Raw genomic sequence first — 55,724 nt, 5'->3', positions numbered from 1 at the left:
TGCAGGCCACGATCGGATTGCTCGACTGGAACCTGTCGCCCCAGGCGGCCCTGGCCTTGCCGCGGGTGCTCAACCTCAATGGCGCGACCGAGCTGGAGGAGGGAACGGCAGTGCCGGCGCAGGCGGACGCCTTGCGCGCGCTGGGCCATGAAGTACAAGTCCGCCCTCACGAAGGTGGACTCTCCGCCATCCGCCGCACGGCGGAGGGCTGGGAAGGCGCCGCGGACCCGCGGCGCGATGGCGTCGCCAAAGGCGAATAGGCGGAGAACAGTCAAAGTGGCCAAGAAGCTTCCTACCGTACTGCTCCGGTCCGGCGAGGATCGCCGCGTCCGCGCCGGCCATCCCTGGGCCTTCTCGAACGAGATCTTCATGGATGCCGAGACCAAGGCGCTGCCGCCGGGCTCGCTCGCCACCTTACGGGCGCCGGGTGGTGAGGCGCTGGGGCTGGTCACCTTCAATCCGCATTCGCTGATCGCTGCCCGCGTGCTCAGCGCCAATCCCGAGGCCACGGTCGATGCGCTGTTCATCGGCCGCCGGCTGGCGCAGGCCGCGGCGCTGCGCGACCGGCTGGTGGGCGTTCCCTACTACCGGCTGATCCACGCCGAGGCCGATGGCCTGCCCGGGCTGATCGTCGACCGCTTCGGCGACGCCTTCGTCGTGCAGGTGAACAGCGCCGGCATGGAGGCGCTGACGCCGATCCTCCTCGAAGCGCTGGAAGCAGAATTCTCGCCCAAGACGATCGTGCTCAAGAACGATTCGCCGGTGCGTGAACTCGAAGGCCTGAAGCGCGAGGTCGTGGTGGCCAAGGGCGAGGCCGGCAGCGTCGAACTCATCGAGAACGACGCGCGGTTCGTCGCCGACCTGTCGGGCGGCCAGAAGACCGGCTGGTTCTACGACCAGCGCGACAACAGGCGGTTCATGGCGGGTCTCGCCAAGGATGCCAAGGTCATCGACGTCTACAGCTATTCCGGCGGCTTCGGTGTGTTGGCGGCGCATCGCGGCGCCAAGTCGGTGATCTGCCTGGACCGCTCGCAACCTGCGCTGGATGCGGCGCGACAGGCCGCAGTGCTGAACGGCGTCGACAAGATCGTGGGCTTCGAGAAGGCGGAGGCCTTCGAGGCGCTGGAGAAGCAGAAGAGCCGCGGCTTCGACGTCGTGATCTGCGATCCGCCGGCCTTCGTGAAAAGCCGCAAGGACCTCAAGACCGGGGCCCAAGGATATCGAAAGCTGGTGCGGCTGGCCGCGCCGCTGGTCGCCAAGGGTGGCTTCTTCTTCGTGGCTTCCTGCTCGCATCTCGTCGACCCGCCGCTGTTTGCCGAACAGGTGCGTCGCGGCCTGCGCGATGCCGAGCGCAGCGGGCGTATCCTGCGCAGCTCGGGCGCGGCGCTCGACCATCCGGTGCATCCCAGCCTGCCCGAGACGGCCTATCTCAAGGCGATGGTTCTGCAACTGGACTGATCCGATGTTGCGCCACGGCCCTCGCAACCTGATCACCGACGTCGACGGCATCCTGGTCGGCAACGCCGAAGATCACAGGCTTCGCTCGGGCGTCAGCGTCGTTCTCTGCGAGACGCCGGCGATGGCGTCGGTCGATGTTCGGGGTGGCGCGCCGGGTACCCGCGAAACCGACCTGCTCGATCCTTCTTGCATGGTCGACCGGGTCGATGCGGTCTGTCTTTCCGGCGGCTCCGCCTATGGGCTCTCCTCGGCCGACGGTGTGATGCGCTGGCTGCGCGAGCGTGGCCGCGGTCTGGCCGTAGCCGACGTCGTGGTTCCCATCGTGCCGACGGCAATTCTGTTCGATCTGCTGAACGGCGGCGACAAGCGCTGGGACTGGCCGCCCTATCGCGAGCTTGCCTATGACGCGACCGGCCGCGCGGCGCGGGACTTCGCGCTCGGCAATGCCGGTGCCGGGCTTGGTGCCAAGGCCGGAAATCTCAAGGGCGGCCTCGGTAGCGCCTCGGCGGTCGACCCGGCGAGCGGCCTCCAGGTCGGCGCCCTCGTGGCCGTCAATGCCCGGGGCTACACGACCATGGGCGACATGGCGCAGTTCTGGGCGTGGCCGCTGGAGCAGGGCAAGGAGTTCGGCGGTCTGCCGCCACCGGGGCGTGGCCTCGGTCTGGCGGTGCCGCACGACCGTGCCGATCTCATCTGCGATCCCGCCGATGTCGCCCGCCGCGATCCTCGCGCCAATACGACCATCGCCGTCGTCGCGACCAACGCGCGCCTGGACAAGGCGTCGGCCAGGCGGCTGGCGGTCATGGCGCAGGACGGGCTGGTCCGCGCGATCCGTCCCGTCCATACGCCACAAGACGGCGACACGGTCTTTGCTGTCGCGACTGGCCGGCATGATCTCGGCCACGATGCACTGGCCTTGTCCGAACTCGGCACGCTGGCGGCCGACTGCCTCGCCCGGGCGGTGGCACGTGGTGTTTACAATGCCGAGACACTCGGCGCTGCGCCGAGCTGGCGAGAAAAGTTTGGGCGCTGATCTGTTGGCGTCGGTAATCGCGGGCTCTACCATGTCGGACGGGGAGCGCCGGTTGTGCGTCTGTTGGCTTGCCAGTGTTCCCGATTTTCAGCCCCGGAGAACCGCCGCCATGTCGACCCGCCGCTCGCTCTTTGCCGTTACTGCACTTGCGGCCGTCGGGTCCGGCGGCGCGATGGCCCAGGGACCTGCCGATCCGGCGCAACTCGTGGTGGTCATGGACCGCTACGCCGCCGCGCTACGGTCGGGCAATGTCGACGCGCTGGTCGCGCTCTATACGCCCAACGGTGTCTTCATGCGCGAGGACATGCCGGCGGCTGTAGGTCGCGAGGCCTTGAAGGCGGCCTATGGAGAGATCTTCGCGGCTCTCAAGGTAGACCTTGCCTTCTCGATCCAGGAAACTGAAGTTGTAGGCGACATGGCTTGGCTGCGCTCGACCTCGAAAGGCCGGGTCAAGATACTGTCTTCGGGTACCGAGACGACCAACTCCTTCGATGAGCTTGTCGTGTTCCGCCGCGATCAGGCGGGCTGGAAGATCCGCAGCTACATGTACGGGTCAAACCAGCCCGGCGCGCAGTCCTCGAAGTAGCTCACGGAGATCCAGCTATGATGCGCTATCTGCCACTATTGGCCGTGATGACAGGCGTCTTCGTCGCCGGCTGCTCGATTCCCTCACGCGATCCGGCCGTACCTCGCGTCGACACTACGCGCGCCCAGCCTCTCGGCATTCCAAACGCGCGTTTCTACGCCGATGCCGATCCCAAACCGATGATCGAAGAGGGCACAGCCGCGGTGCAGCGCGAGGTCGCGACGCTGCAGGCCGAGGGCAGGCCGATCCGGCCCTTGCCGCCAGCATACTTCCTGGCGGTTTCGGGCGGCGGCGACAACGGTGCCTTCGGGGCCGGTCTGATCAATGGCTGGACCGAGCTCGGCAACCGGCCGCAGTTCAAGATGGTGACCGGCGTGAGCACCGGTGCGCTGATCGCTCCTTTCGCCTTTCTCGGATCGGCCTACGATGCCCAGTTGCGCGAGGTCTATACGACCATGACGCCGGAGCGAGTCTATATCGCCCGCGGCCTGTCGGCGGCCCTGTTCAACGACGCCATGGCCGACACTTCGCCGCTGGCCTCCGTCATCGCCAAATATGCCGACCAGTCGCTCCTGGATGCCATTGCCGCGGAGTATCGAAAGGGCCGGCTGCTGATGATCGGCACGACCGATCTGGATGCGCAGCGTCCGGTGATCTGGAACATCGGTGCCATCGCTGCGAGCGGGAAGCCCGGGGCACTGGAACTCGTGCGCAAGATCCTGCGTGCGTCAGCGGCAATCCCCGGCGCCTTCGAGCCGGTGATGCTCGACGTCGAGCTGGATGGCAAGAGATACCAGGAGATGCACGTCGATGGCGGCGCCATCGCGCAGCTCTTCCTCTATCCGCCATCCATAGACATCGTGGGCTCGGGATTGAAGCGCGAGCGGCATGCCTATGTCATCCGCAACGCCCGTCTCGATCCCGACTATGCAATGGCCGAGCGCCGCACCATCTCTATTGCCGGCCGTGCCATCAACACAATGCTGGCCGCGAGCGGCTACAACGATGTGATCCGCACCTATTTCGTCACGAAGCGGGACGGCGTCGATTACAGCCTGGCCTATATGGGCTCGGACTTCACGTATCCCAAGAAGGGCGAGTTCGACCAGGCCTATATGCAGGCGCTCTATGCCTACGGCGTTCAGCAAATGCTGTCCGGCCGTGCCTGGCACAAGGTGCCGCCGGGCCTCGGTCAGCCCGCCGGCGTGCCGCCTCGCGCGATGTGATCGTCAGCGGGCAACGAGCAGCACGGGGCTGCGCAGGGCCTCGATCAAAGCGACGCTGCGGGCACTCAGGAATCTGGTGTTGCCCGTTCGCAGGGAGGTGCCGAGGACGACGAGATCGTGGCGCCCCCGGCGAGCGGCCCGGCGGATCTCGGCGTCCGGATGGCTGTTCGTCTCGGTCAGGCCCTTGACCGGCACGCCGCTGCGTTTGCCCAGCCGCCGCGCGTCCACCAACAGGGAGAGGCCCAGTCGCCGGGCGCGGCCGCGCAACAGCATCGTGTCGTCGTTCGGATCGAAGACGTGCAGCACGGTCAGCGTGCCCCCGCTGCCACCGGCGAGCGCCAAGGCAACTTCGGTGGCGAGGCGGGCCTCCGGGCTGCCTCCCGTGGGCACCAGAATGTCGAGCGGTTTGCCGACGTTCGAGAAGGCCCGATTGCCATTCACCAGAATCGCCATCGGCCCGTCGAAGGTGGAGACCAGCCGCTGAAGCTGATCCTGGAATTTCGGCGCCTGCGAGGAGATGGGCTCCTCGATGCCGACGAAGGCGATGCTGTAGCCCTTGGCGACTTCCTTTTCGAGACTGTCTTCGGCCGTAAGCGGGCGTGTCTGGACGAACTGTTCGGGGACTGGCTTCGGCGCAGCGGGCGCACCCGGAGGGGCCGCGGGCTGGCCATTGTCCAGTGTCGATTTTATCGCAGCGACCAGCCGGTCCTTGGCCGAGGGTATCGTTGTCGCCGCAGCCTCGCGCGATGTTTCGAGAACCGTCGTCAGAACCTTCTGGCGGCCCGCGAAGACCCCGGCCAGCGTCGTCGCCCATTGACCGTTGGCGCCGTCGTCGGCCAGGACCAGGGCGCGCTCCATCTTCGGAACGGCCTGGTTCGCTTCGGCGTCTTCCTTGTCGAGCCGTTTCGCCTCTTCGTCGCGCAGCGGCACGCGGGCCATTACCCAGCGCAAGGTCGGCGGCATGATCATGGTCGTGACCACGGCCATCGCGACGATCATCGTATAGAGCTGGTTGCTGAGCACGCCCATCGACAGGCCGATGGTCGCGATGATGACCTCGGTCGAGCCGCGAGCGTTGAGGCCGGTAGCCAGCGCCAGCGACTCGAAGGCGGTCAGCCCGCCCAGCTTGCCGCCGGCCAGGGCGCCCAGGAACTTGCCGACACTCGCCACGGCAATGATGGCCAGGGTGAACAGCAGCAGGGTCGGGTCGAGCAGGGTGCGGAGGTCCATGCCGAGGCCGGCGACGGCGAAGAATACCGGGCTGAAGAAGGCGATGATGAAGCCGCGCAGCTCGCCCTCGATATGTTCCGTCAGGATCGGCGACTGGCCGATCAGCATGCCGGCCATGAAGGCGCCGAGTGCCGTATGCACGCCGATGAGCTCGGTCGTCAGTGCCATGGAGAGCGTGATCACCAGGATGGCGCTGATGACCGGCATTTCGATCCGGAGATTGTCGTTGCACCACAGGATGATGTAGGCGACGGCACGCCGTCCGATCGTCAGGCTGGCCGCCAGGAAGAGCGCAGTCAGGGCCAGGCTGGTCCCGACATCGGCCAGGCTCACGGTTCCCGAGGCGGCAATGCCCGAGATGACGGCGATGATCACCCAGGCCAGCGTGTCGTCGAGGATGGCCGTGGCGAGGATGAGCTGTCCGAGGTCGCGCCGTATGGCGCCGACCTCCATCAGGACCATGGCGACGATCTTCACCGAGGAGATCGAGAGCGCCGTGCCGAGAAAGAGCGCGGTGACCAGCCGTGCCGCGGGATTGGGGATCAGTTCGGTCGGCAACGCATAGGCCAGCGCCGCCCCGCAAGCGAAGGGGATCGCGATGCCCATCAACGACGTTGAGATCACGGCGCGTCGTTTGCGGTTCACCAGCGCCAGGTTGGTTTCCATGCCGGTCAGGAGAAGCAAAAGCAGAATGCCGATCTGCGATACGGCATCGATCATGCTTTTCAGGGCAGGCGTGTTGGGGAAGATGACCTGGCGTACTTCCGGCAGCAGAGCGCCGAATACCGAGGGACCGAGCAGCACGCCCGCCAGGAGCTGGCCGAAAATGGCAGGCTGGCCGATCCGGGTCATGCCTTCGCCGATCATACGCCCGAAGAACAATAACAGGATCAGCTCGGCCACGAAGATTGCTGTCGTGTGTTCTACCGCCAAGCTGTTCCCCTTAAGCTGCTGATCGGCCGTTGTATGGCATGGATGGACGGCCGGCACGACTCATGCTGACCTCGCGCCATTGGGAGGAGTGATCAGGTGGACAAGGAAACGATCGAGTTGCTGGCACGCCGTGCCGGCCTTGCTAAGGCACTGGCGCAATTTCCCGACGACGTCGCCGCTTCGGCGAAGCAGGCGGCGGATGTCGCGCAGAAGATCAAGCGACCGGCCGATCCGAAAGCGGAACCGTGGCCGCCGATGCGGGCGGGGATCGGCCTGTGAGCGAGCTCCACTGGATGACGGCAGGCGCGGCCGCGCGCGCCATTGCGACTCGCGAGCTTTCGCCTGTCGATCTCACCAAGGCACTGCTCGATCGCATCGAACGGCTCGATCCCAAACTCAATGCGTTCATCCGCGTCGACGGCGAGGCGGCGCTGCAGGCGGCCAAGGCCGCCGAGGCCGAAGCCATCTCCGGTCGCCTGCGCGGGCCGCTGCACGGCGTGCCGGTCGGCATCAAGGACATCATCGACGTCGCCGGCCTGCCGACCACCTGCCATTCGAAGATCCTCGAAGACAACGTCGCGGCGGCCGATGCCGTCTGCGTCGAGAAGCTGCGCGGCGCGGGCGCCATCGTGCTGGGCAAGCTGTCCACGCACGAATTCGCCATCGGCGGACCGAGCTTTGACCTGCCTTGGCCGCCGGCGCGCAATCCCTGGAATACCGATCATCATCCCGGCGGCTCGTCTTCCGGCTCGGGATCGGGCGTCGCTGCGGGCCTCTTTCCCATGGCGCTGGGCACAGACACCGGCGGCAGCGTGCGCAATCCGGCAAGTTGCTGCGGCATCGTCGGTCTGAAGCCGACCTACGGCCTGGTCTCGCGCCGGGGCGTCTTTCCGCTCTCCTTCACGCTCGACCATGTCGGGCCGATGACGCGGACCGTCGCCGACAACGCGTTGATGCTGGAAGCGATCGCAGGTCACGATCCGCTCGATCCCGGCAGCGCCGCGCCGCCGCGCGGCCACTATGCGGCGGGTCTCGAACGCAGCCTGCGCGGCCTGCGCGTGGGTTTCGTGCGGCACTTCCACGAGATCGACACGCCGGCCGATCCCGAGGTCACGGCAGGGCTGGAACATGTTGCGCGCACCCTGGAGATGGAAGGGGCAGAGCTTCATACGGTCAAGCTGCCGACGCTTGGCGAGTTCGGCGCCGTCAATCGCGTGATCCTGCAAAGCGAGGCCTGGTCGATCCATGCGCCCTGGCTCGGCGAGCGGCCGGAGGATTACGGCATGCTGTCGCGCCGCCGCCTGATGGCCGGCGCCTTCATGAGTTCCGGCGACTATGTGCTGGCGAGCCGGCGGCGGCTGGAGATGATCGCCGAGGTCGAGGCAGCCTTGCGCGAGGTCGATGTGCTGCTCTGTGCCAGCTCGATGGATCCAGCCTGCCGCATCGACCAGCCGGCCGAGGTCGACCGCACCTATCCACGGCAGGCACGCACGCCGTTCAACGTCACGGGCCATCCGGCGCTGGCGATGATGGCCGGCCTGTCGGCGGGCGGCCTGCCGGTTTCCGTGCAGTTCGTCGGTCGCTACTTCGACGAGGCTACCGTGTTCGCGGTGGCGCGGGCCTGGGAGCGGGCAGCCGGAACGGACAAAAAGCACCCGGCCATCATTTGAGGCGAGAAATTACTCGTTGGATGAGTTCTTGTCGTCCGAGCGGGCCTTGTCGGTCCGTGGGCCGAGGGCAAGATTAGGCGCCATGACCCAGAAACGTCAGCTCCGCCTCGGCGCCTTCATGCGCCCCGTCAGCATCCACACCGCCGCCTGGCGCTATCCCGGCGGCACGCCGGACGCCAACTTCAACCTCAAGGCCTTGGTGCAGTACGCCCAGACCCTGGAGCGCGGCAAGTTCGACGCCTTCTTCATGGCCGATCATCTGGCTGTGCTGAACATGCCGATGGAAGCGCTGAAGAGGAGTGCCACAGTCACGTCCTTCGATCCGCTGACTTTGCTGCCGGCGCTGGCCATGGCGACTAGGCATCTCGGTCTGATCGCCACGGCTTCCACCACCTTCGAGCCTGCCTATACGATTGCGCGGCGCTTCGCCTCGCTCGACCATATCAGCGAAGGCCGGGCGGGCTGGAACCTCGTCACGACCTCCAACCCCGATGCGGCGCTCAACTTCGGCATGGACGACCAGATGCCCCATGCCGAGCGTTACGCCCGCGCGCGTGAATATTTCGACGTGGTGACGGGGCTGTGGGATTCCTGGGCCGACGATGCCTTCATCCGGGACGTGGAGAGCGGCATCTATTTCGATCCCGCACGCCTGCATGTCCTGGATCACAAGGGCAAATATCTGAAGGTGCGTGGCCCCCTCAACATCGCCCGGCCTGTCCAGGGCTGGCCGGTCGTGGTGCAGGCCGGCGCCTCCGATGCCGGCCGCCAGCTCGCAGCCGAAACCGCCGAAGTCGTGTTTGCTGCCGGCGGACCGCTGAAGGGCGCTCAGGAATTCTATGCCGACGTGAAGGCGCGCACGGCGCGGGTCGGACGCAACCCCGACCATATCAAGATCCTGCCCGGTGCTTTCGTGGTCGTGGGCGATTCGCTCGACGAGGCGAAGGAGAAGCGCGCTCGGCTCGACAGCCTCGTGAACTACGACAGCGGCATTGCCGCCGTCTCGATCGCGCTTGGCATCGACGCCCGGAAATTCGACCCCGACAAGCCCTTGCCAGACGACATTCCCGAAACGCAGGCCAGCAAGAGCGGCCGCGACAGGGTCATCGAGCTGGGCAAGCGCGAGAACCTCACGGTGCGCCAGATCGCGGGCCGCCTTGGCGGCTATGGCGGGCTGGGTATGGTGGGCACGCCGCAGATGATCGCGGACCAGATGGAGGAATGGCTGGTCGGGGAAGCCTGCGACGGCTTCAACGTGATGTTCCCCTATCTGCCGGGCGGCCTCGACGACTTCGTCGACAAGGTCGTGCCGGAACTGCAGCGCCGTGGCCTGTTCCGCAAGGAATACGAGGGCAAGACCTTGCGCGAAAATCTCGGCCTGCCGCGGCCCGATAACCGTTTTTTCGCAGCCACGGCGAAGGCAGCGGAGTAATCTCGTACGCATGAGCTTCGAGATCGCGGTCGGCAGCGCCGACGATGTTCAGCGTATGGCCCTGTGGGCCGACGCTGAAGGGTGGAACCCTGGCAAGACCGACGCGCACGCCTTCTTTGCCGCCGATCCCGGCGGTTTTCTGATCGGCCGTCTCGACGGCGAACCACAGGCCTGTATCTCGGTCGTGAAGTACGGTCAGGGCTTCGGCTTCCTGGGTTTCTACATTGCGCGACCGACGATCCGTGGAAAGGGCTATGGCATCCAAATCTGGCGGGCCGGCATGGCGCGGCTCGCCGGGCGCAATGTCGGCCTCGACGGTGTGGTGGCCCAGCAGGGGAACTACAAGAAGTCGGGCTTTCGGCCGGCCTGGAACAACATCCGCCATGAGGGGGCTGCGCCTGCGATTCCCGCACCGGCCGGCGTCACCCTCGCCGATGCGCGCAGCATCGCCTTCGACAGGCTCGCTGCCTACGACCGCACCTTCTTTCCCGAAGCGCGGGACGCGTTTCTGGCCTCGTGGATTTCGCTCCCGGAGCGGGCTGCCATGGTCGCGCTGCGCGATGGCGAGCTGGCGGGCTTTGCCGTGATGCGTCGTTCAGCAGCGGCGTCGCGCGTGGGACCGCTGTTCGCGGCCACGCCGGAAATAGCCGGCGGTCTCGTCTCGGCCCTGGCACGGAAGACCGCCGCCGCGGCGGTCGCGATCGACGTGCCCGATCGCAACAAGGCGGCGGTGACGCTCGCCGAGGGGATGGGGCTCAAGCCGTCGTTCGAGACGGCGCGCATGTACACCGGAGCCGACCCCGAAGTGAACTATGCCGGCCTGTACGGCGTGACCAGCCTGGAGCTGGGCTGACGTCAATCTGCCTTCGGCGACAGGGCCTGTTCGACCGCATCCTCGACCTTCTCGAGCCAGATGAACTCGAGCGTCTTGCGGACTTCCTCGGGGATGTCGTCGAAATCGCGCCTGTTGCGGGCGGGCAGCATCACGCGCGTGATGCCGGCTGCGGCGGCAGCCACGACCTTCTCCTTGATGCCGCCAACCGGCAGCACCAGCCCGCGCAGGCTGATCTCGCCTGTCATCGCCGTGTCGCTGCGGATCGTACGGCCGGTCATCAGCGAGGTCAGGGCCATGAACATCGCCACGCCGGCACTCGGCCCGTCCTTGGGCGTGGCGCCGGCCGGCACGTGCACATGGATGTCGGTCTTCTCGAACGATGCCGGGTCGATGCCGATGGCAGCGGCTTTGTTCTTGATCAGGCTGAGCGCGGCCTGGGCGCTCTCGCGCATGACCTCGCCGAGCTGGCCGGTCAGGATCAGCCGGCCGCTGCCAGGCGAGCGCGTCGCCTCGATGAACAGGATGTCGCCGCCGACCGGCGTCCAGGCAAGCCCCGTCGCCACGCCCGGCACGCTGGTGCGCATCGCGACTTCGTTCTCGAAGCGAACGGGTCCCAGCAGCTTCTCGATGTCGGCCGTGCCGATCTGCGCCTTGGTCGTTTTGCCTTCGGCCACTTCGACCGCGACATGGCGCAACGCACGGCCGATCTCGCGTTCGAGCCAGCGTACACCAGCCTCGCGGGTGTAGCTGTCGATGATCAGCCGCAGCGCCGCGTCGTCGATGCCGGCCTGTTCGGCCGTCAGGCCGTTGGCTTCGAGCTGGCGGCGCACGAGGTAGCGCTTGGCGATCTCGAGCTTCTCGCCCGCGGTGTAGCCGGTGAGCGAGATAATCTCCATGCGGTCACGCAACGGGCCGGGGATCGTCTCCAGCATGTTGGCGGTCGCGATGAAGACGACGCGGCTGAGATCGAACGGCACGTCGAGATAGTTGTCGCGAAACGTGCCGTTCTGCTCGGGATCGAGGACCTCGAGCATCGCCGCGGAGGGATCGCCGTGCACGCCGCTGCCCATCTTGTCGATCTCGTCCAGCATCATCACGCAGTCGCGCGAGCCCGCCTTGCGCACGGCCTGAATGATCGTGCCGGGCAGGGCCCCGATGTAGGTGCGGCGATGGCCGCGGATTTCGGCCTCGTCGTGCACGCCGCCCAGGCTCACGCGCGAGAACTTGCGGCCCATGGCGCGGGCGATCGACTGGCCAAGCGAAGTCTTGCCGACCCCGGGCGGGCCGACGAAGCACAGGATCGGCGCCTTGCCCTCGGGAGCCAGCTTGCGTACGGCGAGGTATTCGACGATCCGCTTCTTGATCTTCTCCAGACCGTAATGGTCGTGGTCGAGTACGCGTCGTGCCTCGGCAATGTCGATCGGCTGCGGCTCGGGCAGGGCCCAGGGCAACTCGATCAAGGTGTCGAGGTAGGTGCGGATCATGCCGTGTTCCGCCGATGCCTCGGGCGTGCGTTGCAGGCGGCGCAGCTCTTTGCGCGCGGCCGTCTCCGCTTCCGGCGGCATCTTGGCGTCGGTGATCGCCTTGTCGAGATCGGCGATGGCCTGTTTGCCTGAATCGTCCTCGCCCAGTTCGCGCTGGATCGCCGCCATCTGCTCGCGCAACACGATCTCGCGCTGGCGGGCATCGAGCGAACTCTTGGTCTGGCGTCCGATCTCGCTCGAGATGCGCATCACCTCGAGCCGCTTGGCGAGAAGCTGCGTGACCTTGTCGAGACGCGGCACGAGGTCGACCGCCTCCAACACTTCCTGCTTCTCGGCCGGCTTGGAGTCGAGATAGGAGGCGGCAAGATCGGCCAGGGTGCCGGCCGACGTCGTGGCCTCGACCGTCTGGCGCAGCTCCTGCGGCACCTGCGGCAGCAGGTCGAGCACTTCGTTGAGCTGTTGCTTCAGGACGAGGAAGCGCGCCTCCACTTCCGGCCCGGTCGTGGTCGGTTCGGCAAGATGCAGGCCGCGCGCCATCAGGAAGGGATGGCCGTCGACGAAATCGGTGATCCGGAAGCGCTGCACGCCCTGGCAGACGATGTGATGGTTGCCGTCGGGCGTGGTCACATAGCGCAGGACATTGGCCACCGTGCCGACCTGGTGCAGATCGGCGGGCACGATCTCTTCCTTCTGGGCCTCGCGCTGCAGCACCAGCAGGATCTGGCGCTGTTCGCGAACGGCCTGCTGGATCGCGGCGACCGACGAAGGCCTGCCGACGCTCACGGGGAACACGAGTTCGGGGAACAGCACGAGGTCGCGCACCGGCACGACGATCATGGCGTCGGCAGGCAGCGGCGTGGCCGCGGGTTTGTTTGCCGCGGTCAGAATTTCGGTGCGTGCTGCATCATCTTGCGGAGTCATGGCCGCACCCTCCGTCCGCCGGCCTTGGCCAGAGTAACCACCAGGCAACCGTTGATCGCAAATCGCTTCACGTCGCCGTAGACGCCGGCCGGCAGCTCGATGTGGCGCTCGAAGCGGCCCTGCGGCAGCTCCAGGCGATGGATAGTGGCGGTTCTCAGTTCTTCCGGGACCTTCCGTTCACCGGCAATGACGAGCGTGCCGTTCTGGATCACGGCTTCGACCTGGGCGACGTCGACGCCGGGCAGGGCAGCAAGGACCAACACCTGCTGCTCCGTCTCGAGCATGTCGATCGGCGGCTCCCATGTCGCAACGCGCGTCGCGGCACGCTGCGGCCGGAACACCTGGCCATGCAGCCGTTCGGCCTGCGCCAGCATCTGCAGCGCTTCCGACCACATCCAGTCTCTGGAATTCCCTCTATTCATTTGCTTGGGCCTCCAAGCCCCTTGCCAATGTAGGAATTATCCGACGCGAGACAACCTAGCGTTCCTTGCCGGGGGTCAGGGCAAGCCAAAGCGAGATCACCGTCGAGGCGATGGCCACGGCCTGCAGAGTGGAAAGCGGTTCATTCAGAATCAGGATGCCGCTCACGATCGCCACGATGGGAATGGCGATGGAGGAGAGGGCGGCGACCTGCGCCGGCAGCAGCTTCACCAGAGCAAACCAGGTGGCGGTGCCCAGCGCCATGGGAATCGAGCCGGTGTAGAGCGTGGCGACCAGCGCCTTGGTGGAGGGCCAGTGCGTCGGCAGGCCGTCGATGAAGAGGGCGCCCAGCGCGATCGGCGGGAAGGTCAGCAGGACCTGCCAGAAGGTGAGCGACAGGCCCATGCCTGGCCATGTCGTGCGCTTCACCACGAAGGTGCCGATGGCCCAGCAGAATCCCGCGAACAGCCCCCAGAAGAGGCCGAGCGGCGCCTGGGCGTAGCTCTGGAAGTTGGGCAGCATCAGCGCCACGACCGCGGCGGCGCCGATCAGGATGGCCGCCAGCAGACGGCCGGTGAGCTTCTGGCGGAAGACCACGAAGCCGATCACCGCCACCCAGAGCGGCATGGTGTAGGCCAGCACCGATGCATGTCCGGACGGGATGTAGAGCACAGCGAACGATGTCGCGATGTTCCAGACGAAGATGTTCATCGCCGCCGCCACGATCAGCGGCAGCCACTTCCCTTTCGGAACCGCAAAGCTCTCGCCGCGGATCAGGAGGATCAGAGTGAGCATGACCACGGCGGCGGCGAGCACGATCGTCCGGAACGTCAAGACCGGCAGCTCGTCGAGCGCAATCTTGAAGAGCGGCCAGTTGGTGCCCCACACAAGGGTAAGGGCGCCGAGCAGGCCCAGCACCTTGGGCGAAACGCGGGTCACGATAGATCAGGCCTGATGTTCGTCCGGTGCCTGCAGATAGCAGCCTTCGATGCGCCAGCTTCCGTCGGGCAGGCGCGACATCGGATAGTAGGCGGTCACGGGCCGCCCGTCCGGTCCGACGACGTGGACCTTCTGCGTGACGAGACCATGCAGGGTGACGATCTCGCGGAACTCGAAGACCTGTGGCCGATAGACCGGCCGGTAGCCTTGCCGGACCATGTCCATGAACGTGACCGCCGTGCCGAACAGGCTGCGGATGGTGGGCGAGGCGAAGCCGAACGCCGCCTCGCCATCGTCGCGGCGGAAGGCGTCGACCTGAGCCTGAATCGTCTCGCGGATGGCGGCTTCGTCGGACAACGAAACCTGCGCCATGGCAGGCATGGCAAGGCCGAAGACCAGGCCGAGGAGAGCGAGGAGGCGAAAGGCCATGCGGCAACTCTACGCGAAACGCCGCACTCTGGGGAGCGGGCTCCTTCGGCGGCAATTCTCCTGTTGCCAGAATGGCTTGGGGGCCGCCGGCAGCGATTCCCGGGCGTGATTTTCGCCTGTACGGAGTGGCTTGCAACGAAGGGGCAGTTTCATTAGGGTGCGCCCTCTTCGCCGGGGGCCCTCATCGGGGCGTCCGGATGTGTGCGCCCGTAGCTCAACTGGATAGAGCATCTGACTACGAATCAGAAGGCTGGAGGTTCGACTCCTTCCGGGCGCGCCATTCACCCAAGCTCGCGTAGCTTCGAGGGGCTAGTGGCTGGGGAACGAGAGCTGACGCGGAACGGGTGATGGTCCCGATGCGAGCAGCGCCTCGATAGAGGCACGACGGACCTGCGCTGTTCCGGTGCCTTGGACCGCGGACGCGCCGCATGCCAGACCCAGCCGTAACGCTTCGTTGAGAGATCGTCGTTCCACAAGGCCGAATACCAGGCCGGCGAGGAAGCTGTCGCCGGCCCCGACACCTGTTCTTTCGGAGACCGCAGCAGCGGGCAAGCGGATGACACAGTCCTTCGTTGCCAATATGGCGCCGGCTGCCCCCAGGGTAAGCGCGATCATTTCGGCGGCGCCATCCTCGGCCAAGCGTTTGGCTTCCGCCATTTGGGCGGGAAGACTCCGTACTTCCTTGCCGACGATCATCTCAAGTTCCGACAGGCTGGGCTTCAGCAAGGAAATGCCCTGGCCAAGCGTGCTCACGAGCGCGGCGCCGGACGTGTCCAGTGCAAAGTTCATCCCACGCGCTCTGACGATCCTGGCCGCCTGCCCATAAAAGTCGGTTGGCACGCCTGGCGGCAGGCTGCCGCTCGCCACCACCCAATCGGCTTCGATCTCTTCGAGGGTGCCGAGGATGTCAGCGCATTCGGCCGCTGTGAGTTCGGGGCCTCGCGGTACGAACCGATACTCCTGTTCCTTCGACTGGTCGCGTACCGTGACGCTGACCCGACAGGCGCCCGCGATCCGAACCGATTGCCAGGGCACGTTGGCTGTCGTCAGCATCTCTTCGACGTATCGTCCCGTAACACCGCCGGACGCAAAGAGAGCCAGCGTTTCGCCGCCCAGTTCGCAGACGACCTTTGCGACGTTGATGCCGCCTCCACCCGCGTCGTAACGCTCGCCGAAGGTCCGAATCTTGTGGCCAGGTTTTACAGACGCCGCCTGGGACGCCAGGTCGACAGCGGGGTTGATGGTGAGTGTTACGATGCGCCCAGGCATCATGTCTCCCTGATCCATTGCCTCCGAGCGCTCTCAGCTCGTGCGCGGGCTTCCAAATATGGACGAGAATCGACGCAGGCGCGCTTCATCGCAAAGCAATGAATGGCGCGCCTTGGACAGCCGAGCCTATCGATCAGCTGCGCAGGATGGCGGGTGCGACGTGCACGACGCGAAAGGGTCGCGCTATGCCATCATGCTCGGTCACGGTCACGTACTCGCCTTCTACGAACAGGTGCCGATCAAATCGAAAGATCGGCTCGTCGTCCTCTTCTCCGACTTCGTAGGAGAAGGCCCAGCTGCCGTTTTTGCGATGGATCAGCGTGCCGTGCTCGTCGGGATTTCCGTTCCAGAAACGCCGGACGGTACAAGCCGCCTTCGCCTTGGGCCAACTGGCAGAGTCGAGATGACCCTTCGCGTCGAGTGGCGCGATGAATTCATAGCCGTGTTGGGAGCTGCCATTGGGAAACTCCGCATTTCGGGCTAGTTCGAGGCGAATTCGTTTCAGGCTCATTGGCTGATCCTCTGTGGCGTTTGTCCGATGAGGATAGTCTGACGGCAAGCCGATGGAGGACCTTGATTCAGGTCAAGTCGCTCGACCGGCATGCAGGATGCCGACCACACCGCAGGAGCTAGCTTGGCAAGTAGAGGCTGGCTTCCACGATGGCATTGTTCACGACGCGCTGGACGCCGCCGACATTCTCGGCGGTCACGCGGACGGCATCCTTCACGTCGGTGGAGGCGACGCTCCCCCAGAGGTGAACCACGCCGTTGTCGACAACGACGTTCGTGATTCCAGACCCCCATGGCTGCTTTGCCAGTTCGGCGTACACGTTCTTTCGAATGCTGGCATCTTCCGCCGAACTCCTCGCAGGGTTCGGCTGGCAGGCGAGAAGCCCCTGCAGCAGGTTGGCCCGGCTGACGATGCCGATGACCCTGCCATCGCGTACGACCGGCACGCGCTTGACGCGATGACGAAGAAAGAGAGCGGCAATCTCTGCGAGCGGCGTGTGCTCCCCGACCGTGACGACCTCCCTGGTCATGACGTCGGTCACGCGATGCGAATGAGAGCGGATGTAATCCCGCGCCAAGCGGCTCTCGTCGGCAAGCAGGCGTTGGAGCCATGATTTGGCCGGAACGGTTCCGACTTCCGGTCGGTTCATTAAGTCCGCTTCGCTCACGATGCCGATCAGTTTGCCATCGGCATCGACCACCGGGGCGGCGCTGATCCGAGATCCCAGCAAAATATCGGCAGCTGCAAATACGGTTGCGTCGGCAGGCACCGTTACGGCCGGATGAGTCATTGCTTGCGAGGCATGCATTGGCTTTCCCCTGCGAAGGTAGCGCATGGCTTTCGTCTCACGCCTGAGCGGGCCGTGCTTTGCTGCAGATCAATCGGGCGGCGGAAGGGCTGTTTGACCTGCATCAAGGATGTAAAGGTGAACTTCCGTAGCTTCGTGGCTCGTCACGGTTGAAGAGCCGAGGAGGACCACCAATGCCCAAGATGAAGGCGGCGATCTTCGCGGAGCCCGGCAGGATCGTTCTCGATTCGCGGCCGATCCCGGATGTCGGACCGTCAGATGCTCTGTTGCGCGTCAGCACGACGACGATCTGCGGCACCGACGTCCATATCCTGCGCGGCGAGTATCCCGTTCGCAAGGGCCTCATCGTCGGCCATGAGCCCGTGGGTATCATCGAGAAGCTGGGCTCGCAGGTCGTGGGCTATCGCGAAGGGCAGCGCGTGATCGCCGGGGCGATCACGCCGAGCGGTCACAGCTATGCCTGCTTGTGCGGACAGCATTCACAGGATGGCGGCGCCGAGGCTCATGGCTTCAAGGCCGCTGGCGGCTGGCGATTCGGCAACACGATCGATGGGTGTCAGGCCGAGTTCGTGCTGGTGCCCGACGCGATGGTCAACCTTTCGCCCGTGCCGTCGAACCTGACGGATGAGCAGGTATTGATGTGTCCCGACATCATGTCGACGGGCTTCGCCGGCGCCGAGAGTGGCGGTGTGCGCATCGGCGACACGGTCGCGGTGTTCGCTCTGGGTCCGATTGGACTTTGCGCTGCGATGGGTGCTCGCCTGATGGGGGCGGCTACCGTGATAGGCGTGGATTCGGTGCCCGAGCGTCTGGCCATGGGCCGGAAGCTCGGCGTCGATCGCGTGGTCGACTACAAGAAAGGCGATCCGGTGGCGGCGATCCGCGAGATCACCCAGGGCCGCGGTGTCGACGTTGCAATCGAGGCCTTGGGGCAGCAACAGACCTTCGAGAACGCGCTGCGCGTGCTGCGACCGGGCGGAACCCTGTCGAGCCTGGGAGTCTATTCGTCCGACCTGCGCATCCCCCTCGATGCGGTCACCGCCGGGCTCGGCGACAACAAGATCGTCACCTCGCTCTGCCCGGGCGGCAAGGAGCGAATGCGGCGCCTCATGAACGTCGTGGCCTCGGGGCGTGTCGACCTCCGGGGCCTGGTGACGCACAGGTTTAAGCTCGATCAGATCGAAGAGGCTTATGAACTCTTCAGCCATCAGCGAGACGGCGTCCTGAAGGTCGCCATTACGCCCTAACTCAATTTGTCGGAGAGACGCGATGGTCAGCCCGCCACCAGTCGAGAAATTGCAAGCCGCTGAGGCGCCGCTGGTTGCCAAGGTGCTTGGACCGGATTTCGTTTGGGGTGTGTCCACGTCTGCCTACCAGATAGAGGGAGCTGTACAGGCAGACGGTCGTGGCGCCAGCGTATGGGACGGCTTCTGTCGAGTCGCCGGCCGAATTGCCAACGGCGATACCGGCGACGAAGCCTGCGATCACTATCACCGCTACGCCGAGGACATTGCACTGATGCAGCAGATCGGCGTTTCGGCGTATCGGTTCTCGATCGCGTGGCCACGGGTGTTGCCGCTGGGACGGGGTGCCGCGAACGAGGCCGGTCTTGCCTTCTACGACCGGCTGGTCGATCGCCTGTTGGCCGCGGACATCGAGCCTTGGATCTGTCTCTACCACTGGGATCTTCCCCAGGCCCTTCAGGAGGCCGGCGGCTGGGTGAACCGGGATGTCGTCTCATGGTTCGCCGACTATGCCAGGCTCGTCGCCGACCGGCTGGGCGATCGGGTGAAGCGCTTTGCCACCTTCAACGAGCCGTCCGTGTTCACGCTGTTCGGCTATTCCTTCGGCTGGCACCCGCCTGCGATCGACGATCGGCGGTCGCTCTACGCGGCGGTGCACCACGTCAATCTGGCCCATGGCGCCGCCGTCGATGTATTGCGGGCGCGTGTCGCCAAGGCATCGATTGGCGCGATCCACAATGTGCAGCCGAGCCGTCCGGTTCGTCCGACTGCGCCGGATCGCGCCGCTGCAGCGATGCTGGACGACTTCTGGAATCGCGCTTTCCCCGATCCCCAGATCCTGGGCGACTACCCGACTTCGATACAGCGCGGTATCGAGCCGCATCGCCAGGCAGGCGACATGGAACGAATTCGCCGCCCGGTCGACTGGCTTGGCATCAACCACTATTCGCCCATCTACGCCAAGGCCGACCCGGCAGCGCCATTGGGTTTTGCCTGGGCCGATGCGCCGCCGGACGTCCCGCGCTCGCCGATCGGCTGGCAAGTCGATCCAGCTGCATTCCGCGACACGCTGTTGGATGCCCAGGAGCGCTACGGCTTGCCGATCTATGTACTCGAGAATGGCGCCGGCGCCGTCGAGAAGCCGGATGCAGCCGGCGAAATCGACGATCGGGAACGCATCGACTACCTGGCGCAGTATACCGGGGCCTTGCGCGATGCCGTCGTGCTGGGCGCGGATGTCCGCGGCTACTTCGTCTGGTCGCTGCTCGACAATTTCGAATGGGGCGCAGGCTATGCCAATCGCTTCGGCCTGGTCTATGTCGACTATCCCACCCAGCGGCGCATCCCGAAGGCCTCGGCGCGCTGGTATGCGGCTTTGATTCGGTCGGAAGCCATGAAGGTGGCGTCATGAACAATTGCCTTCTCGCCGACATTGGCGGCACTCGCGCCCGATTCGCGCTCCTTTCGGGATCGCAGATCGGCCCGATCGAATCGATGATGACGGGGGCTTATGCCAATGCCGGCGACGCCATCAGGCACTTCCTGAATAGGCAGGACAACGTCGGTAACGTCGACAGTGCCGTGCTGGCCTGCGCCGGCCCGGTCGAGGGGGGCCGATGTGCTCTCACCAATGCCTCCTGGGTGTTGGAGAGCGACGAACTGAAGCGGACGTTCCGTTGGCGCACCGTCGACATCGTGAACGATCTCGAGGCGCTTGCCTGGGCCGTCCCGGGTTTCGGTCCGGAAGACGTCCGAAGCATCGGCCATCACAACGCTGTCGCCGGCCAGCCTGTCGCAGTGATCGCTCCCGGGACAGGCCTGGGCATGGCCTGTTTTGTTCCCGGAAGCGGGCGGGCAAGCGTGATGGCCAGCGAGGGCGGCCACGCCACTCTCGCCGCATCCGACGAGCACGAGGCGGCGATCATCGAAATACTGCGCCGACGCTTCGGTCATGTGTCGGCGGAGCGCGTCATCTCGGGCGGTGGTTTGCTGAACCTCTATGCCGCCTTGGGCGATGGGCACGGCGGCAGCGACGGACCACTGCATACGCCCGAACAGGTCACCCGCGCCGCCCTGGACGGGCGGTCGCCGCGCGCGCGTGCCGCCCTGGATCTTTTCTGCGCCTTCCTCGGCTCCGTGGCAGGCAATGCGGCATTGATGTTCCGGGCAAGGGGCGGAGTCCTCATTGGCGGCGGCATCGTTCCCAGGATCGCCGATCATCTGCCGCAGACCAGTTTCCGGGCGCGTTTTGAAAGCAAAGGCCGGTTCGGCCACTATCTCGCCGGCATTCCCACGGGGGTGATCGTCCGGTCCGAACCGACGTTCGTTGGATTGCAAGTGCTGGCGCGGGCTTGTGGCGGGGCTCCGCCGGCCGATGGCACAGTCGATGAACGGTGACGAGACAACTGCGGTAGGTGTCAAACCGCTGCGTCGCTTCTGGCGCAGCGCCTTGGGCTTCTGGGTTGGTCCCAATAGCTGGACGCCCTGGATGCTGATGGGCCTGCTCTTCGTTTGCGTCGTCTCGCAGCTGGTTGTGCAGTATCGCCTCAACCTGTGGAACCGCGACTTCTTCAATGCTTTGGAGCAACGCGATGCTCTGCGCATTCGCCAGCAGGCCTACCTGCTGCCAGCGCTCGCGGCCGCGAGCATCCTTCTCGCCGTCACCGCGGTGTGGGGGCGAATGACTTTTCAAAGGCGGTGGCGTGATTGGCTGACCTCGCATCTGCTCGGCCTCTGGCTCGACAATGACAATTATCGCCGGATCGAGGCGCGTGCCGCGGAACCACAGCTTGCCGAATACCGCATTGCCGAGGATGCGCGCGTTGCGACGGATGCTCCGATCGACCTTCTTGTCGGACTGCTGGCCTCGGCGCTCACCGCGGCGACATTCATCGCAGTCCTGTGGACGGTTGGAGGGGCTTTGGCTGTCGGCGGGTCGGAGCTGCCGGGCTATCTCGTCTTCGCGAGCATTCTCTATGCGATGACGACCACGGCTGCCATGGTGTTGGTTGGGCGAAACATGGCCCCCGTCATCGAAAGAAAGAACCAGGCTGAATCGGAACTCAAATTCGCGGTCGCGCGGCTGCGTACGGCACCCTCCCTGGTCGAGGAGCTGCCCGCCCGGCCGAGCGCGCCGGTGGGCTTCGCGCTTGCCGAAGTCATCCGGCAGTGGCGGCGCCTTTGCTGGCAGCATGTCCGCACGACCCTGGTGTCTCATGGCAATACGCTGCTCGCTCCCCTCATCGGCCTGATCCTTTGCGTGCCCAAGTACTTGGACGGTTCCATGCTGCTGGGAGAGGTGACGCAAGCTGCGGCGGCCTTTGCCGCGGTCCAGGGGGCCTTCAATTGGCTGGTCGACAACTATCCGCGGCTGGCGGAGTGGGCATCGTCGGCAAGCCGGGTTGGCACCCTTCTGATTGACCTGGACCTTGCACCGCGTCGCGGACAGGCAGAAGGTGTGGATGCGGCAACCTGAGTATGGGCGGCTTTTCATAGCATCCACTGCCGGCGTGCCGCGCTAAAGGCGGGGATTGATGGATCAGCCTGCAGCCCAAGTGTTGGGATCCCCTGACGCTGCCCAGCTGCTTGCGGCATCGCAAGCTGCTGAACTCGCCTTGGCGCCCGATCTCACCATTGTCGCCTGCAGCACGGCCTATGTCGCGATCCAGGGAGTCTCCCGCGATGCTCTGATCGGTCGATCCATTCGTGACGCATTTGCAGCCGGACCGGCTCTCGATCGCCTGATTGATTCCCTCGAAGCGGTTTGCCGGACCCGCCGGCCGAATCATCTACCGCTGGGGATGTTGCCTTCGGCTTGCGGCTCAGTCGCTACCGGGCTTGAGTCCCATCGCGCTGCGGCGGTCAACATGCCCGTCCTCGACGCCGCCGGCGACGTGAAATGGATTCTTCACAGCCTTGAGCCAACGGGCAGTGCGCTTTCCAATGGAGGTCGCCAGTATTCGGCGATGGCGCTGGCCTTGGATGCAGCCGAGGCGAGGCTGCGCTCTATTCTGCAAACCGTGCCGGACGCCATGATCATCATTGATGAGCAGGGACGTATTGAATCGCTCAGCTCGACGGCAGAGCATCTGTTCGGTTACGCTCTCGATGAGGTGCAAGGCCGCAACGTCAGCCAGCTCATGCCGTCGCCGGACCGCGAGCAGCATGATTCCTATCTCAAGCGATATCTGACCACCGGGGAGCGCCGGATCATCGGCATCGGCCGCATCGTCGTGGGACAGCGCAAGGATGGGACAACCTTCCCGATGCATCTGACTGTCGGAGAGCTACGCTCCGCGGAACGGCACTATTTTACGGGCTTCATTCGCGACCTTACCGATCAGCAGCTGACCGAAACCCGGCTGAAAGAGCTGCAGTCGGAGGTGACCCACATGTCGCGCTTCACTGCGCTGGGTGAGATGGCCTCGACGTTGGCCCACGAGATCAACCAGCCCCTGACGGCCATTGCCAACTATCTGAGGGGATGCCAGCGACTGCTCGATCGGGCGGAGTACGAGTCCGCTCCGACGCTTCGTGAAGCAGTTCGAAAGGCGGCCGACCAGGCTCTGCGGGCCGGGCACATCATTCGTCGTCTGCGCGAGTTCGTGGCGCGCGGAGAAAGCGACCGCCGGGTCGAGAGCCTGGCCAAGCTGCTCGAGGATGCCAGTACGCTTGCCCTGATGGGGGCTCGGGAGAACGCCGTCACAGTGTCCTTCCGGCTCGACCCTGAAGCCGATCTCGTGCTCGCCGACCGTATCCAGATCCAGCAGGTCCTGGTCAATCTGATCCGCAATGCCATCGAGGTCCTTACAGAAACGGCGAACGATCGGCGATTGGAGATTTCCAGCGTCGCTCAGTCGGACGAAATGGTCGAAGTGAGCGTCTCGGACACCGGCGCCGGCCTCGCACCGGAAGTCGCCCGTTACCTGTTTCAGCCGTTCGTGACGACCAAACGCAAGGGCATGGGATTAGGGCTTTCGATTTGTCGGACCATCATCGAAGCCCATGGCGGCAAGATCTGGGTAGAAGACCGAGGAGGCGGCGGGACGGTCTTCCGCTTCACCTTGCGTACTGCCGGCGTCGGGGAGGCGGACCATGCCGACTGATCGGGTGGTTCACGTCATTGACGACGATGAGGTGGTGCGGCAATCGCTGGCCTTCCTGTTGAGCTCGGCCGGCTTTGCCGTCCGGGTTCACGAATCGGCCGTTGCCTTCCTGAACGTTCTTCCAGAGGTTCAGGAAGGCTGTGTGGTAACCGACATCCGGATGCCGCAGATGGATGGACTGGAACTGCAGCGGCGTCTCCACGAGATGAGGACTGCGCTGCCGGTCATCGTCATGACCGGGCATGGCGATGTGCCTCTTGCCGTGGAAGCGATGAAGGCAGGTGCCATCGACTTTATCGAGAAGCCGTTCGACGATGAGATTCTGCTGTCGGCGATCCGATCGGCCCTGGCTCGCCGTGCCAGGGACAGCGAGCGCGACGCCCGGAGGACGGCAATCAGGGACCGCATCCAGCGGCTCTCGGAACGCGAACGTGAGGTTCTGGAGCGGCTGGCGGCGGGCAAGGTCAACAAGGTGATCGCCTACGACCTCGGCATCAGTCCGCGCACGGTGGAGATCTACCGTGCCAACGTGATGACCAAGATGCAGGCAGACAGCCTGTCCGATCTCATACGCATGGTCCTGGTCGAGGGCGCCGAGCGCTAATCCGACCAAATCAAGGGTGCATTTGCGCCAGATCAACGCTCATCCGGCACGTCCGGCCAAAGTGGCAACAGTTGGGGGGCGCTTTTGTCGGGGTCAGGTGATGCCAGCCGTCAAGGAAACAGTAGTTGTCGTCGATGATGACGCCGCCGTGCGCGCGGCTCTCAAGTTCGCTCTGGAGGTCGAGGGCTTCAACGTCCTGCTCTATGACGGTCCTCGGGCCGTGCTGGCCGCCGCCGACCTGCCGGAACGGGGCTGCCTGGTCGTCGATTACCGGATGCCGGCCATCGATGGCATCGAACTCATCGTCGAACTTCGCCGCCGACGGGTGATCTTGCCGGCTATCCTGATCAGCGCCCGGGTTACCAAGGGGCTGCGCGATCTCGCGCGCAGCTCGGGCCTGACGCGCGTGCTCGAGAAGCCCTTGTCGGATTCTGCTCTGGTCGAGAACATCCGTGACGCGCTGGCTTCACCTGTTTGAGTGCAGGGCGGATGTCATGCCCCGTACCATCATCGGCTACGCGTTCTGCAGAACTGGCAAACATCAGGCCGGATTGGCCGTATTGTCGATTGCGGTCTTTCTGCTGAGCGCTGTACCGCTCGAGCTGCAGCGACGTATCGTTAACACCATCGTCGACCATGGCGCTTTCGCCACCATCCTCTGGCTTGCGGCGACCTATGCCGGAGTGGCCCTCACCGAACAAAGTCTCAAGCTCGCGCTCAATGTCTATCGCGGATGGGTGGCGGAGGCCTCGGTCCGTACGCTGCGGACCACAGCGGGCGACACTGCTGAAGCCGTCCGCGAAACGACCGCTGCCGATGCCGGCGTGGAGATCGCGGTCATCCTCGAAGAAGTCGAGCCGATCGGCGGCTTCACCGGCATCAGCGTTTCCGAGCCGCTGCTCCAGGGAGGGATCCTCGTCAGCGTGCTGGGATACATGCTCTATCTCGATCTCGGTTTGACGCTGCTGGCGCTCGTTTTCTTCCTGCCGCAGCTGGTCTTTGTTCCCTTGATCCAAGCGGCCATCAATCGCCGCGCGCGCGCGCGCATCCTCACCAAGCGCAGCCTCAGCGGCGACATCGTCAAAGCCGCAGGGGGAGCGAATGGAAGATGGGAATGGGCAACGGCGCCGATCGCACGCGTCTTCGCCCTGAACATGGGCATCTACAAGCTGAAGTATACGATGAACCTGCTGATGAATGTGATGCATCACTCGGCGGTGGCGGTGGCATTCGGGGTCGGCGGTTGGTTGGCGCTCGAAGGCCGTATCGAAGTCGGTACGGTGGTGGCGATCGTCGGCGGCATTGCAAAGTTGAACGATCCCTGGGGAGATCTGGTGAACTGGGGGCGAGAGCTGGCGGTCGTCGAAGTCAAGTACCGGCTGTTCGTCGATGCGTTGAGACGGCTCTCGGACGACGCCGAGGAAGCCGTGCCGCGGCCGGGTTGACTTAGGTCAATCCATCCCCGGTTGACCCATGGTCGGTTGGCCCATCTCTGAGCTCCGCGGGTGCTGGCCATGGTCTATAGGGCGATTCGCGCCGAACGTGGAAGAAGCACTGAGGGGACCGCGATGAGTTCGGCCAAGGCGAGTGGTGACACTTCCGATCCGGTCGGGTTGACGGAAGAAGAGGCGAAGCGGCGTCTGCGGGCGGAGGGGTTCAACGACTTGCCGTCGGCGGATCGCAGAAACGTTCTGCGAATCGTCGGAGACGTGCTGCGCGAGCCGATGTTCGCTCTGCTATTGGGAGCCGGTGCTGTCTACCTCGTCCTCGGCGACCTGACCGAGGCGGTAATGCTGCTCGCCTTTGCCACCATCTCGGTGTCCATCACGATCATCCAGGAAACACGCAGCGAACGCGTGCTCGATGCCTTGCGGGACGTCGCGAGCCCGCGCGCCCTCGTCGTCAGGAGCGGCAACCGAAGGCGTATCCCGGGTCGCGAAGTCGTCCGCGGCGACGCGATCGTGCTGCTCGAAGGCGATCGAGTGCCTGCCGACGCGGTCATTGCCCGGGCGAATGGCCTCATGGTCGATGAGTCGTTGTTGACGGGCGAATCGGTGGCCGTTCACAAGGTCGAGGCGTCTGGTCGACCGACCTTGGAGCGACCGGGCGGCGACCGTACGCCGTTCGTGTATTCCGGGACCCTGGTCATCCGCGGCGACGGGCTGGCTGTCGTTCAGGCAACGGGTTCGCGCAGTGAGCTCGGGCGCATCGGGCAGGCGCTCCGTACGATCACGACCGAGCCGCCCCACCTGCAGACCGAGACTCGTCAACTTGTGCGCGTCTTCGCTGCTTTCGGCGTTGCTGCGAGCGTCTTCGTCATCCTGCTCTACGGCCTGGTGCACGGCGACTGGCTGCAGGCGGTGCTCGGCGGCATCGCGCTCGGCATGTCCATGCTGCCCGAGGAATTTCCACTCGTCTTGACTGCTTTTATGGTCATGGGTGCCTGGCGTCTGTCACGGGCCCGTGTGCTGACGCGTCGGGCCGCGGCCATCGAGATGCTCGGCGCCGCTACGGTCCTGTGCACCGACAAGACGGGAACCCTCACGGAAAACCGCATGACGGTCGTCGAGCTTCGTTCGCTGGAGGCTCACTGGCGCCGTGCCGAGGGCAGTGCCGTGCCGGACGCGCTGGCGTCGTTGGTGGAGATCGCCATGCTTGCGAGCGCACCGCAGCCGTCGGAGCCCATGGAACTGGCTCTGGCCGAACTGGTCGCGCGGCGCCCGGGCGGGCTGGCAGGCCTCCAGGCCGGCAGGACGTTGGTGCGCTGCTATGGCCTGAAGCCCGATCTTCTCGCCATGACCAACGTCTGGCTGCGGCAGGACAATGGAAAGCGGCGTGCCGTGGCAAAGGGCGCCCCGGAGGCGATTGCTGGTCTTTGCCGCCTGGGCGAAGACACGTTCACGTGGTTACGCCGTACGACCGATGACATGGCCCGCGACGGTATGCGGATTCTCGGCGTCGCCGAGGCATGTCTGCCGGCCGGTGAATTGCCCGAGTCGCAAGCATCCATCGCCTTCCGTTTCGTCGGACTACTGGGCTTTGCCGATCCCCTGCGCGCAAACGTTCCGGCTGCCATTGCCGAGTGCCAGTCGGCCAATGTGCGCGTCATCATGCTCACAGGCGATTATCGGGCAACGGCTCATGCCATCGCGGAGCGCGCGGGACTCAAGGCCGGACATGTGATGGAGGGGGCCGATCTCGCACGGCTCGATCAGGCCGGACTGCGGTGGAGTCTGCAGTCCACCAATGTGTGCGCCCGCATCATGCCGGAGCAGAAGCTGCGCATCGTCGAAGCGCTGAAGGCCAATGGCGAGGTCGTCGCAATGACCGGCGACGGCGTGAACGACGCGCCGGCTCTCAAGGCCGCCCATATCGGCGTGGCCATGGGCGGCCGCGGCACGGATGTCGCCCGCGAGGCATCGTCCATCGTACTTCTGGACGACGACTTCGGCTCGATCGTCCGGACGATTCGCCTGGGCCGGCGCATCTACGACAATCTGCGCAAGGCCAGCGTCTACATCGTGGCAGTACATGTACCAATCGCCGGGCTGGCGCTGCTGCCGCTGCTCTTCGGGTTGCCGTTCATGTTGATGCCCGTGCATATCGCCTTTCTGGAGATGGTGATCGATCCTGCCTGCTCGATCGTCTTCGAGGCGGAATCGGCGGAACGCGACGTGATGAAACGTCCGCCGCGGTCGACAGAAAGCCGGCTGCTGTCGCCGGCTTTGGTCGGCTGGAGCCTTCTGCAGGGAGGGCTTGCGCTCGCAGCGCTGGCGGCCGTCTTCTTTGCTGGTCTTGGGCGCGGGGCTCCGGAAGAAGAACTGCGCGCGGTGATGTTCACGTCCCTGGTATTGATCAACATCAGCCTTATCCTGGTGAACAGATCGTTCTCTTCGTCTTTGATCGTGGCCCTGCAGCGGCCAAATACCTTTCTGTGGCTGCTGCTGGCAGCTGCTGCCGTTGTCCTGACGGTTGCGCTTACCTGGCCGCCAGCCATGGCGCTCTTTCGCTTCGGTCCATTTCACATCCATGATTTGGCCGTTTCGGCCGCGGCAGGGCTCTCCATCTTGTTGCTGATGGAACTGATCAAGCCGTTCTGGCGGAAGGCGTTCCGTTCCTGACGAAGAGTTGTTGCTCACTTGATGCAGGTCAACACGCTGCGCTTCGTCTGCCGCCACGCTGTCGGTGTCTTTCCAGGGAGGCTGGCATGGAGAAGGGCGTGAAGGACACGTACGGTTACCTCGGTACCGAGCCCATGAAGCTGCGCGAGCAGCTGGAGCAATTGGCCGCGGCATTCGAAGAAATGGCGAAGGCGGAGAGCAGCGAAGCGGCGAAGGGCGCACGCGACGCGGCGCGACGAATTGCCAAGCACGCCGGCGCGTTGGCCGAGCAGCTGGCCAACAGTTCAGAGGAAGTCGAGGCAGCCGTGGCGCAAGGTCGACGGCAGGTCGAAGAAGCGATCCGCGTCCGCCCTTGGGCTGCCGTCGCCATGGCGGCAGCAACGGGCTTCCTGCTGGCCATGCTGGTGCGCCGATGAGCGCCTCGGGGTCTGAAGGTGCTTCGCTGATTGCAGCCGTCGCGAAGTCGATCGCCCTTTTCGGCGCCGTTGCCGCCGGCAACGCCGTTCGGCGGACCGGCTCGATGGTCGCCGCCTACGGGCTTATTGCCGGATTGTTCGCCATCAGCCTCTGCTTCCTGACATTTGCCGGCTATCAAGCGCTTGCGCTCGCTTTGGGAAACATCTACGCCGCGCTGATCGTCGGAACCGGCTTCTTGGTTGCCGGCCTGTTGGCGACCGTTGCCATTCAGGCTCGGCGTCGCTGAAGACCTTACGGGTGGCTGCGTCCGCCGGGCCTGGTTACGTAGAATCCCTTAAGTTCAAGACCTGAATGGCGGACTTGCGGTCGAAGGGCTACTCGATGAGCATCAATTGCCTTCGAGGGAGAGAGCCATGCAGCTTCATACTGCAGCGAACGCTTCGAGGTATCCAGCCACCTTCGGTCTGCGGGCGCCGACGCGATTTGGGCCCCCGGAGGGTACGCAGATGGCGTTGTCCAAGGATGAGGAACTCTTCGCCGAAGGCGACGACACCGAGTATTTCTACCAAGTCGTGTCCGGCGCGATCCGTTCATACAAGCTGCTGAAGGACGGTCGCCGACAGATCGACGCCTTCCACTTGTCGGGCGATATCTTCGGCCTGGAGGTCGGCGCCGAGCATCGTTTCTCCGCTGAGGCTTTGGGCAACGCCTCCGTGATCGCCTACCGGCGCAGCCGGCTGACCGCGCTGATCCAGGATGACCCGGCTTTCCGAGACAAGATCATGTCGTCGACATTGCGGAACCTCGAACGCGCCCAGGAGCATATGCTGCTGCTCGGGCGCAAGACGGCCCAGGAGAAACTGGCGACGTTTCTACTCGACCTGGCGCATCGCATCTGCGGAGAGGACGAGCAGCTGGACTTGCCGATGCAACGTTCGGATATCGCCGATCACCTCGGCCTCACCATCGAAACCGTTTCGCGCACGCTCACCCAGTTCGCCCGCAGCGGCCTGATCCGTCTGCAGCCTGCGAGCCGCTCCATCGGCCTGTGCAACAGATCTGCCCTGCAGGGTCTTAATCACTAGATCGTTCAACAAGTCGTAAGCGGAGGACGCCATGACTCAGGCATCTTCAGACAATGCGTTGCTCGGCGCTCCATGGCCTGCAGCGGCCGCGGCGATGATGTCGACGGGCGGCGACTGCTTCGAGGCCTGCGCCTCGGCGGGGGTTGCCTGGCAAAGCGAGCTCGCGAAGTTCGCAAATCGGCGCATCGCAGAGAACCATCGCAGCTGGTCCGCCCTGCTGTCGGCGCGGGATCTCGAAAGCGTGCTCACGATTCAGCAGCAATGGGGCTTGCGGGCCGCTAACGACTACACCGAAGAAGCGACACGAATTGCCCGGCTCATCACCAGCCTCACCCTAACCGGGACGACGCCTCAAGTTCAGGGCACCACGATGCTTCTTGGATGAGCTGCTCCCCAGAGAGGGGCGTCGGTGTCCAATTTGAATTTGGCTCAAAGCGGGATCGCCCGTGGGCCGCATACTGGTTCGCAAATACACGCCGAAGTCGGAGGAGCAGATCATGCAAGCCAAGGACATCATGACCAAAGGTGTTGTTTGCCTTAACGTGAAGGACACGATCTTCGACGCGGCCGAACTCATGCTCGGCGCCAACGTCAGCGCCGTCCCGGTTATCAACGACAAGGACGAGCTTGTTGGTATTCTAAGCGAGGCCGACCTCGTTCGGCGCGTCGAAATCGGCACGTCGCCCAGGAAGTCCTGGTTGTCGCGCCTGCTGGAGAGCGAAGCCGGCGCGGCGCATGACTTCGTGGCGACACATGCGCGACATATCTCCGATGTCATGACAAAAGACGTCGTGACGGCCAAGGAAGAGGCGACCTTGGCGGAACTGGTGGATCTGATCGAAAGGCACAGCATCAAGCGCATCCCGGTCGTACGGGCCGGGAAGCTCGTGGGCGTCGTGAGCCGGGCCGATCTTCTCGAAGCGCTGCTCTCGAGAGAGCCGGAAGGTCCTGTGGTGCGGCCAACAGACAAGGAGCTGCGCCAGACCGTCATCGAAGCGCTCGCCCATCGTCCGTGGGTGTCGAAGTGGCCGACCAATGTCTTCGCCAACGACGGCGTCGTCCATCTGTGGGGCTTTGTGCAGGACGACGAAGTACGAAACGCCTATCGCGTGGCTGCCGAGAACGTGCCCGGCGTCAGGCGTGTGAAGAATCATCTGCGATCGATTCCCGCCGCCGTAACCATGGGCGTCTAGCGTTCCGCGGCCTCGGCCGGCGGACCAAGGAGGGATTGCCATGACCGCGCAAGAGGTGCGCTGGTTTAAGGAAATCAGGGCCGCCGATATCTCTTCGGTCGGCGGCAAAAACGCCTCGCTGGGGGAGATGTACTCCGCCTTGTCCCAACAGGGCGTCCGCGTACCCAATGGCTTCGCGCTGACGGCAGACGTCTACCGCTCCGCTCTCACTGCCGCCAATGCCTGGCCGCGTCTCCAGGCGCTGCTCGAGGGAGTCGGCGGCCACGACGTGGTCAAGCTTGCTCATGCGGCCGCCGAGGCACGGTCGATCGTTTACGAGGCCGCCGGCACCGAGACCATACGGGCGCTTCTCGCCGAGCATTACCGCCGGCTCGAGGCCGAATACGGCGCTGGCCTGTCTGTCGCCGTGCGCAGTTCAGCGACGGCCGAGGATCTGCCCACGGCGAGCTTTGCCGGCCAGCACGAGAGCTTTCTCAACGTGCGTGGTCTCGAAGAACTGGTCGAGGCCTGCCGTAACTGCTTTGCTTCGGTATTCACCGACCGCGCCATCGTTTATCGCAACGCCAACGGCTTCGATCATCTCAAGATCGGCTTGTCCGTCGGCGTCATGAAGATGGTCCGGTCGGACCAGGCGTCGAGCGGCGTCATCTTCACCCTCGATACAGAATCGGGATTTCGGGAGGTCGTGTTTGTCACGGGCGCCTGGGGCCTGGGCGAGAGCATCGTGCAAGGCCGCGTTGACCCCGACGAATTCTACGTCCACAAGCCGACCTTCCGTGCAGGCCGCCGCTGCGTATTGCGTCGCGCGCTGGGGGGCAAGCAGCGCAAGCTTGTCTATGGCGAGGGGGCGGCGGGTGCCACAGCCTATGTCCACACACCGGCCGACGAGCAGGCCCGTTACTGTCTGAGCGATGCAGAGGTGTTCGAGCTGGCCGACTATGCGATCCGCATCGAAGAGCACTACTCGCAGCTTGCCGGCCAGGATCGGCCGATGGATATCGAATGGGCGAAGGACGGCCCCGACGGCGAACTGTATGTCGTCCAGGCCCGACCCGAGACGGTGGTGTCCCGCAGGGATGCGGCCACCTTCGAAACCTTCGCGCTGCGCGGTGGCGGGAAGGTCCTCCTCGAAGGCCGCGCCGTCGGCGAAAGGGCGGCCGGTGGCATAGTGCGGGTGGTGAACGCTGCAGCCGATCTGGCGGCTTTCCGGCCTGGCGACGTGCTGGTCGCGGCCACGACCAGTCCCGACTGGGAACCTGTGATGAAGAAGGCGGCTGCCATCGTCACCGATCGCGGTGGCCGTACCTGCCACGCCGCGATTGTCGCGCGCGAGCACGGCATTGCCGCCATCGTCGGCGCAGCCGGCGCAACGCAAACGCTGAAGGACGGCGCGGAGGTGACCGTTTCCTGCGCCGAGGGGGAGACCGGCCGGGTCTATGCCGGCCTCATTCCGATCGAGGTTTCGAAAGTCGACGTCACGGCCCTGGCCCAGCCGCGCACGCCGGTCATGGTCAATCTCGGCAACCCGGATCTTGCGTTCAAGACGGCAATGCGCCCCAACGAGGGCGTAGGCCTTGCGCGCATGGAGTTCATCATCAGCGATCACATCGGCATTCATCCGATGGCGCTCGCGTGCCCCGACCAGGTCTCTTCGCCAGCCGATCGCACGCGCATTGCAGAGCTGACGCGTCACCATGCAACGCCCTCGGCGTTCTTTGTCGAACGCCTCTCCGAGGGTATCGGCACGATCGCGGCGGCATTCTATCCCAAGCCGGTGATCGTCCGGCTGTCCGACTTCAAGACCAACGAGTATGCCAAGCTAATCGGCGGCACCGATTTCGAGCCCAAGGAGGAGAATCCCATGTTGGGGTTCCGCGGCGCCGCACGCTATGCCCATCCGGCCTACGCGCCGGGCTTTGCGCTGGAGTGCGCCGCGCTGCGTCGGGTGCGGGCCGACATGGGGCTCGTGAATGTCCGTGTCATGGTGCCGTTCTGCCGGCGCGTCGACGAGGCTGCACGGGTCATCGATGCGCTGGCGCGCAACGGGTTGAAGCGCGGAGAGAACGGCCTCGAAATCTATGTCATGTGCGAGATACCCAACAACGTCATCCAAATCGATGCGTTTGCCGAGCTGTTCGATGGCTTCTCGATCGGCTCGAACGACCTGACGCAGCTCGTTCTCGGCGTCGATCGAGATTCCGACCTCGTTGCCTTCGACTTCGACGAACGCGACCCGGGAGTCATGGAAATGCTGCGCCAGGCGGTTGCCGGCGCACGGCGCAACGGTCGGCATGTCGGCATCTGCGGCGAAGCGCCTGCGAACTATCCCGACATCGCGGCCTTTCTGACGCAACTCGACATCGATTCAATCAGCGTCAATCCCGAAAGCGTCGCCAGGACAATGGAAGCGGTCGCGGCAGCCGAGCGGGTTGCCACCTTGAGAAAGATCGTCTGAGCACGCCGGGACGGCTACCAGGGACATCGCCGGTCGGCGCCGAACATCTCCGCGAAGCCCTGCTTCGTGCATGTGAGGGGCCGGTTCGTCGTACCTGAGGCGACCGGGCCGGCGAACTCGATTTCCCAACCCGAGAATCCCGCCATGAAGAAGCGTCCGGCCGTGACCACCTCGGTGTCGCCGCAGCCCTCCTCGAGGCCGACCGCCTGAGGATACCAAGCGCCGCCCCGGACGATCCGCAACGGCGTGGTCCACTTGCCGGGATCGTCGATCGCGTCGTTCATGCTGGCATAAATGCCTTCCTGCAACAGATCGCCGTCGCCGCCGGCAGTGCGGTTGAGCAGCATTACGTAGGCCTTGAGGGCATGGTTGTAGTGAACGGCCGGCCCCCAGAAGCAGTCCGGGTCGCGGTGTCGAAAGCCGCGAACGGCTGGCCAGATCGGTTTCGGGCGAAGCTCGCCCACGGTCCGCCAGCCTGAGGCCGTCCACCATGAGGGCGCCGCCGAAGATGTGTCCGCAGGCAGCCGGAGCGCCGCCACGCCTTGGGCGTCTTCGGCGGGGTGATAACTCGAGAAGAAGAGATAGAGCATTTGTCCGCTGCGATCGGGCACGACGCTCAGGTCGCCATAACCTCCGGCAAAGAAGCCGTTCCGCCATCCACAATCCGCTTGATCGGCCGGGAGCCGCAGGAGCTCGCGCACGCATCGCCATGTCAAGCCGTCGTCGTCCGATTGGGCTTCGCCGATAAATGGTACGTGGAGTTGCGCTTCGGCGCAGGAAGCTGGTTCTTCGGCATGGTACCAGCCGCGCAAGGGCCCACTCGGCGGTTGCCAGATGGCCTCAATCCACTTGCCGACGCGCGGATCGCTATCGTTGATCAGTCTGACGGGAACGGGTTGGTCGGTGAAGGCCAGGTCGCGGGGGCCGCATCGACGCAAGGTATGGCCATGCGGTTGATAGCGGGAGAAATACACGGTGGCGCGGTCATGAAGGATCCTCACCGGGCTGTTGCCGTCGGTCCGCCAGCACGAGCTGCCATGCAGGGTGAGGGGAGGTGCTTCGCGAATGGCAACGTGGAAGTGCTCGTCGCCCGCTTCGGCCAGTATGCGGACCATCGAATGCCTTGTGTTCCTAGTGGGGCGTGAGCGCGGCAAGCGCCGGGATTGCCGGTGTCGACACGAGGCGATGTGCGGGAAGGCATTCGCAAACCCAGGCGATCTCGATGAATTTCAAGGATGCCTCCGCCCCAGACGGCTAGCCTCTCCCGTGATCTCGTCGTGCATGGTCTTTGCTCCGCCGTGGTGCCGACCCGATCGACTTGCGATCAGTCGTTGGGCGCGGCGGAACGCCTCCGACACGGCAAATCTGGGATCGCAGAAGCGGTCATCGAGAGGGCCGTGACAATCGACGCAGACCTCCACGTCATCGGGCATGGTGAGAAAAAGGCTTGCTCCGTAACGACCGTCCCTGACCTCCGGCGCCTCGACGATGACGTGGCAGTAGGTGAACGCGCCATGGAGGCGCTCCAGTGCCTCCGCCTGTTCGACGATGAAGCGATGCACCTGCTCGTCGGCGTCGCCTTGAAAGCTTACTCTGAGCGGTGACTGCGTATCGGTACGTTCTTTCATGGCTGCAGTTCCCGCACCGATCGGTATCAGAAAAGCTGAAGCGTGCCGGCGACGAAACGGTCGACCAGGCCTGCGATGCCGCGTGTCTGCCGCGTGACGATCTCGCCTACGGCCGATTCCAGCCGATCGGCGGGGCTGCCATCGTGTGTGGCGAGCCGGACGTGCGTCAAAGCAGGTGCCTCTACAGGCTTGCCGATTTCGCTCACAAGGCAGCACTCCGCACTGGCGACGGCCGCAATCTCGCTGACCAGCGCTTCGGCGATGTCCCGCGCAATCACGTTGTAGATCTTGCCGACATGACTGACAGGGTTCTTTCCAGCCGCAGCCTCCAGGCTCATAGGGCGACCTGGCGTGATCAAACCGTTCACCCTGTTGCCCCGGCCGACCTCGCCATCGTCGCCGGCTTCGGCCGAAGTGCCGGTCACCGTCAGGTAGAGCGATCCGCCTTCAAGATCGTCCGCTGCATTGACATGCACCCGGCACTGGTCGAAGCCGTGCTCGGCGGCCAGATCCTGCACCTTGCGCCGGATCGCCGTCGTCTCGGCAAAGTATTCCTCGATGCTGTAGAGCCAGCGGTCGATCATGGCGCAGGCAATCGTCAGCGAGACGGCCGTTCCGTGCCGGACTCCCATGACCTTGATGTCTTCGCCCCAAGCGGGATGGTGCGAAGCGCGCTGCCGACCATTCAGCAGGCTCTCGGTGCGAAGGACCAGGAATTCGAGTGCACTGAGCGGTGCGTAGCCCACGCCGATCGAAGTGTCGTTTGCCAAGACTCTCGCGCCGGCAATCCGGTTCCGCTGGTACAGTTCCGAAAGTGCTTTGGAACCTGGCCGCAATACGCTGTGCACACGCACATGGCGGTCGACGTCGAAGGCGTGGAGATTGTCGCGCAGCCATGCGCGCGAGCCCTCGATGGCAATCTCGTCGAGCGGCACGCGATCGTTGCCTGCGGTGCCGGCAGCGCGGCCAGCCAGGTAGATCTCGACCGGCGCCAGTACCTGCCCGCCCCCGAAAGCCGGCGCCGCGTCCCCGCCGCATAACAGCGCCTTGTCGACATTGTGATGGAGGATCTCGCCAGTCCGATCGAGATAATGCCGGCAAAGGTTGCGCGACAGCGTCTCTGCAAGGGCATCACAGATCGAGTCGGGATGACCGAGCCCCTTGCGTTCGACGACCTCGACCGCTTCGTGCCGCGGCGGTCGTACAGATACGACGAGGGTCACCGATGGCCCCCGAATGGCCGGTGCAGGCCCTCACCCTCGCGCGTCTGGCCTGACGAGGTCCGATCGTCCGGCCAACCCTCGATACCGATGAGAGGCACGAAGCGTACGGGCAGGATGCTTTCCACCCTGTCGTGCCCATTGTCGCCGCGGATCATGCGCACCAGTGCCTGTCCGCAACTGGGATCGGCCACCGGCATTACCAGCCTGCCACCCGGCCTGAGCTGGGCGCGCAGGGATGGGGGGATGCGTGGCGCCTCGGCCGTGGCGACGATGGCGTCGTAGGGCGCAGCTGGCCTCCAGCCTACGCTGCCGTCTCCCTCGATCACCTCGACGCTTTCATAGCCCAGTCGCCGCAGCGTCTCGCGGGCACGTCTGGCGAGCGACGGGATGCGCTCGATCGTGTGCACTGCACGCGCGATGTGGGCCAGGACGGCGGCGTCGTAGCCGGAGCCCGTTCCGATTTCCAGGATGTTCTCGTCCCCCCGCAGACCCAGCGCCTCCGCCATGGCGGCGACGATGTAGGGCTGCGATATCGTCTGGCCCTCGCCGATCGGCAGCGGCTGGTCGGAATAGGCGGCCTGGCGTAACTCCTCCGGCACAAAGGCCTCGCGGGCCACATGGCGCATGGCATCGAGGACGCGCGGGTCGCTCACCCCCCTGGCGGCAAGTTGCTCGAGCACCATCCGGTCGCGCGGGCCGACGTACGGGTTGATCGATTTCATGGCGCGATCCTTTCGAATAGCGCACCTTCCTACCGCTTCGAAGCAACACGGCGATTGATCCGGATCAAACAGGGTGCAGGGCAAAGCCTGTAGATGACCGTTGGATCACAGGCGATCCGCTACGGAGGACATCATGACGGAAGCCAAATCGCTGACCTCATCGCGTAACCTCGGGCCCTTTTCCGGGGACTTCGACCAGATGTTCAACCGCATGATGCGGGGCTGGCCTTTCAGCTGGGCTGACTTCGCGCCGAGCAGCGAGCCGCGTGCTCTGCGCGCCTTCGATCACATGCCCAAAGTCGAGGTGAAGGAGAACGGCAAGACCTATAGCGTTGCCGTCGAGCTGCCGGGGCTGGACGAGAAGGACGTGAAGGTCGAGATCGAGAACGACGTCCTAACCATCTCGGGTGAAAAGAAGGTCGAACAGACCGACGACAAGACCCACTACTCGGAGCGCAGTTACGGCAGCTTCACGCGCGCCTTTACGCTGCCAGCCGACGCCGATCGAAACGGCATCACGGCGCAGTTCGCCAAGGGCGTGCTGACGCTCGAAATCGCCAAGACGGCCAACCCTCCTGCACAAGTCAAGCAGGTCGCCATCAAGGCGGCGTGATGCGCAAGGCCCCGCCTGTGCGGACGACGACGATGACCGTCGCGTCCGCGCAGGCGTCGCCTGTCATCGCTCGTGCGGTCGACCGTAGAGTCACTGCCCCCTGATCGCAAAGACGATCCGAGGCGCGCTTCCGCCGACCACTCGACAGTGACGGCGCATGGCTTTGCCGTGGATCTGGCCTTGTTGAAAGAACGGTTCGTAGCTTGATCTAGATCAGCCCCTTCTTCCCGGTATCGCCCTTAGTAGAGGCTCGCATTGTTTGCGCGGAGGCACTTATGACCTACAAGCACGTCATGTTCGGGTCGGCAGCGCGCGAAAAAGTACTGCGCGGTGCGACCCAGCTCGCCGATGCCATCCGGGTGACGCTCGGCCCCAAGTCGAAGTCGGTGCTGATCCAGAAGAAGTGGGGGCCGCCGTTGGTTTGCAACGATGGCGTCACGATCGCCAAGGAATTCGAGCTGAAGGATGCCGAGGAGAATCTCGGGGGCCAGATGCTGCGACAGGCGGCGGAACGCACGGGCGACCTGGTGGGCGATGGAACCTCCGGCTCGACGGTCCTGGCTCATGCCATGCTCGCCGAAGGCGTTCGCAATGTGGTGGCGGGGGCCAGCGCCATCGATCTCAAACGTGGTCTGGATCGCGCGGCCAAGGCCACCATCGCCGCTCTGAAGGAGATGTCGCGGCCGGTGTCGACGCGCCTCGAGAAAGTGCAGGTGGCAACCATTTCCGCTCACAACGACCAGACGATCGGAGAGCTGGTGGCCGATGCCATGGAGAAGGTCGGCAATGACGGGGTCATCACCGTCGAGGAATCGAAGACGACCGAGACCGTACTCGAGGTCGTGGAGGGCATGCAGTTCGACCGCGGGTTCATCTCACCCTATTTCATTACAAATTCCGAACGCATGGAGTCGGTACTGGAAGATGCGCATGTTCTTCTGTGCGACCGCAAGCTGGCGGTCCTGAAGGATATGCTCCCGGTTCTCGACGAGATCGTGAAGTCCGGGCGGCCTCTGCTGTTGATCGCCGAGGACGTCGAAGGCGACGCCCTGGCGACGCTCATCATCAACCAGCTGCGCGGCGCGCTCAGGAGCTGTGCCGTGAAGGCGCCCGGCTTCGGTGACCGGCGCAAGGCCATGTTGCAGGATATGGCGGTGCTGACGGGTTGCGAGGTCGTTTCCGAAGAGCTTGGCCTCAAGTTGGCCAATGTCAGCATCGCGAGCCTTGGCAGGGCCAAACGGGTCGTCGTCAATAAGGACACCACCACCATTATCGGCGGTGGTGGCGACAAGCCCGCCATTGATGGCCGCATCGCCGCCATTCGTCGAGAAATCGAAAGTGCCACCAGCGACTACGACAAGGAGAAGCTGCGCGAGCGTTTGGCCAAGCTTTCGGGCGGTGTCGCGGTGATCAAGGTCGGTGCGCCTGCCGAATCCGAGATGAAGGCGAAGAAGGAGGCCCTGGACGATGCCATCAGCGCCACCAAGGCTGCGGTTGCAGAAGGCATCGTGCCTGGCGGGGGCTTGGCCCTGCTGCGCTGCACCGAGGCGGTGGCCCGTGAAGAGGCTCAGGCGGAAGGCGACGAACGGACCGGCATCCAGCTGCTGAAGCGGGCGCTTGAGGCGCCGGCCCGCCAGATCGCCGAGAATTCGTCGACTGACGGAGGCGTGGCGGTGGCTCGCATGCTCGACGGCAAAGGCAATTACGGATTCGACGCCGCACGCAAGCAGTATGTCGACCTGGTCGAGGCGGGAATAATCGATCCGACCAAGGTCGTCCGCATCGCGCTGGAGAATGCCGTTTCAGTGGCCAGCGTGCTGCTCCTGAGCGAAGCAACGATGACGGAGGTCGAGGAGCCGGCCAAGGGCTCGCCGGTGCGTGAGCCCGAACTGGCCCTCTGAAGAACCAGTTTCGCGGCCTTCGAGACTGGCGAAGCGCGGACATCTTGTTCCGGCGGCCGGAGAACGAAGCAGGAGAAAACCCATGCGGGCGATGGTCCTTTCCGCGCCGGGTCGGCCACTTGCTCTCGAGGAGCGGCCCGACCCCCATCCCGCGCCGGGTGAAATCCGCGTTCGGGTCGAAGCCTGCGGTGTGTGCCGGACCGATCTCCATATTGTCGATGGCGAACTGCCGAATGTCGTTCGGCCTGTCGTGCCGGGGCACGAGATCGTAGGTATCGTCGACGAGGTCGGACAGAACGTCACCTCGCATCGTGTCGGCCAGCGGGTCGGCATCCCGTGGCTCGGCCATACGTGTGGCAATTGCCCCTACTGCGCCGCTCACCAGGAAAACCTTTGCGACCGGCCGGTTTTCACCGGGCATAGCCGCGATGGCGGCTTTGCCACGCATGCCGTCGCCGATGCCGCTTACGCCTTCCCTCTGGACGGTTTTGACGATCCCGTTGCGGCGGCGCCTCTTCTCTGCGCGGGATTGATCGGTTGGCGTTCCTTGAAAATGGCTGGCAAAGCGTCTCGCGTCGGTCTCTACGGTTTCGGCGCCGCCGCCCATATCATCGCGCAGGTCTGCCGCTGGCAGGGACGGCAAGTGTACGCATTCACGCAGAAGGGCGACACGGCGGCGCAAGCTCATGCCCTGTCTCTCGGAGCCTGCTGGGCGGGCGACTCCTCGCAATCTCCGCCGCAATCGCTCGATGCGGCCATTCTGTTTGCGCCGGTGGGAGCGCTGGTGCCGGCGGCGTTGCGCGCGGTCTGCAAGGGCGGCCGGGTCGTCTGCGGCGGCATCCACATGAGCGACATTCCGCAATTTCCCTACAACCTCTTGTGGGGCGAGCGGCAGGTTGTTTCGGTTGCCAACTTGACCCGACAGGACGCCCTCGAGTTCCTCGAGATCGCACCACGTGCGGCCGTCCATACGACGACGCACGTCTATCCGCTGGTTCGTGCCAACGATGCCCTTGCGGACCTGCGGGCCGGCAGGTTCCAGGGTGCCGCCGTGCTCGTGCCAGGCTGAGCGGCGAGCACCCCGCTCGACATCTCGATGATGAGTTTGCGTCAGATCAAGGCTGGCAGCTTCGGAGCAAACGATGTTGCAAGGATTGGAACGTGTGGGATTCCCTCATGCCTTATCCATCGAACGCTGCCTTGCCCCCTTCGGTTCGTCATCACCTGCCGCCACGGGCGCAAGACCTCTATCGCGAAGCCTTCAACGATGCCTGGGCGAACCACACGCACGACCAAAGGCGTGAGGAGATCGCCCATCGGACGGCTTGGGCGGCGGTAAAGCGACACTTCCACAAGGGCGCCGGCGGTCAATGGATGCCCAATTCCCACGAGGGCCCGTCGACGTGATGAACACCCTGATGGCGATTCTGGTTCTCGGGCGACCGAATGATCGCGTGTTGGACGCCACCGTTCGGATTGCGACGAGGTTCGACGCCGGCATCATCGGCTTGGCCGCCTGCCGGCCGATCCAGACGGTTTGCCACGACTATGCGGTTCCCGCAGCTTTGTTCGACGAAGACCGCAAGGAGATCGCGCGCCACATCAAGGAGGGCGAGCTGGAGTTTCGGCGCGCCGTCGCACAGCTCAAGGGCCGGATCGAATGGCGGGCGCAGACCACCGTTTTGCCCCTGGCAGAGCATCTTTCGCGGCAGGCGCGGAATGCAGACCTGATCGTGCTTGGCGCCGAGGCCAGCGGTGCGCAGTGCGACGCGACCCGCCGGCCGGACATATGTGATCTCGTGATGTCTGCCGGTCGCCCCGTTTTGCTGGTGCCGCCGGGGGTGGCGACCATTGGTCTGGACCGGGTCGTGGTGGCCTGGAAGGATACGCGCGAAGCGCGGCGCGCGATTGTCGATGCCTTGCCGTTTCTCAAGGCTGCCACGACGACGACGATCGTTGAAATTGCCGACGATGAAGGCGTCGCCGAGGCCCACAGCGGTGTCGCTGAAGTTGTCGCCTGGCTGGGCCACCATGGCGTCAGAGCCGATTCGAAGGTGGAGCTGCCGGTTAGGTCGAACGCCTCGCAGCTCGACGAAATCGCCAGCGAGCTGCAGGCCGATTTGGTCATTGCTGGGGCCTATGGTCATGCCCGTCAGGGCCAATGGGTCTTGGGCGGCATCACCACCCAGCTTCTCGCCGGCGATCGTTGTGCGCTCGTCGCCCACTAGGCGTTCTCGCATCGCCGTGCCCCGACGGGTGCTGCTGGCCCTGGTTTGCGCCGCCATCGGGGCGGGTTGCGGTCCTACGGAGGGACAGGCACCGCGAAGTCAGGCGACGGCCGGCTCACATGCGGATTCCGCGGCCGAAGCGGACGCAAGTCTCCTCTTTCCGTCGCGAGGCAAAGCGATTGTAGTCGATATCCGCTCCTTCGAGCTGGTCGCGCTGGAGGACGGAGCGCCCGTGCTGCGCAGTCGAGTGATCGTCGGGCGACCGGCTACGCCGACTCCGGAACTGCTGTCCTCCATGCGCTCCGTCAGGTTCAATCCAGCCTGGACTCCGACCCCACAAATGATGCGCGACGAAGGCGCACGCTACGTTCCGCCGGGCCCCAACAACCCGCTGGGGCAGATCCTGTTCGAACTCGACAACGACCTTCTGATCTTCCTCCACGATACGAACGACAAGGCACTGTTCAATCGTACACAGAGGGCGCTCAGTCATGGTTGCATACGGGTCGAGCAGGCGCGTCCGCTCGCTGCCTGGGTGCTTGGTCTCTCGCTCGCCGATATCGAAGGGCGCGTCGCGCGCAGGGACACCTACTCGGTTCCCCTGCCTGCACCCATCCCTGTCTACCTCAGCCATACCCGCTTGCCCGCGGCGTTGGACAACTAGGCGCGAGGGGGCAGGCGGGCAGTCAGGCGCATGTCGGGCCAGCGCGTTCGCTCGGCCAAAACGAGGCCTACGACCTCGACATCATGGTTTCCCGCTTCGAGCCGTTGCCGACGCCGACTCGATGAGAGTCGATCAGGCGGCGCACTTCATTCAGCAGTTGTTGCCGCCGGCGATCGTCGCTCTCTTGCTGCAGCGCACTGCGTAGATCGAGCAACGCCGCGGCGTAATCGTTGTGCCAATCGCGCTGTGCGCTCGCCTGCGCCGCCGGCATACGCGGCACGGCAGCGGTCTGCGACGGAACGGCGTGCCATCGGTCGTCGTGGAATTCGATGTCGAATGCCTGATCGAGTTCCGGCATCGTCATGAATGAACGATCCAGCCCGGCCGCAAAAAGGGCTTCTGAAAGGCCCTGCGCGGCATCGGGCTCGCCATGCACCAGCAGCGCCGAGCCGAGTGTCGGGAGGAGCGGGCGGGCCCATTCGACCAGCTCGTCGCGGTCGGCGTGCCCGGAGTAGGTGTCGATGGCACGGATACGCGCCTTCACGTTGATTTCTTCACCGTGGATACGTACGCGCGCCGCGCCGTCACGGATGAGCGCGCCCAGCGTGCCAGGCGCCTGGTATCCGACAAAGAGCACCGTCGAGTCGGGCCGCCATAGATGGTCCTTGAGATGATGCTTCACGCGACCAGCCTCGCACATGCCGGAGCCGGCAAGGATGACGGCGCCGCCGTGGATGCGCCCGATCGCCTTGCTCTGCTCGACCGTTTCGATCAGGCGGAAGTCGCCGCCCGTAAAGGCCGGCCTGTCTGGGCCGCGGTCCAAGGCGCGGCGATGGCGGCGAAACACCTCGGTTGTACGGCCGGCGAGCGGAGAATCCAGGAAAACCGGGACGGCTCCGATCTCGCCGTCGCGTTTCAGGCGGGCAATGTCGTCGAGTATCTCCTGGGTGCGCTCCACGGCAAACACGGGAACGATGACATTGCCGCCCGCCTTAAGCGCGTCGCTCAGTTCGCGTCCAAGCAGGGTCCGGCGTTCGGCTTCGGTTGGTCGCGGCCGCGGGCGGTTGCCGTAGGTCGACTCCAGCAGAACGATGTCGCAGGGCGCCGGGATCGACGGATCGGGCTGGAGAGCCTTCTCCCGGGGGCCGATATCGCCGGAGAAGACGAAACGCACGGGTCGCGGCCTGGCGTCGACCTCCATTTCGATGAAGGCGCTACCCAGGATGTGACCGGCGTTGCGCAAGCGCGCGCGTACGCCTTTCAAAGGCTCGAACCACGTGTCGTAGCGCTGCCCGGCAAGCAGCGAGAGCGAGGCCTCGGCATCGACGCGGGTATAGATGGGGGCGACCGGGGGCTCTCCGCGGCGGCTGTTGCGCCGGTTCAGCCGATCGACGTCGCCCTCCTGGATGGCGCCGGCGTCGGGCAACAGCCAGTGCAGAAGATCGCGGCTGGCTTCCGTCGTCCATGCTTTGCCGCGGAACCCTGCCACGGCAAGCTTGGGAAACAGGCCAGTATGATCGATGTGGGCGTGAGTCAGCAGCACAGCCTCGATGGTCGAGGCCTCGAAGGGAAAGTGACGATAATTAAGGCTGCGCAGCGACTTCGGCCCCTGAAACATGCCGCAGTCGACCAGCAGATCGCCGCCCGGGGTCACCAGCCGGTAGCAAGAGCCCGTCACCGTACCGGCGGCGCCGTGGATGTGCAGGGAGATATGCATGTTCAACCGTACCCCCGACGGTCCCAGGAGACTTGATGCAGGTCAAGGCATGGTCCGGCATGCACGTAGACCTTGAGGCCTGCATTGAACGGACTTCGCCATGCATCCGAAACACACACTTTGGATTTTGCTGGCGGCGCTCATGGTGTGCGCCGCCCCGGTGCAGGCGCAGACCGACGCCCAGAAGGCCCGGCGTTGCGCCACGCTCGCTGGGACGGCGGACTACTACCTGACCCGGCGCGGGGAGGGTTCCGGCGGTCCGAACATGATCGCGCTGGGCGCCCGTCTGGATTGCGAAAAAGGCGCTTACGATCGTGGCATCTCGACCCTGGAAAAGCTCTTGCTCGACAAGCGCATTCCGCTTCCGCCCGACCCCTAGTCAGGTCCGGCCTTTGACCTGTCTCAAGTTCGCGCGCGGTCACCTCTCGCAGACTGTCGCTTTCCAAGAGGAGCGTGCAATGCCGTCCTGGCTTCAGATCACTTTTCGCAACATCGATGCCTCTCCCGCGGTCGAGACGAAGATTCGCGAGCGTGCCCGTGAGCTCGAGCAGTTCTTTGATCGCATCGTGAGCTGCCGCGTTGTCATCGAGGCGCCGAACCGGCGCCGGCATGGCGATCTGTTCCACATCCGCGTCGACCTCAAGGTGCCCGGCAAGGAGATCGTGGTGAAACGCGATCCTTCCGAGCATCATGCCCACGAGGATATCTACGTCGCGGTACGCGATTGCTTCGACGCCGTGCGTCGCCAGCTCGAGGATCATGTTCGCCACCGGCGCGGTGACGTGAAGGCGCATGCGGTTCCCGCCCATGGCAAAGTGGCAAGCCTCATGGCCGAGCGCGACTACGGCTTCATCGATGCCAGCGATGGCGCCGAGGTCTATTTCCACCGCAATGCCGTTGCCGATGGCGGCTTCGAGAAGCTCGCCGTCGGTGACGAAGTCCGGTTCTCTCTTCATTCCGGAGAAGGCGAGAAGGGACCGCAGGCAAGCAATGTGGTTGCCATCGGCAAGCATCATTTACCGCCTGCATGATGTGCCCGAAGGCGCGGGTTGACGCAGATCAAGTACATCGGTCCGTCCAACCTGCAGTCTCTCGGCGTCCATGCCACAGGAGCCACCGATGAGCATGACGGGTCTCGACACCTTCGACACCACGGTCCAGGAGACCAATCACTGGCTGAAGATCATGATGGGCGAACTCGGCACCGACGATCGCCGGATCGCCTTCAACGCGTTGCGCGCTGCCCTGCATGCGCTGCGCGACCGCGTGGGCCTGGAGAATGCCGTGCACCTGGGCGCCCAGCTGCCGATGCTGCTGCGCGGAGCGTACTACGAGGGCTGGCATCCGGCAGGGACGCCGACACGCGAACGCCGTCTCGCCGACTTCATCGACCATGTTGCCGAGCAGCTGCCACCGAAAACCACGATCAACCCGGGTGAGGCGGCACGTGCCAGCTTTGTCGTGATGGAACGCTGCCTGGATCGGGGCGAGCTCATGAAGCTGCGAGGCAGCCTGCCGCACGAGGTGCTCAACCTCTTCCCCGATTCACTCGTGAGGAAATGATCATGGCCAAGCGTCCCACCAAGACCTGGATTGTCGTCGCTGACGGCGCCCGGGCGCGCTTTTTCAGCCCGGACAGGGAAACGACGAAGCTGGTGCCGACAGGCCCCAACAACCTCGTGGCGCCTGCGAGCCGGCAACGGCCGCGCGATCTCAAGAGCGACAAGCCCGGCCGCAGCTTCAGCGCCTCACGCAGCGGCGTGCGTCACGCGTTCGAGCCGCCACACGATTATCACAAGCTCGAGAAGCATCGCTTCATGGCCACGCTGGCAGACGCACTAGACGATGCCTGCGGCCGACGCGCTTTCGATGATCTCATCCTGGTGGCGCCCCGCCGCAGCCTGGGTGAATTGCGCGGTCTCCTGTCCAAGCGCGTGCAGGGAAGCGTACGTCAGGAAGTCGCCAAGGATTTGACCAACGAGCCGCCCAGCCTGTTGCGCCGCCGGCTGCAGTCTTTGCTGGTCGTAAAGACCGAGTCTCCTCCCCGCAGGTTGCCGCGCGCGACGTAGCGCGACGGCTCCTTCGAATGTTGCCTCTTACTTGGCGCGAAGACTGTAGATGTAGGCGACGAGATCGTCTTGCTGCCGCTTGCTAAGAGAAAAATCCGGCATACGGCTGTGCTGCTGGCTCATCGCTGCCCGCAGCATGTCGGCTGTCAGGCCGGGCTTGGCGGCGATGGCGGGGAAGGTGGGCAGGCCGTTCGCCGGTGCCTCGGTCGCCGCCCGGTCGACCACATGACAGGAAGAACACCATCGCAGGGCGATCTCGCGCCCCTGCTGCGCGTCCTGCGCGGCGGCGATTGATGGAATGAACGCAATGACGCAAGCAAAATAGCGAAACATGGGCTGCTCCCAATGTCGAACGCGTCGCTGGCCGCATCGAGGCGGTGCCCTGAAGCAATATGCCGTCCTTGCTAGGCGGACGTTGATCTTGATCAAGCCGTCGACGGCGGATGGCGCGCACCATGCCCGCGGTTGACTGATTCGTGGAGGGCATCATGCGGAAATTCTCCGTCGTAACCCTGCAACACCACCCAATCACGATGAACGAAGCGGCCAGCGTCACGGAAGCTTGCGATCAGATGCGTGCCCGCGGGCCCGGATCGGTCCTGGTGACCGGACAGGCCGGCCAACTGGTGGGCATCTTTACCGGCCGGGACGCAGTGTGCCGGGTCCTGGCGCAACGGTTGGACCCGTCCCGCACCTGCCTTGCCGACGTCATGACACGGGATCCCAAGACAATCTTGCCCGACCAGACCGCATTTGAAGTCTTGCGCCTGATGGCGGAAGGCGGCTTCCGCCACATGCCGATGCTCAAGAACGGCAAGATTGTCGGTTTGGTTTCCCGTGGCGACTTCAAGGGTGTCGAGCTCAATCCCGATCATGAGGAATGCGATCTATGGGAGCATCTGCATTGAGGCCGCCGACGCCTCTCAGTGCGACACCAGGATCGGGACCGTCATGCTGCCGAGCAGTGTGCGGCTCGCCCCGCCCAGCACCATCTCGCGCAGCCGGGAATGGCCGTAGAGCCCCATTACAATCAGGTCGACATCGTGGTCCGCGGCACGCGACAGAATTACGCTGCCGACATCGGCATCGGCCGCCACGTCGCGCTGCACCGTCACGGTGACGCCTTGGCGTGCCAGCCACGCTGCGGCGTCGGCGCCCGGCTCGGCGCCGTGTCCATATGTCGACGAGTGGGCATCGACGCAGAGGACGATGACGTTGGAGGCGGCGCGTAGCATGGGCAGCGCATCCGAGGCCGCACGGGCGCTCTCACGGCTCGCATTCCAGCACAGCATGACGGTCTTGGCAGTCTCTGCCGGCGCGCCGACATACGGCACAACCAATATCGGCCGGCCGGTCGACAATGCCATGGTTTCGGGCAGATCCAGCGGCGTGAAAGACGGCGTATCGGGATCGGCTTGCCCAAGCACCATGAGGTCGGCGTAGCGTGCATGGACGGCCAGGCGTGAGTCCACGTAGCCCTCCTCGGACCGCCATTCCGTCGTGATTTCGACCCCTTTCACAGCCTTGGCAAAGGCTGCTTTCGCGGCCGCCAAGTTTGCCTTCGTCGTCTCTTCAAAGACAGCGTAGAAGTTGCCCATTACCGAGGTTCCGTTGAACATGGCCGGAGCTTCGAACGGTTCCTGGATGTGCACGCCGACGAGGTGGGCTTGGTGGCGCTTGGCCAGCTCCACTGCGATGGCAAGTCTGTACGCGACCTTCGGATCGGCGTCGCAATGAACCAGGATGGTCTTGTAGCCCATGTTCTTCTCCTGCCGTCGTGAGGCACGAAGGATGACGCGGTCGGCGCAGGCGACCTTGACTCAGGTCAAGCAGCCTGGCCACTAAACATGGGAGCGAGCTTAGCGGCGGCCGCTTGCCATGTTGGCCGCGCGCATCGTTCCGCCCAGCGATCAGGAGATGTATCGGCACTGCGTCGCCAACCTCTCCTCGCGCCTTGACATAGTCCGCCAGCCGCCGCCCTCGATGGGCTTGCCGGTGGCCTGATGGGACTCTACTCCTGTCGCCATGACTGCTTCTCCTCGAGTGATTCTCATCACGGGCGCTTCTTCCGGCATCGGCGCCGCGACGGCGCGCACGCTTGCCGCTCCCGATACCGCGCTGGCGCTTCACGCCCGCAAGAACCGCGCAGGGCTCGAACGGGTCGCGAACTTCGTGACGGGTGCCGGTGGCCAGGCGTTGATCCTGGAAGGCGATCTCGCCGAGTCCGGCACGGCGGCCCGCCTGATCGAAGAGACGGTCGCCAAGTTCGGTCACCTAGAGATCGTGGTGAGCAACGCAGGCTTTGCCGACCGTCGCCAGGTGGGGGATATCGACCGGGCCGGCTGGGATGCCAGCCAGGCGTCGATGACGGCGGCTTTTTTCGAGCTTGCGACGGCTGCCAAGCCCTGGCTTCTCAAGGCCGGCGCGGCCGGCCGTTTGATCGGTGTCTCCTCCTTCGTGGCGCATGCCTTTGCCCGTGGGCTCGTGACCTTCCCGGCGTCTGCCGCCGCCAAGGCCGGCCTCGAAGCCTTCGCCAAGGTCTTTGCCGTCGACCTCGCCGCCTCGGGCGCGACGGTGAACTGCGTGGCGCCGGGCTTCATCGAGAAGGACCCCGACGCCCATGTCGCCGTGCCTCGCGCCGGCATGGAGAAGATCAGCGAGTCGATACCGATGCGCCGCTACGGCAAGCCGGCCGAAGTGGCCGCCCTGATCGCCTTCCTCTGCTCGCCGGCGTCGAGCTACATCACCGGCCAGACGATCCACGTGAACGGCGGCGTGACGCTGTAGCCGGCCGGCTCCTTCGCTTCAGCCGATGGAGCGGACCAGGCGAACGATGTCGATGCCTTTGGTGTCGATGCCGAACCAGTCGAGATAGAGCGGCACCTGATGATCGAGCATGTGCCGGCCGTGATGGATGCGCCGGCCGTGGGTCCGGGCGCGCTGCAGCAAGGGCGTCTCGGCCGGGCTCATGATGACATCGGCCACGACCGTTTCGGGATCGAGGGTCATCGGGTCGAAGGATTGCGGGTCGCCGGGCTTGAGGCCGAGTGGCGTCGCGTTGATCGCGATATTGATGCCTTTGGGTGGCGAACTGACCTCGGCCACGGGTACGTCCGGGTAGTGGTGCAGCAAGCGGTCGATCCCCTTGCTCGCCCGCGAGTCCTGGATTTCCGTCACCAGCAGGCGGCCGATGCCGGCTTCGCAGAGCGCCGCCGCGATTGCGCCGCCGGCTCCGCCGAGGCCGACCAGCCAGATGCTGGCGTCGCGCACGCGATGTCCCTGCGCCTCCAACCCGCGCACGAAGCTCACGCCATCGACATTGTCGCCGATCAACGTGCCGTCGCCGTCGCGCCGCACCAGGTTGACGCTGCCGGCTGCCAGTGCGCGCGGGGTCGCGCGGCCCAGCAGGTCGAGCATGGCCGTCTTGTGTGGGATGGTGACGGTGAAGCCGCCGAGATTGCGCATCTTGGCCAGCGCTTCGAGCATCAGCGGCAGGAGGTCGGACCCGCCCTCGAACGGTAGCCAGACGGCATTGGCGCCGACGGCGGCGAAAACCTGCGGCATGATCGCGGTCATGCGGAGCTGGCGGATCGGGTCGCCGATCGTGCCGTAGAGGCGTGTGGCGCCGTTTACCTGGAAGAGGCCGGTGAAGAGAGGCGGTTGTTCTGCCGGAGTCATGTTGCCCCAAACGAAAACGGCGGAGCTTGCGCTCCGCCGTCGATTTTGGCCGTGGATGGTCCCAGGCGCTAGAGGTTCTTCAGCACGTGCTCGGCCGAAGACACTTCGAACGCACCGGGCTTCTCGACGAAGAGGTTCTTGATGACGCCGTCCTCGACGACCATGGCGTAGCGCTGGCTGCGCGTGCCGAGGCCGAACTTGGAGCCGTCCATGGTCAGGCCCATTGCCTGTGTGAATTCGCCATTGCCGTCACCCAGCATCAGGACGGCATCGCCGGCCTTCTGGTCCTTGCCCCAGGCGCCCATGACGAACGCATCGTTGACGGAAATGCAGGCGATCGTATCGACACCCTTCGCCTTCAGGGCAGCTGCTTCGGCCACGAACCCGGGCACGTGCTTTGCTGAACAAGTGGGGGTGAACGCCCCCGGCAGCGCGAAGGCAACAACCTTCTTGCCGGGCGCGAAAAGTTCTTCGGTGGTGACCGCCTTGGGGCCTTCCGGACCCATGGTGCGCAACGTGGCGCTGGGCACCTTGTCGCCGACTTTCGCCATTCTCTGCTCCTCCAATGCCGCCCAACCGCGGCCTTTTGCGAACCGGCGGACCCTAGGCCGGGCTCCGGCCTTTGTCTATGCGGGCGCTGTGACCCTTGATCTTTGACCGGACAATCCCCATGGATTTGGAGGATTATAGAATCATGTCCGGGTCAGGCTCCCCCGCCGCTACGCTGGTCGGCCGCTTCCTGGTCGCCGCACCGTCCATGCCGGACGAGCGTTTCCAGAAGAGCGTCGTGTTTCTCTGTAAACACGATGACGATGGTGCTTTGGGCATCATCGTGAACAACAAGGTCGACGACCTCCCCTTGGGCCAGGTCTACAAACAGCTCGGGATCGAAGTATCGCCGGCGGCGGCCGAACGGCCGGTGCTGTTTGGCGGCCCGGTCGAAACCGCGCGCGGCCTGGTTTTGCATTCAGCCGATTACAAGCGCGAGGAGACCCTGCTGATCGAGGGCGGCATGGCGCTCACCGCCTCGCTCGAAATTCTGAGGGACATGGCCGGCGGCAGCGGCCCCAAGCATGCGTGGCTGGCGCTGGGTCATTCCGGCTGGGCACCCGGCCAGCTCGATCGCGAAATGCAGGACAATGCCTGGCTGGTCGTCGACGGCGACGCCGAGCTGGTATTCGATGTCGACTTCGCCGCGAAGTGGCAGCGCGCCCTCGATCGCCTCGGCGGCAAAGGTGGGCCCGGCGGCCGGTTCGATCCGGCATCCTTCTCGCACCAGAGCGGTCGCGCCTGACGCGCCAACGCGTTCAAGATCGCTCGCGATTGCAGTTGGGGTGCGATACTCGTCCGCAGATTGTGATTACCTTCCCCAGGCGAACGGGCTTATAGCGACAAATACGCTGGCTGCATTCCTCCCTTCGCAGACAGCGCGCGTACCCGGGACGTCTGCGCTCCTTCCCCAACCCCTTAGGGGAGCGCAGGCGTCCCGTCCTCGTTTCGGAGGCGTTGTTATTCGGCCGCGACGGACTGTGTGGCCGGGCTCTTGTAGGCAGCGAGCAGGGTTGCTTCGCGTTCCTTCGCGGCCTTCACGTTCTTCTCCTTGATGTGGCCGAAGCCGCGCATCGTCTCGGGCAACGCGGCGATCTGCACCGCCATCGCGTGATTGTCCTGGCCGAGCGTGGCGAGCAGCGTCTCGACGGTGGCCTCGTACTCGCCGATCAACCGGCGCTCCATGCGCCGCTCCTCGGTGTAGCCGAAGATGTCGAGCTTGCTGCCGCGCAGGCGCTTCAGCGAGGCGAGCAGGCGGAAGGCCGGCATCATCCAGCTTCCGAACTCGCTCTTCTTGAGTTGGCCTGTCGTCGGATCGCGATCGGCGAACAGCGGCGGCGCAAGATGGAAAGTGAGCTTGTAGTCGCCTTCGAATTGCGTGCCGAGCTTCTTCAGGAACTCGCCGTCGGTGTAGAGGCGGGCGACCTCGTACTCGTCCTTGTAGGCCATCAGCTTGTAGAGCGACTTGGCAACAGCCTCCGCAAGGCCTCGACGGCCGGGCGCCTTGTCCTTCTCGGCCTTTGAGACCTTGTCGACAAACGCGCGATAGCGTTCGGCATAGGCCTTGTCTTGGTAGGCGGTCAGCAGCTCGACTCGCTTGGCCACGATCTCAGGCAAAGTGCGGGCAACCGGCTTCTCGACGCGAAGCGTCGGCTTGGCCGCGGCCTGCACGGCGGCGAGATTGTGGGCGGCCAGACGGCCCCAGGCGAAGGTGCGCTTGCTGGTCTCGACGGCAACGCCGTTCAGCTCGATGGCGCGCTCGATCGCTTCCAGCGACAGCGGGATCAGGCCCTTCTGCCAGGCATGGCCCAGCATGAAGAGGTTGGTCGCAATCGAGTCTCCCAGGATCGCCGTAGCGAGGCCGGTGCCGTCGATGAACGATGTCGCCTCGTCGCCCGCGGCGTCGCGGATGGATTTCATCATTGCTTCGGCGCCGAGATCCATATCGCCGTTCATCACGAAGGCCGCGACCGGCTGGACGTAGCCGTTGATCACCGCCTTGGTGACGCCCTGCTCGATGCGCGAGAGGGCGGCGGGTGACGCAGCCACGACCATGTCGCAGCCCAACACCAGGTTGGCGCCGCCGGCGGCGATGCGCACGGCATGCAGGTCCTCGGGCTTGGGCGCGAGCCGGACATGGCTCATCACCGCGCCGTTCTTCTGGGCAAGACCCGTGAAGTCGAGCACGGTGCAGCCCTTGCCTTCAAGATGGGCGGCCATGCCGATCAGGGCGCCGACGGTGATCACGCCGGTGCCGCCGATGCCGGTTACCAGGATGCCGTAGGCCTCGCTCAGAGGCCGCAGCGTCGGCATCGGCAGAGACGCAAAGGGATCGTCCTGCACGACCTTGAGCTGCGGCCTCCGTGCCTTGCGGACGGCGCCGCCGTGTACCGATACGAAGCTCGGGCAGAAGCCGTTCAGGCAGGAGAAATCCTTGTTGCAATTGCTCTGGTCGATCTGACGCTTGCGGCCGAGTTCGGTCTCCAGCGGCTTGACCGATACGCAGTTGCTCTTGTCGGAACAGTCGCCGCAGCCTTCGCAGACGGCATCGTTGATGAACACGCGCTTGGCGGGATCGGGGAAGGTGCCGCGCTTGCGGCGGCGGCGCTTTTCGGCCGCGCAGGTCTGGTCGTAGACGATGACGGTGAGGCCCGGAATATCGCGCAGCTCGCGCTGCACGGCATCGAGTTCGTCGCGGTGACGGATGGTGACGCCATGTGCGAAGCCGGCATTCATCGGGTACTTGTCCGGCTCGTCGGTGACGACGACCACTTTCTTCGCACCCTCGGCTTCGACCTGGCGCGTGATCTCCGGCACGGTCAGCGGCCCGTCGTGCGGCTGGCCGCCGGTCATGGCGACGGCGTCGTTGAACAGGATCTTGTAGGTGATGTTGACGCCGGCGGCAGCGGACTGGCGGATCGCCATCAGGCCGGAATGGTAGTAGGTGCCATCACCCAGATTCTGGAAGATATGCTTGTCGGAATGGAACGGCGCCTGGCCGACCCAGCCCACGCCTTCGCCGCCCATGTGGGAGATGAGCGACGTGCGGCGCTCCGGCATCCAGATCGCCATGCCGTGACAGCCGATGCCGGCCATGGCGCGGCTGCCCTCGGGCACGCGCGTCGAGGTGTTGTGCGGGCAGCCTGAGCAGAAGAACGGCGTGCGCGCCACCTTGGGCGGCGGGGCGGCGAGGAGCTTCTCCTTGGCTTCGAGACGGGCCAGCCGCTGGCGCAGCTCGGGCGACTCGCCTTGATGTTTCATTAGCCGGTTGGCGATCACCATGGCGACGCCAGTCGGTGTCAGTTCACCTTCGCTCGGCAGGATGATGCGGCCGGTTTCGTCGGCCTTGCCGATCACCAGCGGGCGACGATCGGCCGGCGAGTTGTAGAGCAGGCGGATGAGCTGGTCTTCGAGGTTCGAGCGCTTCTCCTCGACGACGATCACTTCCTGGAGGCCTTCGGCGAAACGCCGCGCCCCTTCGGGTTCCAGCGGCCAGGTCACGCCGACCTTGTAGAGGCGGATGCCCAGCGCTTTGGCGCGCTCGTCGTCGATGCCGAGATCTTCCAGCGCCTGGCGCGTATCGAGATAGGCCTTGCCGGTCGTCATGATGCCGATGCGCGGGCGCGGCGGATCGATCACCATCCTGTCGAAGCCGTTGACGCGCACGAAGGCACGCACGGCGTCCATCTTTGGCCCGTGCAGACGCTTCTCCGCTTCGAGCGGCGGATCGGGGTTGCGGATACCGAGGCCGCCCGGCGGGAGCTGGAAGTCGGTCGGCATCACGATCTGGATGCGTTCGGGATCGACCCAGACCGAGGCGCCGCTCTCGACGGTCTCGGAGATCGCCTTGAAGCCCACCCAGCATCCCGAGTAGCGCGACAATGCGAAGCCCAGGATGCCGAAATCGAGATACTCCTGAACCGTCGCCGGATTGACGACGGGGATCATCGCGGCCGAGAAGACCTGCTCGCTCTGATGCGGCAAGGTCGAGGACTGGCAGCCATGGTCGTCGCCCGCTAGCGCGATGACGCCGCCGTGCGGCGAGGTGCCGGCGGCATTGCCATGCTTCAGCACGTCCATCGAACGATCGACGCCCGGGCCCTTGCCGTACCAGATCGAGAACACGCCATCGACCGTGGCGCCGGGGAACAGGTTGGTCTGCTGGCTGCCCCACACCGCCGTCGCCGCCAGGTCCTCGTTGAGCCCGGGCTGGAAGTGGATGTTGTTTTCCTTGAGGTAGCGCTTCGCGCCCCACAGCGCGTTGTCGTACATGCCGAGCGGCGAGCCGCGATAGCCGGAGATGAAGCCCCCGGTATTGAGGCCGGCCGCGAGGTCGCGCTGGCGTTGCATCATCGGCAGGCGCACCAGCGCCTGGATGCCGGTCATGTACACGCGGCCTTTGTTGAGCCGATAGCGGTCCTCCAGCGCATAGTCGCCAAAAACAAGAGGAACAGGTGCGGCGGTGCTCATTGCGGGAGGCCCTCCGAATGCGGCGGCGTAAACGGGCGTTTATTCCGGGCCAGCATAGCGGGCGAAAGGACGGTCGGGAAAGGCTGCAAGTGCCGATGCGAGAGAGAGTTTCGCAACCCTGCACAAGCAATTGCGTTGTATTGTAAGGTGGCCGGGCAACCTCTGGAGGACCTTCATGGGCTACAAGACCATCCTCGTGCACTGCGATGCGACGCGCGGCGCGGAGGGGCGGCTTAGGATCGCCGTCGATATTGCACGGCAGCATGGAGCGCATCTCATTGGGCTGCATGTCCGTCAGCCCTTCCAGGCACCCATGTTCACCGATGCCAGCGTGGCCATGGATGCGCTCTACGCCAGCTATGAAGAGACGGCCCGAAGCGACGAGGCGGCCTCTTCCGCGACTTTCCAGAAGGTGACCGGCGGCGCCGGCGGTTCCAGCGAATGGCGGACGGTGTCCGGCATGACCGACGAGTGTCTGATCGAGGCCGGGCGATATGCCGATTTGGTCGTGCTGGGCCAGTACGATCCTGAGGCCGTGCCGGCGACGCCTTCGGACCTGGTCGAGCGTGTGGCGATGGCGACCGAACGGCCCGCCCTGATCGTGCCGTATATCGGCGCCGCGAAGATGCCGGGTGGCAATGTCATGGTCTGCTGGAACGGCAGCCGCGAGTCGGTGCGGGCGGTGACGGCCGCCCTGCCGATTCTGAAGACTGCTCTCAAGGTGACCCTGCTGATGATCGACCCGCAGAAGACGTCGTCGGGTAGCGAGCCGGGGGTGGAGATCGCCAAATGGCTGTCCCGCCACGGTGTAAATTCTGTTCTCCAGCACGACAGCGCCGACGGCTCCGACGTCG

56 protein-coding genes, 1 tRNA gene and 1 pseudogene (2 of these 58 cut by a window edge) are annotated in these 55,724 nt (G+C 64.8%); 39 read left to right on the top strand and 19 right to left on the bottom strand.

Annotated elements, in window-relative coordinates; genetic code table 11:
• From ggt to BN60_RS22770, 5 genes are all read left to right on the top strand, one after another.
• On the top strand, positions 1-260 hold the 3' portion of the coding sequence (gene ggt / locus BN60_RS22790; RefSeq protein WP_020698475.1) for a gamma-glutamyltransferase. The gene continues 1,399 nt to the left of window position 1, outside the view; only the last 260 of its 1,659 coding nucleotides appear in the window; the start codon falls outside the window, past its left edge; its stop codon occupies positions 258-260.
• 16 nt (positions 261-276) lie between these two features.
• Positions 277-1,458 carry a class I SAM-dependent rRNA methyltransferase gene (locus BN60_RS22785; protein WP_020698474.1) on the top strand — a complete coding sequence of 394 codons (1,182 nt, stop codon included), beginning with the start codon at positions 277-279 and terminating at the stop codon, positions 1,456-1,458.
• 4 nt (positions 1,459-1,462) lie between these two features.
• On the top strand, positions 1,463-2,491 hold the full coding sequence (locus tag BN60_RS22780) for a P1 family peptidase (RefSeq protein ID WP_020698473.1): 1,029 nt from the start codon (positions 1,463-1,465) through the stop codon (positions 2,489-2,491).
• 109 nt (positions 2,492-2,600) lie between these two features.
• Positions 2,601-3,077: a YybH family protein gene (locus BN60_RS22775; protein ID WP_020698472.1), complete on the top strand. Its 477-nt coding sequence runs from the start codon at positions 2,601-2,603 to the stop codon at positions 3,075-3,077.
• A gap of 17 nt (positions 3,078-3,094) precedes the next feature.
• A complete protein-coding gene (locus tag BN60_RS22770; protein WP_020698471.1) occupies positions 3,095-4,303 on the top strand; it encodes a patatin-like phospholipase family protein in 1,209 nt (402 codons plus the stop codon).
• Between the two features lie 3 nt (positions 4,304-4,306).
• On the opposite strand, the gene BN60_RS22765 is transcribed toward BN60_RS22770, so the two are convergent.
• Positions 4,307-6,466, bottom strand: coding sequence for a cation:proton antiporter domain-containing protein (locus tag BN60_RS22765; protein ID WP_148283509.1), 2,160 nt, complete (start codon positions 6,464-6,466; stop codon positions 4,307-4,309).
• A 96-nt stretch (positions 6,467-6,562) separates the two neighbouring features.
• On the opposite strand from BN60_RS22765, the gene BN60_RS22760 reads away from it, so the two are divergent.
• The 4 genes from BN60_RS22760 (at position 6,563) to BN60_RS22745 (ending at position 10,421) form a co-directional block, all read left to right on the top strand.
• The gene (locus BN60_RS22760) at positions 6,563-6,745 is read left to right on the top strand and encodes a hypothetical protein (RefSeq protein WP_020698469.1); all 183 of its coding nucleotides are present in this window, start codon (positions 6,563-6,565) and stop codon (positions 6,743-6,745) included.
• On the top strand, positions 6,742-8,136 hold the full coding sequence (locus BN60_RS22755) for an amidase (RefSeq protein ID WP_202949833.1): 1,395 nt from the start codon (positions 6,742-6,744) through the stop codon (positions 8,134-8,136). Before BN60_RS22760 ends, BN60_RS22755 begins: the two co-directional genes overlap by 4 nt.
• A gap of 82 nt (positions 8,137-8,218) precedes the next feature.
• Entirely contained in the window at positions 8,219-9,568 is a 1,350-nt protein-coding gene (locus BN60_RS22750; protein WP_020698467.1) for an LLM class flavin-dependent oxidoreductase, read from the top strand.
• A 10-nt stretch (positions 9,569-9,578) separates the two neighbouring features.
• Complete coding sequence (locus tag BN60_RS22745) at positions 9,579-10,421, top strand: GNAT family N-acetyltransferase (protein WP_020698466.1); 843 nt, start codon at positions 9,579-9,581, stop codon at positions 10,419-10,421.
• Between the two features lie 2 nt (positions 10,422-10,423).
• Here the strand turns inward: BN60_RS22745 and lon are convergent, their stop codons facing one another.
• From lon to BN60_RS22725, 4 genes are all read right to left on the bottom strand, one after another.
• Positions 10,424-12,724 (bottom strand): endopeptidase La, encoded by a 2,301-nt coding sequence (gene lon / locus BN60_RS22740; protein WP_425357829.1) that lies wholly within the window; start codon positions 12,722-12,724, stop codon positions 10,424-10,426.
• A gap of 80 nt (positions 12,725-12,804) precedes the next feature.
• Positions 12,805-13,230 (bottom strand): Hsp20/alpha crystallin family protein, encoded by a 426-nt coding sequence (locus BN60_RS22735; RefSeq protein WP_043284254.1) that lies wholly within the window; start codon positions 13,228-13,230, stop codon positions 12,805-12,807.
• Between the two features lie 55 nt (positions 13,231-13,285).
• Positions 13,286-14,167 (bottom strand): DMT family transporter, encoded by an 882-nt coding sequence (locus BN60_RS22730; RefSeq protein WP_020698463.1) that lies wholly within the window; start codon positions 14,165-14,167, stop codon positions 13,286-13,288.
• A 6-nt stretch (positions 14,168-14,173) separates the two neighbouring features.
• Positions 14,174-14,596, bottom strand: a complete 423-nt coding sequence (locus BN60_RS22725; RefSeq protein ID WP_020698462.1) for a DUF4864 domain-containing protein — start codon at positions 14,594-14,596, stop codon at positions 14,174-14,176.
• Positions 14,597-14,799: 203 nt separating this feature from the next.
• On the opposite strand from BN60_RS22725, the gene BN60_RS22720 reads away from it, so the two are divergent.
• Positions 14,800-14,876: transfer RNA gene (locus BN60_RS22720), tRNA-Arg, on the top strand.
• Positions 14,877-14,905: 29 nt separating this feature from the next.
• Here the strand turns inward: BN60_RS22720 and BN60_RS22715 are convergent.
• From BN60_RS22715 to BN60_RS22705, 3 genes are all read right to left on the bottom strand, one after another.
• A complete protein-coding gene (locus BN60_RS22715) occupies positions 14,906-15,883 on the bottom strand; it encodes a 1-phosphofructokinase family hexose kinase (protein WP_020698461.1) in 978 nt (325 codons plus the stop codon).
• A gap of 115 nt (positions 15,884-15,998) precedes the next feature.
• Complete coding sequence (locus BN60_RS22710) at positions 15,999-16,376, bottom strand: hypothetical protein (protein ID WP_020698460.1); 378 nt, start codon at positions 16,374-16,376, stop codon at positions 15,999-16,001.
• A gap of 118 nt (positions 16,377-16,494) precedes the next feature.
• On the bottom strand, positions 16,495-17,211 hold the full coding sequence (locus tag BN60_RS22705; protein WP_083856246.1) for a CBS domain-containing protein: 717 nt from the start codon (positions 17,209-17,211) through the stop codon (positions 16,495-16,497).
• 146 nt (positions 17,212-17,357) lie between these two features.
• Between BN60_RS22705 and BN60_RS22700 the strand changes: the two genes are divergently transcribed.
• The 15 genes from BN60_RS22700 to ppsA all read left to right on the top strand — a co-directional run bounded on the left by BN60_RS22700 (position 17,358) and on the right by ppsA (position 33,408).
• Complete coding sequence (locus BN60_RS22700; RefSeq protein WP_020698458.1) at positions 17,358-18,431, top strand: NAD(P)-dependent alcohol dehydrogenase; 1,074 nt, start codon at positions 17,358-17,360, stop codon at positions 18,429-18,431.
• Positions 18,432-18,453: 22 nt separating this feature from the next.
• A complete protein-coding gene (locus BN60_RS22695; protein WP_020698457.1) occupies positions 18,454-19,839 on the top strand; it encodes a GH1 family beta-glucosidase in 1,386 nt (461 codons plus the stop codon).
• Positions 19,836-20,825: a glucokinase gene (gene glk / locus BN60_RS22690; protein WP_020698456.1), complete on the top strand. Its 990-nt coding sequence runs from the start codon at positions 19,836-19,838 to the stop codon at positions 20,823-20,825. The genes BN60_RS22695 and glk overlap by 4 nt, the downstream gene beginning before the upstream one ends.
• Entirely contained in the window at positions 20,815-21,903 is a 1,089-nt protein-coding gene (locus BN60_RS22685) for an SbmA/BacA-like family transporter (protein ID WP_020698455.1), read from the top strand. The genes glk and BN60_RS22685 overlap by 11 nt, the downstream gene beginning before the upstream one ends.
• Before the next feature lie 58 nt (positions 21,904-21,961).
• Positions 21,962-23,533, top strand: a complete 1,572-nt coding sequence (locus BN60_RS22680) for a two-component system sensor histidine kinase NtrB (RefSeq protein WP_083856245.1) — start codon at positions 21,962-21,964, stop codon at positions 23,531-23,533.
• Positions 23,523-24,137, top strand: coding sequence for a response regulator FixJ (gene fixJ, locus BN60_RS22675; protein WP_020698453.1), 615 nt, complete (start codon positions 23,523-23,525; stop codon positions 24,135-24,137). The genes BN60_RS22680 and fixJ overlap by 11 nt, the downstream gene beginning before the upstream one ends.
• A gap of 100 nt (positions 24,138-24,237) precedes the next feature.
• A complete protein-coding gene (locus BN60_RS22670) occupies positions 24,238-24,615 on the top strand; it encodes a response regulator (protein WP_020698452.1) in 378 nt (125 codons plus the stop codon).
• A gap of 16 nt (positions 24,616-24,631) precedes the next feature.
• Positions 24,632-25,582 (top strand): ABC transporter ATP-binding protein, encoded by a 951-nt coding sequence (locus tag BN60_RS22665; protein ID WP_020698451.1) that lies wholly within the window; start codon positions 24,632-24,634, stop codon positions 25,580-25,582.
• 123 nt (positions 25,583-25,705) lie between these two features.
• The gene (locus tag BN60_RS22660) at positions 25,706-28,258 is read left to right on the top strand and encodes a cation-translocating P-type ATPase (RefSeq protein WP_020698450.1); all 2,553 of its coding nucleotides are present in this window, start codon (positions 25,706-25,708) and stop codon (positions 28,256-28,258) included.
• 86 nt (positions 28,259-28,344) lie between these two features.
• A complete protein-coding gene (locus tag BN60_RS22655; protein WP_020698449.1) occupies positions 28,345-28,674 on the top strand; it encodes a DUF883 family protein in 330 nt (109 codons plus the stop codon).
• A 104-nt stretch (positions 28,675-28,778) separates the two neighbouring features.
• Positions 28,779-28,961, top strand: coding sequence for a hypothetical protein (locus tag BN60_RS31355; RefSeq protein WP_148283508.1), 183 nt, complete (start codon positions 28,779-28,781; stop codon positions 28,959-28,961).
• A 220-nt stretch (positions 28,962-29,181) separates the two neighbouring features.
• Positions 29,182-29,760, top strand: a complete 579-nt coding sequence (locus BN60_RS22645; RefSeq protein WP_020698447.1) for a helix-turn-helix domain-containing protein — start codon at positions 29,182-29,184, stop codon at positions 29,758-29,760.
• Between the two features lie 31 nt (positions 29,761-29,791).
• Positions 29,792-30,145 carry a hypothetical protein gene (locus BN60_RS22640; RefSeq protein ID WP_020698446.1) on the top strand — a complete coding sequence of 118 codons (354 nt, stop codon included), beginning with the start codon at positions 29,792-29,794 and terminating at the stop codon, positions 30,143-30,145.
• Between the two features lie 61 nt (positions 30,146-30,206).
• Positions 30,207-30,953: a CBS domain-containing protein gene (locus tag BN60_RS22635; RefSeq protein WP_020698445.1), complete on the top strand. Its 747-nt coding sequence runs from the start codon at positions 30,207-30,209 to the stop codon at positions 30,951-30,953.
• Between the two features lie 40 nt (positions 30,954-30,993).
• On the top strand, positions 30,994-33,408 hold the full coding sequence (gene ppsA / locus BN60_RS22630; protein ID WP_020698444.1) for a phosphoenolpyruvate synthase: 2,415 nt from the start codon (positions 30,994-30,996) through the stop codon (positions 33,406-33,408).
• Between the two features lie 14 nt (positions 33,409-33,422).
• Here ppsA and BN60_RS22625 read toward each other — a convergent pair whose 3' ends face one another.
• The 4 genes from BN60_RS22625 to BN60_RS22610 all read right to left on the bottom strand — a co-directional run bounded on the left by BN60_RS22625 (position 33,423) and on the right by BN60_RS22610 (position 36,981).
• The gene (locus BN60_RS22625; protein ID WP_020698443.1) at positions 33,423-34,523 is read right to left on the bottom strand and encodes a hypothetical protein; all 1,101 of its coding nucleotides are present in this window, start codon (positions 34,521-34,523) and stop codon (positions 33,423-33,425) included.
• Positions 34,524-34,637: 114 nt separating this feature from the next.
• On the bottom strand, positions 34,638-35,036 hold the full coding sequence (locus tag BN60_RS30585; protein WP_148283507.1) for a hypothetical protein: 399 nt from the start codon (positions 35,034-35,036) through the stop codon (positions 34,638-34,640).
• A gap of 26 nt (positions 35,037-35,062) precedes the next feature.
• Positions 35,063-36,259 (bottom strand): methionine adenosyltransferase, encoded by a 1,197-nt coding sequence (locus BN60_RS22615; protein ID WP_020698441.1) that lies wholly within the window; start codon positions 36,257-36,259, stop codon positions 35,063-35,065.
• Positions 36,256-36,981: a protein-L-isoaspartate(D-aspartate) O-methyltransferase gene (locus tag BN60_RS22610; RefSeq protein ID WP_020698440.1), complete on the bottom strand. Its 726-nt coding sequence runs from the start codon at positions 36,979-36,981 to the stop codon at positions 36,256-36,258. Before BN60_RS22610 ends, BN60_RS22615 begins: the two co-directional genes overlap by 4 nt.
• Positions 36,982-37,114: 133 nt before the next feature.
• Here BN60_RS22610 and BN60_RS22605 point away from each other — a divergent pair, with 133 nt between their 5' ends.
• The 6 genes from BN60_RS22605 (at position 37,115) to BN60_RS31685 (ending at position 42,387) form a co-directional block, all read left to right on the top strand.
• Entirely contained in the window at positions 37,115-37,594 is a 480-nt protein-coding gene (locus tag BN60_RS22605) for an Hsp20/alpha crystallin family protein (protein WP_020698439.1), read from the top strand.
• Positions 37,595-37,869: 275 nt separating this feature from the next.
• Complete coding sequence (groL, locus tag BN60_RS22600; protein WP_020698438.1) at positions 37,870-39,495, top strand: chaperonin GroEL; 1,626 nt, start codon at positions 37,870-37,872, stop codon at positions 39,493-39,495.
• Positions 39,496-39,577: 82 nt separating this feature from the next.
• Positions 39,578-40,564 (top strand): zinc-dependent alcohol dehydrogenase family protein, encoded by a 987-nt coding sequence (locus BN60_RS22595; RefSeq protein WP_020698437.1) that lies wholly within the window; start codon positions 39,578-39,580, stop codon positions 40,562-40,564.
• A 107-nt stretch (positions 40,565-40,671) separates the two neighbouring features.
• Positions 40,672-40,902, top strand: a complete 231-nt coding sequence (locus BN60_RS29995) for a ChaB family protein (RefSeq protein WP_083856244.1) — start codon at positions 40,672-40,674, stop codon at positions 40,900-40,902.
• Positions 40,899-41,723 carry a universal stress protein gene (locus BN60_RS31055; RefSeq protein ID WP_177324856.1) on the top strand — a complete coding sequence of 275 codons (825 nt, stop codon included), beginning with the start codon at positions 40,899-40,901 and terminating at the stop codon, positions 41,721-41,723. Before BN60_RS29995 ends, BN60_RS31055 begins: the two co-directional genes overlap by 4 nt.
• A complete protein-coding gene (locus BN60_RS31685; protein WP_342626625.1) occupies positions 41,635-42,387 on the top strand; it encodes a L,D-transpeptidase family protein in 753 nt (250 codons plus the stop codon). Before BN60_RS31055 ends, BN60_RS31685 begins: the two co-directional genes overlap by 89 nt.
• Positions 42,388-42,454: 67 nt before the next feature.
• Here the strand turns inward: BN60_RS31685 and BN60_RS22580 are convergent, their stop codons facing one another.
• Both BN60_RS22580 and BN60_RS31855 read right to left on the bottom strand, forming a co-directional pair.
• Positions 42,455-43,813, bottom strand: coding sequence for an MBL fold metallo-hydrolase RNA specificity domain-containing protein (locus BN60_RS22580; protein WP_245539838.1), 1,359 nt, complete (start codon positions 43,811-43,813; stop codon positions 42,455-42,457).
• Between the two features lie 66 nt (positions 43,814-43,879).
• Positions 43,880-44,104, bottom strand: a pseudogene (locus BN60_RS31855) (MBL fold metallo-hydrolase); the annotation flags it as partial.
• Positions 44,105-44,204: 100 nt separating this feature from the next.
• Between BN60_RS31855 and BN60_RS22575 the strand changes: the two are divergent.
• The 4 genes from BN60_RS22575 to BN60_RS29210 all read left to right on the top strand — a co-directional run bounded on the left by BN60_RS22575 (position 44,205) and on the right by BN60_RS29210 (position 46,173).
• The gene (locus tag BN60_RS22575; protein ID WP_020698433.1) at positions 44,205-44,483 is read left to right on the top strand and encodes a hypothetical protein; all 279 of its coding nucleotides are present in this window, start codon (positions 44,205-44,207) and stop codon (positions 44,481-44,483) included.
• Positions 44,484-44,562: 79 nt separating this feature from the next.
• A complete protein-coding gene (locus BN60_RS22570; RefSeq protein WP_020698432.1) occupies positions 44,563-45,135 on the top strand; it encodes an HPF/RaiA family ribosome-associated protein in 573 nt (190 codons plus the stop codon).
• Positions 45,136-45,223: 88 nt separating this feature from the next.
• Positions 45,224-45,667 carry a DUF2267 domain-containing protein gene (locus tag BN60_RS22565; protein ID WP_020698431.1) on the top strand — a complete coding sequence of 148 codons (444 nt, stop codon included), beginning with the start codon at positions 45,224-45,226 and terminating at the stop codon, positions 45,665-45,667.
• Positions 45,668-45,669: 2 nt separating this feature from the next.
• Positions 45,670-46,173 carry a host attachment protein gene (locus BN60_RS29210; RefSeq protein ID WP_020698430.1) on the top strand — a complete coding sequence of 168 codons (504 nt, stop codon included), beginning with the start codon at positions 45,670-45,672 and terminating at the stop codon, positions 46,171-46,173.
• A 27-nt stretch (positions 46,174-46,200) separates the two neighbouring features.
• On the opposite strand, the gene BN60_RS22555 is transcribed toward BN60_RS29210, so the two are convergent.
• Positions 46,201-46,506: a c-type cytochrome gene (locus BN60_RS22555; protein ID WP_020698429.1), complete on the bottom strand. Its 306-nt coding sequence runs from the start codon at positions 46,504-46,506 to the stop codon at positions 46,201-46,203.
• A gap of 155 nt (positions 46,507-46,661) precedes the next feature.
• Between BN60_RS22555 and BN60_RS22550 the strand changes: the two genes are divergently transcribed.
• A complete protein-coding gene (locus BN60_RS22550) occupies positions 46,662-47,081 on the top strand; it encodes a CBS domain-containing protein (protein WP_020698428.1) in 420 nt (139 codons plus the stop codon).
• Positions 47,082-47,096: 15 nt separating this feature from the next.
• Here BN60_RS22550 and BN60_RS22545 read toward each other — a convergent pair whose 3' ends face one another.
• Positions 47,097-47,933 (bottom strand): universal stress protein, encoded by an 837-nt coding sequence (locus BN60_RS22545; protein WP_020698427.1) that lies wholly within the window; start codon positions 47,931-47,933, stop codon positions 47,097-47,099.
• Positions 47,934-48,198: 265 nt separating this feature from the next.
• Here BN60_RS22545 and BN60_RS22540 point away from each other — a divergent pair, with 265 nt between their 5' ends.
• Positions 48,199-48,960: an SDR family NAD(P)-dependent oxidoreductase gene (locus BN60_RS22540; protein WP_043284246.1), complete on the top strand. Its 762-nt coding sequence runs from the start codon at positions 48,199-48,201 to the stop codon at positions 48,958-48,960.
• Positions 48,961-48,978: 18 nt separating this feature from the next.
• Here BN60_RS22540 and BN60_RS22535 read toward each other — a convergent pair whose 3' ends face one another.
• Both BN60_RS22535 and BN60_RS22530 read right to left on the bottom strand, forming a co-directional pair.
• Positions 48,979-49,851, bottom strand: coding sequence for a shikimate dehydrogenase family protein (locus BN60_RS22535; RefSeq protein ID WP_020698424.1), 873 nt, complete (start codon positions 49,849-49,851; stop codon positions 48,979-48,981).
• 68 nt (positions 49,852-49,919) lie between these two features.
• Positions 49,920-50,402 carry a peroxiredoxin gene (locus BN60_RS22530; RefSeq protein ID WP_020698423.1) on the bottom strand — a complete coding sequence of 161 codons (483 nt, stop codon included), beginning with the start codon at positions 50,400-50,402 and terminating at the stop codon, positions 49,920-49,922.
• A gap of 143 nt (positions 50,403-50,545) precedes the next feature.
• On the opposite strand from BN60_RS22530, the gene BN60_RS22525 reads away from it, so the two are divergent.
• Positions 50,546-51,145, top strand: a complete 600-nt coding sequence (locus BN60_RS22525; protein ID WP_020698422.1) for a YqgE/AlgH family protein — start codon at positions 50,546-50,548, stop codon at positions 51,143-51,145.
• A 215-nt stretch (positions 51,146-51,360) separates the two neighbouring features.
• Here BN60_RS22525 and BN60_RS22520 read toward each other — a convergent pair whose 3' ends face one another.
• Positions 51,361-54,870 carry an indolepyruvate ferredoxin oxidoreductase family protein gene (locus tag BN60_RS22520; RefSeq protein ID WP_020698421.1) on the bottom strand — a complete coding sequence of 1,170 codons (3,510 nt, stop codon included), beginning with the start codon at positions 54,868-54,870 and terminating at the stop codon, positions 51,361-51,363.
• A 175-nt stretch (positions 54,871-55,045) separates the two neighbouring features.
• Here BN60_RS22520 and BN60_RS22515 point away from each other — a divergent pair, with 175 nt between their 5' ends.
• Positions 55,046-55,724, top strand: partial view of a universal stress protein gene (locus BN60_RS22515; protein ID WP_020698420.1) — the 5' portion only. It continues 152 nt past the right edge of the window; the window shows 679 of its 831 coding nt (coding positions 1-679); the start codon lies at positions 55,046-55,048; the stop codon falls past the right edge of the window.

Origin of the sequence: Reyranella massiliensis 521 (assembly GCF_000312425.1) — a bacterium.
In the GTDB taxonomy this organism is placed as follows: domain Bacteria; phylum Pseudomonadota; class Alphaproteobacteria; order Reyranellales; family Reyranellaceae; genus Reyranella; species Reyranella massiliensis.
This window is presented reverse-complemented; position numbering and strand designations above follow the sequence as displayed.

Excerpts from the sequence above, each read along its gene's own strand:
- BN60_RS22735 (WP_043284254.1), bottom strand. The coding sequence starts at position 13,230 with ATGAATAGAGGGAATTCCAGAGACTGGATGTGGTCGGAAGCGCTGCAG.
- BN60_RS22670 (WP_020698452.1), top strand. The coding sequence starts at position 24,238 with ATGCCAGCCGTCAAGGAAACAGTAGTTGTCGTCGATGATGACGCCGCC.
- BN60_RS30585 (WP_148283507.1), bottom strand. The coding sequence starts at position 35,036 with ATGAAAGAACGTACCGATACGCAGTCACCGCTCAGAGTAAGCTTTCAA.
- lon (WP_425357829.1), bottom strand. The coding sequence starts at position 12,724 with ATGATCGTCGTGCCGGTGCGCGACCTCGTGCTGTTCCCCGAACTCGTG.
- BN60_RS22680 (WP_083856245.1), top strand. The coding sequence starts at position 21,962 with ATGGATCAGCCTGCAGCCCAAGTGTTGGGATCCCCTGACGCTGCCCAG.
- BN60_RS22530 (WP_020698423.1), bottom strand. The coding sequence starts at position 50,402 with ATGGCGAAAGTCGGCGACAAGGTGCCCAGCGCCACGTTGCGCACCATG.
- BN60_RS31685 (WP_342626625.1), top strand. The coding sequence starts at position 41,635 with ATGGTCATGCCCGTCAGGGCCAATGGGTCTTGGGCGGCATCACCACCC.
- BN60_RS22520 (WP_020698421.1), bottom strand. The coding sequence starts at position 54,870 with ATGAGCACCGCCGCACCTGTTCCTCTTGTTTTTGGCGACTATGCGCTG.
- BN60_RS22640 (WP_020698446.1), top strand. The coding sequence starts at position 29,792 with ATGACTCAGGCATCTTCAGACAATGCGTTGCTCGGCGCTCCATGGCCT.
- BN60_RS22665 (WP_020698451.1), top strand. The coding sequence starts at position 24,632 with ATGCCCCGTACCATCATCGGCTACGCGTTCTGCAGAACTGGCAAACAT.
- fixJ (WP_020698453.1), top strand. The coding sequence starts at position 23,523 with ATGCCGACTGATCGGGTGGTTCACGTCATTGACGACGATGAGGTGGTG.
- BN60_RS22710 (WP_020698460.1), bottom strand. The coding sequence starts at position 16,376 with ATGAGCCTGAAACGAATTCGCCTCGAACTAGCCCGAAATGCGGAGTTT.
- glk (WP_020698456.1), top strand. The coding sequence starts at position 19,836 with ATGAACAATTGCCTTCTCGCCGACATTGGCGGCACTCGCGCCCGATTC.
- BN60_RS22655 (WP_020698449.1), top strand. The coding sequence starts at position 28,345 with ATGGAGAAGGGCGTGAAGGACACGTACGGTTACCTCGGTACCGAGCCC.
- BN60_RS29995 (WP_083856244.1), top strand. The coding sequence starts at position 40,672 with ATGCCTTATCCATCGAACGCTGCCTTGCCCCCTTCGGTTCGTCATCAC.
- BN60_RS22695 (WP_020698457.1), top strand. The coding sequence starts at position 18,454 with ATGGTCAGCCCGCCACCAGTCGAGAAATTGCAAGCCGCTGAGGCGCCG.
- BN60_RS22660 (WP_020698450.1), top strand. The coding sequence starts at position 25,706 with ATGAGTTCGGCCAAGGCGAGTGGTGACACTTCCGATCCGGTCGGGTTG.
- BN60_RS22610 (WP_020698440.1), bottom strand. The coding sequence starts at position 36,981 with ATGAAATCGATCAACCCGTACGTCGGCCCGCGCGACCGGATGGTGCTC.
- BN60_RS29210 (WP_020698430.1), top strand. The coding sequence starts at position 45,670 with ATGGCCAAGCGTCCCACCAAGACCTGGATTGTCGTCGCTGACGGCGCC.
- BN60_RS22535 (WP_020698424.1), bottom strand. The coding sequence starts at position 49,851 with ATGACTCCGGCAGAACAACCGCCTCTCTTCACCGGCCTCTTCCAGGTA.
- BN60_RS22750 (WP_020698467.1), top strand. The coding sequence starts at position 8,219 with ATGACCCAGAAACGTCAGCTCCGCCTCGGCGCCTTCATGCGCCCCGTC.
- BN60_RS31355 (WP_148283508.1), top strand. The coding sequence starts at position 28,779 with ATGGTCGCCGCCTACGGGCTTATTGCCGGATTGTTCGCCATCAGCCTC.
- BN60_RS22525 (WP_020698422.1), top strand. The coding sequence starts at position 50,546 with ATGTCCGGGTCAGGCTCCCCCGCCGCTACGCTGGTCGGCCGCTTCCTG.
- BN60_RS22700 (WP_020698458.1), top strand. The coding sequence starts at position 17,358 with ATGCCCAAGATGAAGGCGGCGATCTTCGCGGAGCCCGGCAGGATCGTT.
- BN60_RS22625 (WP_020698443.1), bottom strand. The coding sequence starts at position 34,523 with ATGGTCCGCATACTGGCCGAAGCGGGCGACGAGCACTTCCACGTTGCC.
- BN60_RS22745 (WP_020698466.1), top strand. The coding sequence starts at position 9,579 with ATGAGCTTCGAGATCGCGGTCGGCAGCGCCGACGATGTTCAGCGTATG.
- BN60_RS22725 (WP_020698462.1), bottom strand. The coding sequence starts at position 14,596 with ATGGCCTTTCGCCTCCTCGCTCTCCTCGGCCTGGTCTTCGGCCTTGCC.
- BN60_RS22555 (WP_020698429.1), bottom strand. The coding sequence starts at position 46,506 with ATGTTTCGCTATTTTGCTTGCGTCATTGCGTTCATTCCATCAATCGCC.
- BN60_RS22550 (WP_020698428.1), top strand. The coding sequence starts at position 46,662 with ATGCGGAAATTCTCCGTCGTAACCCTGCAACACCACCCAATCACGATG.
- BN60_RS22775 (WP_020698472.1), top strand. The coding sequence starts at position 2,601 with ATGTCGACCCGCCGCTCGCTCTTTGCCGTTACTGCACTTGCGGCCGTC.
- BN60_RS22545 (WP_020698427.1), bottom strand. The coding sequence starts at position 47,933 with ATGGGCTACAAGACCATCCTGGTTCATTGCGACGCCGATCCGAAGGTC.
- BN60_RS22605 (WP_020698439.1), top strand. The coding sequence starts at position 37,115 with ATGACGGAAGCCAAATCGCTGACCTCATCGCGTAACCTCGGGCCCTTT.
- BN60_RS22575 (WP_020698433.1), top strand. The coding sequence starts at position 44,205 with ATGCATCCGAAACACACACTTTGGATTTTGCTGGCGGCGCTCATGGTG.
- BN60_RS22780 (WP_020698473.1), top strand. The coding sequence starts at position 1,463 with ATGTTGCGCCACGGCCCTCGCAACCTGATCACCGACGTCGACGGCATC.
- BN60_RS22705 (WP_083856246.1), bottom strand. The coding sequence starts at position 17,211 with ATGCGCTACCTTCGCAGGGGAAAGCCAATGCATGCCTCGCAAGCAATG.
- BN60_RS22540 (WP_043284246.1), top strand. The coding sequence starts at position 48,199 with ATGACTGCTTCTCCTCGAGTGATTCTCATCACGGGCGCTTCTTCCGGC.
- BN60_RS22565 (WP_020698431.1), top strand. The coding sequence starts at position 45,224 with ATGAGCATGACGGGTCTCGACACCTTCGACACCACGGTCCAGGAGACC.
- BN60_RS22595 (WP_020698437.1), top strand. The coding sequence starts at position 39,578 with ATGCGGGCGATGGTCCTTTCCGCGCCGGGTCGGCCACTTGCTCTCGAG.
- BN60_RS22570 (WP_020698432.1), top strand. The coding sequence starts at position 44,563 with ATGCCGTCCTGGCTTCAGATCACTTTTCGCAACATCGATGCCTCTCCC.
- BN60_RS22685 (WP_020698455.1), top strand. The coding sequence starts at position 20,815 with ATGAACGGTGACGAGACAACTGCGGTAGGTGTCAAACCGCTGCGTCGC.
- BN60_RS22645 (WP_020698447.1), top strand. The coding sequence starts at position 29,182 with ATGGCGTTGTCCAAGGATGAGGAACTCTTCGCCGAAGGCGACGACACC.
- BN60_RS22770 (WP_020698471.1), top strand. The coding sequence starts at position 3,095 with ATGATGCGCTATCTGCCACTATTGGCCGTGATGACAGGCGTCTTCGTC.
- groL (WP_020698438.1), top strand. The coding sequence starts at position 37,870 with ATGACCTACAAGCACGTCATGTTCGGGTCGGCAGCGCGCGAAAAAGTA.
- BN60_RS22715 (WP_020698461.1), bottom strand. The coding sequence starts at position 15,883 with ATGGATCAGGGAGACATGATGCCTGGGCGCATCGTAACACTCACCATC.
- ppsA (WP_020698444.1), top strand. The coding sequence starts at position 30,994 with ATGACCGCGCAAGAGGTGCGCTGGTTTAAGGAAATCAGGGCCGCCGAT.